This window comes from Streptomyces tremellae (genome assembly GCF_039540215.1).
Taxonomy (GTDB): Bacteria; Actinomycetota; Actinomycetes; order Streptomycetales; family Streptomycetaceae; genus Streptomyces; species Streptomyces tremellae.
On record NZ_BAABEP010000022.1, the window covers coordinates 1 to 57671 of the forward strand.

Consider the following 57671-nt stretch of genomic DNA (forward strand, 5'->3'; position numbering starts at 1 on the left):
GCGCCGGGCCCGCCCCACCGCCGGGGCCGCCGCCCGCGGCGCCCCCGGCGGGGCCGTCCGGCGGCAGGGTCGTGGTCGACCTGGCCGGAGCCGTACGCCATCCCGGGGTGCTGCGGCTGCCCGCCGGGTCGCGGGTGGAGGACGCGCTGCGTGCGGCGGGCGGCCCCAAGAAGGGCACGGACCTCACCGGACTGAACAGGGCGCGGGTGCTGACCGACGGCGAGCAGGTGGTCGTCGGGGCGCCGCGGGGCACCGCCCCCGCGCAGGCGGCGGCCGGTGGCCCTGGCGCACCCGGTGTGCCGGGTGTGCCGGGCGGGCCGCCGATCAGCCTCAACACGGCCACCGCCGACCAGCTCGACTCCCTGCCGGGCGTCGGCCCCGTGCTGGCGCAGCACATCCTCGACTACCGCACGCAGAACGGCGGTTTCCGGTCCGTCGACGAGCTGCGCGAGGTGGGCGGCATCGGCGAGAGACGCTTCGCCGACCTCGAAAAGCTGGTGCGGCCGTGACGCGCCGGGCGGATGGCACCGCGCGGGGGCTCGGGGGCGCCCCGGGACGGGGCAGAGGCGCCGCGACGCCATCCGGCGGGACCGCAGGGCGGGGCGACGGCGTCGGGCCGCGGTCCGAGGGCGCTGCCGGGCGGGCCACGCCGCGGCGCGGGGCGCGGCTGGGCCGGCCGCGGGGGCTGGGCCGGCCGCTCGGGGAGGGGAATCCGCGACCCGAGGGCCCGGCGGACCAGCGGCTGGTGCCGCCCGCGCTGGCGGCGTGGGGCGCGGCGGGGGTCGCGCTCGCCGTGCCCGCGCGGTGGTCGGCGGCCGGAGCGGGTGCGCTGCTGGCCGTGGCGGCCGTCCTCTGGACGCGGCGCGGGCCGAGGCGTACCTGGGCCATGGTCGCCGTCGCCGCCCTGTGCTGTGCCGCTGCGGGCGCCGTCTCCGCGGGGCTGCACGCGGCGGACGTGCGGCGCGGGCCCGTCCCACGGCTCGCGGAACGGTACGGAAGGGCCGCGGTCGAGCTGACCGTCAGGTCCGACCCCCGGCCGGTGCGCCAGAAGGTCAGCGGGGACCATCTCACGGCGGCGCAGGTGATGTTCGAGGCCGACGTGGTGCGGGTGGCCTCCCACGGCGGCCCCGCCACGGACACCAGGACACCCGTCCTCGTGTTCGTCGACGCCGGCCCGCGCCAGGGGGCCTGGCGGGCGCTGCTGCCCTCGACCAGGCTGCGCCTCACCGCCAGGTTCGCGCCGCCGTTCGCCGACGACCCGTCGCACGCGGCGCTGGTGCGGCCGGCGGCCGGGGGCCTGCCGCCCGCCGTGGCGGGACGGCCGTCCTGGCCGCAGCGGGCCGCGGGATCCCTGCGCGCGGGGCTGCGGCGCGCCACGGAGCCGCTGCCGCCCGACGCGCGGGCCCTGCTGCCCGGGCTGGTCGTGGGGGACACCTCGCGCGTTTCGCCCGAACTCGACGCGGCGTTCAGGGCCACCGACCTGACGCACCTTGTGGCCGTGTCCGGCGGCAACCTGAACGTGGTCCTCGTCCTGCTGATCGGACCGCCCGCGCTGGCGCTGCGCGCCGAGCGGCGGGGGCTCGCGGCCAGGCTCGGCATCCCGCTGCGGGCGACGGCGGTGCTCGGCGGCGTGCTCACACTGGCGTTCGTGGTGGTGTGCAGGCCGGAGCCGAGCGTGCTGCGGGCCGCAGCCTGCGGTCTGGTGACCCTGCTCGCCCTGGCGACCGGGCGGCGCAGGTCGCTGATTCCGGCCCTGGCCGCCGCCGTGCTGGGGCTGGTGCTCTACGACCCCTGGCTCGCGCGGAGTTACGGCTTCGCCCTGTCGGTGCTCGCCACGGGCGCGCTGCTGACGCTCGGACCCCGCTGGTGCGCCGCGCTGACCGGGCGCGGGGTGCCGGAGCGGCTCGCGGAGGTGCTCGCCGCGGCCGGCGCCGCCCAGGCGGTGTGCGCCCCGGTCGTGGCGGTGTTCGCGGCCCGGGTCGGCCTGGTGGCCGTGCCGTGCAACCTGGCCGCCGAACTGGCCGTCGCCCCGGCCACGGTGCTCGGCTTCGCGGCGCTCGCGCTCGCTCCCGCGGCCCCGTCGGCGGCGGAGGCCGCGGCACGCCTCGCGGGCCTGCCCGCCGGGTGGATCGCCGGGGTGGCGAGGGCGGGCGCGGCCCTGCCGGGCGCCGAGGTGTCCTGGCCGGGCGGCAGCCTGGGCGGGGCGCTGCTCGCCCTGGCGACGGCGGGCGCGCTGGTGGCGCTGCGCGCGCTGCGGCACCGGCCCTGGACGGCGGCCGGGTGCGCGGTGCTGCTGCTCCTCGCGCTGCTGCGCCCGCCGCCCGTCGTCCGGCTGGTGACGGGCTGGCCGCCGCCCGGCTGGTCGTACGCGATGTGCGACGTGGGCCAGGGGGACGCGACGGTGCTCGCGGCCGGCCCAGGCACCGCCGTCGTGGTGGACGCGGGGCCCGACCCCGCCCTGGTGGACGGGTGCCTGAGGGGGCTCGGCGTGACACGGGTCCCGCTGCTCGTGCTCACCCACTTCCACGCGGACCATGTCACCGGCCTGCCCGGGGTGTTGCGGGGGCGGGCAGTGGGCGCGATCGAGACGACGACGTTCGCGGAGCCGGCCGCGGAGGCGGCGTTCGTCCGGCGGACGGCCGCGGCGGCGGGCGTGCCGGTGGCGTCCGTCGTGCCGGGGGAGCGCAGGGCGGTCGGACCGCTCGCCTGGCGGGAGTTGTGGCCGCCGCCGGGCCCGGGTCCTGCGACCGGCGAGCCCAACGACTCAAGCGTCACGCTGCTCGTGCGGGTCCGCCACGGCCCCACCCTGCTGCTGCCCGGTGACCTGGAGCCGGCCGCGCAGCGCGCCCTGCTGCGGGGCGGAGCCCTGCCGCCCGTCGACGTGCTCAAGGTTCCGCACCATGGCTCCGCGTTCCAGGACCCGCTGCTGCTGCGGTGGTTGCGGCCCAGGCTCGCGCTGGTCTCGTGCGGCGCGGGCAATCCGTACGGGCACCCGTCGGCGCGGACGATCGCCGCGCTGCGGAGCGGGGGAGCGGTGGTGCTGCGCACCGACACCGGCGGGGAGATCGCCGTCACGGGGAGCGGGCCCGCTCTGCGCGCGGTGTCCCGGCGTACGGACCGGTCGGCCGCGTGAAAGGGGCGTCTGCCATCATCGGGCTGGTCGAGCGAGCGGACGATCCGATGTTCCTACTCGTCCGTACGTTTGCCTTGCACAGCTCAACAGTGTTCGAATGCCAATCCGTTCAGGGGCCCCGGGGCAGAACGCCCCGGGGAGTCCAGCGCACAGGGGTAGCCAAGATGATCAGCCGCTTGTTCGGTCGGCGGACGGCCGCGGGCCAGAAGAACAACCCGCTCTCCGGACTCTCCGTCCCTCCCGGCGCGGGCCTGCTGACCTGCCGTGTCCTCGACCCCGTGAGCGAGCCTGTGAGGCAGGCGGAGTTCACGGTCAGCGACGCGCAGGGACGCAAGATCGTCAGCGGGGAGACCGACCCCTTCGGCGGTGTCGCGGCCATGGTGCCCGTGGGCGAGTACCGGGTCGCGGTGTCCGCCGAGAGCTACAGCCCCTACCGGGCCAGCGCCTCGATCACCGAGGACAGCAAGCTCGCATCCCTGGGCGACATCACGCTCCAGACCGCGCCCTCGCTGCCGCTGCCGACGGCGGGGGAGTGGGAGATCGAACCCGCCCACTCCCGCATCGGGTTCGTCGCCCGGCACATCGGACTCGCCCGTGTCTACGGCCGGTTCGACAACTTCGCCGGCGCGATACGTCTCGGGAACTCCATCGAGGACTCCGCGATGCACGTGGTCATCGACGCCGCGTCCATCGACACCAACGTGCAGATGCGCGACGACCACCTGCGCTCCGGCGACTTCCTGGACGTCGAGAACTACCCGACGATGGAGTTCTACAGCGACCGCTTCCAGCACAAGGGCGGCAACAACTGGCTGATCACCGGCGCCCTGACGCTGCACGGTGTGACCCGCACCGTCGCCCTCGAAGCGGCCTACGGCGGCGTCCGCGTCGGCATGGAGAACGAGACGCGTGCCGCCGTGCGGGCGACGGCCGAACTGCACCGCGAGGACTACACCATCAACTGGCAGACGATGCTGGCGCGCGGCATCGCCGTCGTGGGGTCGAGCATCAAGATAGAACTGGACATCCAGATCGTGCCCAAGGGCACGGAACTCCAGTTCAAGTAGGAGGGCGCGCACCGGGGCCGGCCGGCCGCCGGGGGCGCGGGCGGGACGCATGGACGACGACGTGACACATCTGCTGGTGCTGCCGGACCGCGACGCCGCCGAGGAGGCGGCCGCCGGGTTCGCCGACCGGTTCGGCACCGGGGGCGAACCGCGGATCGTGCGGGACGCCCTGGCGGGCGAGGACGACGCCGAGGACGCCCAGTGGCTGGTGCTCGTGGCCGACCCGGACGAGCGGCTCGACCCCGCCGAGCTCGACGCGTACGCCGCCGTCTGGGACGGCTGGACGGAACGCCCCTGAGCGGCCCGGTGCCGGCCGCACACCGGCGGTGGTGCCGGGTGGGCGGGCGCGGATCAGCCGGCGGCGCTGAGGGCCGGGGCCCGTCGGCCACCGGCATCCGCAGGGCGGTTCAGGACGGGTACGGGCCAGGCGGACTTCTCCGGTGCCGGCGTGGTGGCCGTGGCCCACTCCGCCTCCGGCTTCCCCGGGTCGTCGGTGACCGACGCGGTGCCGGTTCCCGCCCGGGTCCCGAGTGCGCCCGCGCCGGGCTGTGCGCCCCGCGCGGGGCGAGCCGGACCGCGGCGGTGCCCGCCGGGGGCCGGACGGCGTTCGTGGTCCAGCGGCCGGGGGGCGCGTTCGACGTCGGGCTGCGGCGCGCGGTCGATTCCGTCGCCGTAGCCGAGGGGTGTGTGGGCGAACCAGCGGCAAGGGTCTCCGCCCACTGTGCGCGGCGGTGGTCGAGGGGGTGGGCATGGCTGCCTCAGGCGGCGGGCGGGATCACGGGAACGGGCGTGCCCTGTCGCCGAGTTGGCCGCGGGCGTACGGCCCAGGGCCGGGAAGCTGCCCGGACGGTGCCGCCCTGGGCCGGGGGCCGCGCTGTCGGTGGGGCGTGCCATGCTGGCGGGGATGGCCACCAGGAAAGCAACCAGCGACGACCCTCTCGCGCCCGTCACGCTCGCCGTGGGGCAGGAGGACCTCCTCCTCGACCGCGCGGTGCAGCAGGTCGTGGGCGCGGCGAGGGCCGCGGACGCCGACACCGACGTGCGGGACCTCACGGCCGACCAGCTCCAGCCGGGGACGCTGGCCGAGCTGACGAGCCCTTCGCTGTTCGCGGAGCGCAAGGTCATCGTCGTGCGCAACGCACAGGACCTGTCCGCGGACACCGTCAAGGACCTCAAGGCGTACTTCGGCTCGCCCGTCGAGGAGATCACCCTGGTGCTGCTGCACCCGGGCGGCGCCAAGGGCAAGGGCCTGCTTGACGCGGCCCGCAAGGCCGGGGCCCGCGAGGTGGCCTGCCCGAAGACGACCAAGCCCGCGGAGCGGCTGACGTTCGTGCGCGCGGAGTTCCGCGCGCTCGGCAGGTCCGCCACGCCCGAGGCGTGCCAGGCGCTGGTCGACGCGGTCGGCAGCGACCTGCGGGAGCTGGCGAGCGCGGTCTCGCAGCTGGCCGCGGACATCGAGGGCACGGTCGACGAGGCGGTCGTCGGCCGCTACTACACGGGCCGCGCCGAGGCGTCGAGCTTCACCGTCGCCGACCGGGCCGTCGAGGGCAGGGCGGCGGAGGCGCTGGAGGCGCTGCGCTGGTCGCTGTCGACGGGCGTCGCGCCCGTGCTGATCACCAGCGCGCTCGCCCAGGGCGTACGGGCCATCGGCAAGCTGTCGTCGGCACGCGGCGGCAGGCCCGCCGACCTCGCCCGCGAGCTGGGCATGCCGCCATGGAAGATCGACCGGGTGCGCCAGCAGATGCGCGGCTGGACGCCCGACGGGGTCGCCGTGGCGCTGCGGGCCGTCGCCGAGGCGGACGCGGGCGTCAAGGGCGGCGGCGACGACCCCGGGTACGCCCTGGAAAAGGCGGTCGTCACCATCGCCCGCGCGGCCCGCCCCCGCCGCTGACCCCTCCGACCCCGTACGACGCCCCCGCGCCCCGGCCGCCACCCCGGCCCCGCCCGGACCTCCCGGACCCCCCGGACGGTGGGTACGGCGAAGGCCCCGGCCGTGGGGCCGGGGCCTTCGAGGTCTGTGGAAGCCGCACCCGCGTGGCGAACGCAGTTCGAAGTGCGGTTCCGGGGCCGGAGCAGGGGCGGGAGAGAGGGGCCCGCCGGATCCTGTCCGGGTCGGTCAGGCGATCGGCCGGGGTCCTGTCCTGGGCGCGTCGCCCGGCGACGCGGCCCGCCTGCCGATCGGGTCGAGCACGAACGAGCGTCAGGCCTGGATGCCGTTGACGGTCGTGGCCAGCGCCGACTTCTTGTTGGCGGCGGCGTTCTTGTGGATGACACCCTTCGACGCGGCCTTGTCGAGCTCGCGGGAGGCGACACGGGCGGCAGCGGTGGCCTTCTCGACGTCGCCCGCGGCAGCGGCCTCGCGGGTCTTGCGGATCGCGGTCTTCAGGGAGGACTTGACGGCCTTGTTGCGCAGGCGCGCCTTCTCGTTCGTCTTGTTGCGCTTGATCTGGGACTTGATGTTCGCCACGAAAGAGCCTTTGCAGGTCCGGTGATGCCGATGATGGTGGTGACCGGCCGACGGCTCGCGCCGCCGGGCGGTGCGGCACGCGCCGACGCGCACGGGGGCACGGCGGAGCGAGACACAGCTGTTCAGGCTAGCAGCCCCGGTATGACCGGCCCAAATCGGTCGCAGGGCGTCCGCCGTGGGACGATGGAGCCTGCGTATCGATCCGCTCCAGATTCCGATCCAGATGTCGACCCGAGACGAGACGACGCGCCCCGAGGAAGGCAGCCGCGCGGAGACCCCTCCGCGCGCGGCACGGCCCCCGCGGGGCGGCGCGCCTCAAGAATCAGGACCCTGCGTGCCCGCGACCCCCGTCAACGTGCCCGAGCCCAGCCGTACCGACCCCGCGCTGATCCGCAACTTCTGCATCATCGCGCACATCGACCACGGCAAGTCCACGCTCGCCGACCGGATGCTCCAGCTCACCGGCGTCGTCGAGCAGCGGCAGATGCGCGCCCAGTACCTCGACCGCATGGACATCGAGCGCGAGCGCGGCATCACGATCAAGTCCCAGGCGGTCCGGCTGCCGTGGGCGCCCCGTACCGGCGAGGACCAGGGCAGGACCCACATCCTCAACATGATCGACACCCCGGGGCACGTCGACTTCACCTACGAGGTGTCCCGCTCGCTCGCCGCCTGCGAGGGCACGGTCCTGCTGGTCGACGCCGCGCAGGGCATCGAGGCGCAGACCCTCGCCAACCTCTACCTGGCGATGGAGAACGACCTCACGATCGTCCCCGTCCTCAACAAGATCGACCTGCCCGCCGCGCAGCCGGAGAAGTTCTCCGAGGAGCTGGCGAACCTGATCGGCTGCGACCCGGACGACGTGCTCAAGGTCTCCGCGAAGACCGGCCTCGGCGTGGAGGCGCTGCTCGACCGGGTCGTCGCCGAGGTGCCCGCGCCGGTCGGCGTCGTGGACGCCCCCGCCCGCGCGATGATCTTCGACTCGGTGTACGACTCGTACCGCGGGGTCGTCACGTACGTCAGGGTCGTCGACGGCCGGCTCAACAAGCGCGAGCGCATCCGGATGATGTCGAGCGGCGCCACCCACGAGCTGCTGGAGATCGGCGCCAACTCGCCGGAGATGCTGCCGGCCGACGGCCTCGGCGTCGGCGAGGTCGGCTATCTGATCACCGGCGTGAAGGACGTGCGCCAGTCCAAGGTCGGCGACACGATCACCGCGCAGAGCAAGGGCGCGGAGAAGCCGCTCGGCGGCTACAAGGACCCCAAGCCCATGGTGTTCTCCGGGCTCTACCCGCTGGACGGCTCCGACTACCCGGAGCTGCGGGACGCCCTGGAGAAGCTCCAGCTCAACGACGCCGCGCTGGTCTACGAGCCGGAGACGTCCGCGGCGCTCGGCTTCGGCTTCCGCGTCGGCTTCCTCGGGCTGCTGCACCTGGACGTGATCCGGGAGCGCCTGGAGCGCGAGTTCGGCCTCGACCTGATCGCGACCGCGCCCAACGTCGTCTACCGGGTGGTGATGGAGGACGGCAAGGAGCACACCGTCACCAATCCGAGTGAGTTCCCCGAGGGCAAGATCGACGAGGTCTTCGAGCCGGTCGTCAGGGCGACCATCCTCGCGCCGAGCGAGTTCATCGGCTCGATCATGGAGCTGTGCCAGAACCGGCGCGGCACCCTCCTCGGCATGGACTACCTCTCGGAGGACCGGGTCGAGATCCGCTACACCCTGCCCCTCGCCGAGATCGTCTTCGACTTCTTCGACCAGCTGAAGTCCAAGACCCGCGGCTACGCCTCCCTCGACTACGAGCCCACGGGCGAGCAGTCGGCGCAGCTGGTGAAGGTCGACATCCTGCTCCACGGCGACAAGGTCGACGCCTTCTCCGCGATCACCCACCGCGACCAGGCGTACGCCTACGGCGTGCGGCTCGTCGCCAAGCTGCGCGAGCTGATCCCGCGGCAGGCGTTCGAGGTGCCGGTGCAGGCGGCGATCGGCTCGCGCGTCATCGCCCGCGAGACCATCCGCGCCATCCGCAAGGACGTCCTCGCGAAGTGCTACGGCGGCGACATCTCGCGCAAGCGGAAGCTGCTGGAGAAGCAGAAGGAGGGCAAGAAGCGGATGAAGATGGTCGGCAGCGTGGAGGTGCCGCAGGAGGCGTTCATCGCGGTGCTCTCCAGCGACGACGCGTCCTCGGGCAAGGCGAAGAAGTAGCGGGGCGGCTGAACGGCTGAGGGCCTCCGGCGCGCGCGGCGCGGCGGGGGCCCTCAGCCATGTCCGGATGTCCTGCGATGTGTCCGGGCGTCGCGGCGCACACGGTTGTGTGGGAAATGTCGCCCCTCTTACGCGGTCGCGGCCGGACCCCTAGTCTGATTACCGATCGGTAGCTACTTGTCGGTCGGTCAATTAATTGAACGCCATACGTCTCATGATCAGAAGCATCGTGCGGTACGACCCGTACGGTTCCGGAGGAAGCCGTGAGCGACACCCAGAACTTGATCGAGAACCGGCCGCCCTCCGTGGCGACCCTCTTCATTGAGCGCGTGGCCGCCACGCCGGACGCCGACGCGTTCCGGTACCCCGTTCCTCCCGCATCGGGCCACGGCCCCGACACCTGGCACTCACTGACCTGGGGCGCCACCGCCGAGCGCGTGTACGCCATCGCCGCCGGCCTCATCGCGCTCGGTGTGCAGCCCGAGGAGCGCGTCGCCCTCGCGAGCTCCACCCGCATCGAGTGGATCCTCGCCGACCTCGGGGTGATGTGCGCGGGCGCCGCCACGACCACCATCTACCCGTCGACCAACGCCGACGAGTCCGTCTTCATCCTCTCCGACTCCGGCAGTCGCGTGCTGATCGCGGAGGACGCCGCGCAGCTCGCCAAGGTGCGGGCGCACCGCACGGAGCTGCCCGAGCTGACGCACGTCGTGGTGATCGAGGCGGCCGACGCCGTGCCCGAGCCCGGCGACCCCGAGGGCTGGGTGCTCTCTCTCGACGCCGTGGAGAAGCTCGGCGGGCAGGAGCTCGCCGCCCGCCCCGGCGTCGTACGGGAGCGGATCGACGCCCTCAAGGCCGACCAGCTCGCCACCCTCATCTACACCTCGGGCACCACGGGCCGCCCCAAGGGCGTGCGGCTCCGCCACGACTCCTGGTCGTACATGGCGAAGGCCATGGCGGGCACGGGGCTGATCTCCGCCGAGGACGTGCAGTACCTGTGGCTGCCGCTCGCGCACGTCTTCGGCAAGATGCTCACCTCCGGGCAGATCGAGGTCGGCCACGTCACCGCGGTCGACGGCCGCGTCGACAAGATCATCGAGAACCTGCCGGTCGTCAGGCCCACGTACATGGCCGCCGTGCCGCGGATCTTCGAGAAGGTCTACAACGGCGTCGCCGCCAAGGCGCGCGCGGGCGGCGCCGCCAAGTACCGGATCTTCAAGTGGGCGGCGGGTGTCGCCCGGGAGTCCGCGCGGGTCTCCCAGGAGAACTTCCAGCGCACCGGCAACAGCTCCCTGCCGTTCGCGCTCGCCGCCAAGCACAAGGTCGCCGACGCCCTCGTCTTCGCCAAGATCAGGGAGGCGTTCGGCGGGCGGCTGCGCGCCGCCGTCTCCGGCTCGGCGGCACTCGCCCCCGAGATCAGCTACTTCTTCTCCGGCGCGGGCGTGCCCATCCTGGAGGGGTACGGGCTCACCGAGACCAGCGCCGCCTGCTTCGTCAACCCGGGGCTCGCGCTGCGCACCGGCACGGTCGGCAAGCCCATGCCGGGCACCGAGGTCCGCATCGCAGACGACGGCGAGATCCTGATCCGCAACCCCGCGGTCATGGTCGGCTACCACGGCCTGCCGGACAAGACGGCCGAGGTGCTGGAGGAGGACGGCTGGTTCCACACCGGCGACATCGGGGAGCTGTCCACCGACGGGTATCTGAAGATCACCGACCGCAAGAAGGACCTCATCAAGACGTCGGGCGGCAAGTACGTCTCGCCGGCCGAGGTCGAGACCCAGTTCAAGGCGGTCTGCCCGTTCGTCTCGAACATCCTGGTGATCGGCGGCGGCCGCAACTTCTGCAGCGCCCTGATCACCCTGGACGAGCCCACGATCATGGAGTGGGCCGCCGAGCACAACCTCGGCGGGAAGTCGTACGCCGAGGTCATGGCCGCGCCGGAGACGGAGCGGCTGATCGACGGCTACGTCCAGCGCCTCAACGACGGGCTCCAGCGCTGGCAGGCGATCCGCAAGTTCCGGCTGCTGCCGCGCGACCTCGACATCGAGCACGGCGAGCTGACGCCGAGCCTCAAGCTCAAGCGGCCCGTGGTGGAGCGCGAGTACTCCGGCCTGATCGAGGACATGTACGCGGGAACGCGCGAGAGCTGACCGCGTCGGGCGTAGCCGGGCTCGGACAAAGGGCGGATCAGGGCGGGACGGATGTCCCGCCCTGATCCGCCCTCTTCCGTGTTTTCCGGGGGCAGGTATGCCGCATCCCCGCCCTTTTCGGCGACTTGCCGTACGCGGGCGGAGTCCGTCTGCCACCCTTGCCGCATCACACCGGCAGGGCGTGCCGTGGCGGTACGCGTACACGCAGCAGACAACCGGACGCGGGAGCCGCAGTGGGGCCCATTCCGATCCAGTGTGCGACCGACCCCGACGCCCCGCGCGGGCCGCTGTCAGGGGCGGCAGGGCCGCCGCCGTTCGTCCGCATCAGCCTGGAGAGCGATCCGGTCGCGCCCGCCGAGGCCCGCCGCCTGGTCCGCGCGGCCCTCGCCGAGTGGACCGCGCTCGGCCTGCTCGGCCCGTGCGCCTTCTGCGGCTCCGCGCCCGAGGGTGGCCAGGACGCGGCGTCCGCGGGTGCGCACACCACGGGGACGCCGCCGACCACGGCGGCAGGCGCGGGGCCGCTCGCCGCGTCCGGGCGGCCGGAAGCGGCCGGCGGGGCCGCCAGGGCCGCCCGGGCCACCGGGGCCACCGGGACCGTCGAGGCGGCCGGGGTCGCTGAGGTTGCCGGGACTGCCGGGATCGCTGAGGTTGCCGAAAGCGCCGGGGTGGCCGGGGCCATCGAGACCACCGAGACCGCCGGGGCTACCGAGACCGTCGAGACCGCCGGGGCTACCGAGACCGCTGAGACCGCCGGGGCCATCGAGACCGCCGGGGCGACCGCGGTCGGGTGGTCGGCCGGGGCCGCGCGAGCCGGTGGCGCGGCAGCGGCCGACTCGCGCGCGCGGGTCGATGGGGCCGCCGCGGTCGACGGTGCCAGGAGCGCCGGGGCGTGCCCGCAGGGCGGGCACAGCACCGACCTGCTCGCCGACGACGCGGCGCTGATCGCCGACGAGCTGGTCACCAACGCCGTGGTGCACGCGGGCACGACCGTCGAGGTCCGCTGCCGGCTGATGGAGCCCGCCGCCTGGGCGCAGGGCGCCGGGGAGGAGGAGTCGCCCGCGCTGCTCGTGGAGGTCTCCGACCACCACCCCGCGCGCTCGCCCGCCGACCCCGGGACGCCGTACCGCCGCTCGGGCCCGTACACGGTGGAGTACGGCCGCGGCCTCCAGATCGTCGCGTCGCTCGCGGAGCGGTGGGGCGTCACCTACCGCACCGGGCTCAAGACGGTGTGGGCGAGGATCGCGCTCGACGGCAGCGGCGCGGCGGCACGGCTGTCGCCGCGCCCGGGGCCCGAGGACGCCGGGCAGTCCCCGCAGAGTACGGAGAGCGCGGCCGGCGGGGAGGCCGCGCGGGGCGGACCGGGCGCCCGCGGCGAGGCCGAGTGGCGCGGGCACGGCGCCCTGTCGCTCCTCGCCGAGACCTCCGACCTGCTCGCCGGGCAGCTGGACGAGGAGACGGTGGCCGCGCTCGCCGGGCAGCTGCTGGTGCCCAGGCTCGCGACCTGGTGCGCCGTCTGGCTCGACGGCAGCGGCACCTCGGCCCGGCTCGCCGGGGTCTGGCACGCGGAGGAAGCGCGGCTCGACGCGCTGCGCGCGGCGCTGGAGAAGGACCCGCCGGGGCCCGCCGACCCGCCGTACCCGGGCCCCGTCGAGGTCCCGGCGCCGGGCGCCGCCGAGCGGGCGCCGGACGGCACGGGCGCAGGCGAGGAGGGCGTCGCGCTCTCCTGCCGCCTCGTCACCAACGGCAGACCCGTGGGCACCCTGCTGCTCGGCAGACCCGGCAAGGCACCGGTGGCCGACGAGATCGTCGAACTCGTGGAGGACTTCGCGCGCCGGGTCGCGCTCGCCGTCGGCGCGGCCCGCCGCTACACCCGGCAGGCCACCATCAGCCGCGTCCTCCAGCGCGGCCTGCTGCCCAGCAGGGTCGCGAAAATCCCCGGCGTCGCGAGCGCCCTGGTGTACGAGCCGAGCGACGAGGGCCTCGCGGGCGGCGACTTCTACGACGTGTTCCACTGCCCGGGCGACCGCTGGTGCTTCATGCTCGGCGACGTGCAGGGCAGCGGCCCCGAGGCGGCCGTCGTCACCGGCCTCGCCCGGCCCTGGCTGCGGCTGCTCGGCCGCGAGGGCTACCGGGTGGGCGAGGTGCTCGACCGGCTCAACCGGCTGCTGCTCGACGACGCGACCGAGGCCGCGGAGGCGGCGTCCGCGATGGCGGTGGCGAGCGCCGCGGAGACCATGGCGGCGGGCGAGGCGGTCGCCGCGGGCCTCCCGCCGGCCGGGGCTCCGCGCGAACTGCCCGCCGCCGAGGGCTACCACCCGCGCTTTCTCTCCCTGCTGTACGGGGAGTTCGTGCCACTGCCCGCGGGCGGCGCCCGCTGCACGGTGGCGAGCGCGGGCCACCCGCTGCCGCTGCTGCTGCGGCCCGACGGGACGGTGCGGCCGGCCGCCGAGCCGCAGCTGCTGCTGGGGATCGCGGAGAACACCCCGTACGAGAGCCAGACCTTCGACCTGGCGCCGGGCGACACCCTGCTGTGTGTGACGGACGGGGTGACCGAGCGCCGCTCCGGCGGCCGGATGCTCGACGACTCCGACGGGCTCGCCCACGCGCTCGCGGCCTGCGCGGGGCTCCCGGCGGAGGGCGTCGCCGAGCACATCCGCCGCCTGGTCCACGGCTTCGACGCCGCGCCCCCCGACGACGACCTGGCGCTCCTGGCCTTCCAGGCCGAGTGAGGCCGGGCGCCCCGGCGCACGGTGGCGGGGGAGTCCGCCGGGGTGCGGGACAATGGGCGCATGCCCTCCGCACTGCCAGACGGCGACCCCGTGCCCGAGACCGGTGAGCTGCCCGCGTCCGCGCTCGACGGCGCGGGCGACCGGCCGCTCGGGTTCTACCTGCACGTTCCGTACTGCGCCACGCGCTGCGGCTACTGCGACTTCAACACGTACACGGCGACCGAGCTGCGCGGCTCCGGCGGAGTGCTCGCCTCCCGGGACAACTACGCGGGCACCCTGGCCGACGAGGTCCGCCTGGCCCGCAAGGTGCTGGGCGACGACCCGCGCGAGGTGCGCACGGTGTTCGTCGGCGGTGGCACGCCGACCCTGCTCGACCCCGCCGACCTGGTGCGGATGCTCGACGCCGTCCGTGACGAGTTCGGGCTCGCCGACGACGCGGAGGTCACCACGGAGGCCAACCCGGAGTCCGTGGACCCGGCCTTTCTGGCGGCGCTGCGCGAGGGCGGCTTCAACCGCGTCTCGTTCGGCATGCAGAGCGCGCGCCAGGACGTGCTGCGCGTCCTCGACCGGACCCACACGCCGGGACGCCCCGAGGCGTGCGTCGCCGAGGCGCGTGCCGCCGGGTTCGAGCACGTCAACCTCGACCTGATCTACGGCACGCCGGGGGAGAGCGACGACGACTGGCGCGCCTCGCTCGACGCGGCGATCGGCGCGGGACCCGACCATGTCTCCGCGTACGCGCTGATCGTGGAGGAGGGCACCAGGCTCGCCGCGCGCATCCGCCGCGGCGAGGTCCCGATGACCGACGACGACGAGCACGCCGACCGCTACCTGATCGCGGACGAGGCGCTGTCCGCCGCGGGCTTCGGCTGGTACGAGGTCTCCAACTGGGCCACCTCACAGGCCGCGCGCTGCCTGCACAACGAGCTGTACTGGCGCGGCGCCGACTGGTGGGGCGCGGGCCCCGGCGCGCACAGCCACGTCGGGGGAGTGCGCTGGTGGAACGTGAAGCACCCCGGCGCGTACGCGGCGGCGCTCGCGCAGGGGCGTTCCCCCGGCGCGGGCCGCGAGCTGCTGGGCGCGGAGGACCGCAGGGTCGAGCGGATCATGCTGGAGCTGCGGCTGCGCGAGGGCGCACCGCTCACCCTGCTGCGCGCCGAGGGGCGGCGCGCGGCCGAGCGGCACGTGCGGGAGGGGCTGCTCGCGGCCGGTCCCTACGCGGCGGGCCGCGCGGTCCTGACCCTGCGCGGGCGCCTGCTCGCCGACGCGGTCGTCAGGGACCTGGTGGACTGACCGCGTCGGCGCCGGCTCAGGGCCCCGCGGGCCCGCCGATCGTCACGAAGTCGATCAACTCCTCGACCCGGCCCAGGAGTTCGGGCTCCAGGTCGCGGTACGAGCGGACCGAGGCGAGGATGCGCTGCCAGGCGGCCCCGGTGTTCTCCGGCCAGCCGAGCGCACGGCACACGCCCGTCTTCCAGTCCTCGCCGCGCGGCACCCGGGGCCAGGCCCCGATGCCCACGGAGGACGGCTTCACCGCCTCCCACACGTCGATGTACGGGTGGCCCACCACGAGCACGCCGTCGCCCGACGCCTCCGCGGCGATGCGGGACTCCTTGCTGCCGGGCACCAGGTGGTCGACGAGCACGCCGAGGCGCGCTTCGGGCCCCGGAGCGAAGTCCGCGACGATCGCGGGCAGGTCGTCCACGCCGCCGAGGTACTCCACGACGACGCCCTCCACCCGCAGGTCGTCGCCCCACACCTTCTCGACCAGCTCGGCGTCGTGCCGGCCCTCGACATAGATGCGGCCCGCGCGCGCCACCCGGGCCCGCGCGCCGGGCACCGCGACCGAGCCGGAGGCCGTAGTGGCGGGCGCCCTACGGCCCGCGCCCGCCGCCGGGCGCACCAGCGTCACCGGCTTGCCCTCCAGCAGGAAGGCCGCGGGCTCCATGGGGAAGACCCGGTGCTTGCCGAAGCGGTCCTCCAGGGTGACCGTGGGGCCCTGCGCGGTCTTCTCGCAGCGGATCACCGCGCCGCAGAACCCGGTCGACACCTCCTCCACGACGAGGTCGGGCTCCGCTGGAACCTCGGGCACGGGCGTGGAGCGCTTCCACGGGGGCGTCAGATCAGGGCTGTAACTCCGCACGGCCCGACCCTATGCCGATCACCGCCCGATGTCCCGGTCCCGCAGCAGCGCGCTGCCACCCGCCCGTGCGCGTCCCCACCCGCGCCCGGCCCCGGCACGCGGACGCCGGTCCTGCGCCTGCGCCGCGCGCTGCCGTCCGCCCCTGGGGAGTTCACACACCGCCCCGCGCCGGCGCGTCACGCTGGGCCCGTACGAACGCCGCGTCCACCACCGCGCCGTGCCCCGGCACGTACAGCGCGTCCTCGCCGCCCAGGCGGAGCAGGACGTCGAGCGCGGCCGGCCAGCGGTCCGGCACCGCGTCGGGCCCCGCCTGCGGCGGCCCTGACTCCTCCACCAGGTCGCCGCAGAACAGCACCGCGGGGCCGGCCGCGGGGTGTACCAGCACGGCCAGGTCGCAGGCGGTGTGGCCGGGGCCCGCGTCGACGAGCAGGACCCGCGTGCCGCCGCCGAGGTCGAGTCCGTACGGCTCCTCCCCGACCTCGCGCACCCGCGGCGCGCCGGGCCCGAGGCCGTCCACCGCGGCCCGCGCGGCGGCCGCGGGCACGCCGTGGCGCACGGCGTCCGCGTACAGCGCGGCCCGGCCCGCCGCGCCGCCCAGCGCCTCCGCCAGGCCGGCGGCCCCCGCCACCTCGGCGCCGGGGAACGCGCCCGCGCCCAGTACATGGTCGAAGTGCGGGTGGGTCAGGGCGAGATGCCGCACGGGCGCGCCGTCGGCGAGCCGCAGCGCCGCGTCCCGCACCGCCGCCCCCTGCCGCGGCGTGCCGCCCGCGTCGACGAGCAGCGCCCCGGCGTCGCCCGTCACCAGCCCCACCGTGCAGTCCCAGCCGGGCAGCCTGCACCGGTGCACACCGGGCGCGAGCCGCTGCCAGCCGTCCGGGCCAGGCGCCCCCGGCTCCCCGTCCATCCGACGCCTCCGCCTCTTGCGCTTCTTATGGTTCTTGCGGTTCTTACGGTTCATGCGGCTCGTGCGGATCTTCTCCGCCGCCTGTCCCGTTTCCCCGTCTTCGCCCGGGTACCCGCGCGCGGTCGCGGCCCGTACCCGCAACCTCTCACGCGCGGCGGCGCGATCACGTGGAACACTGCCTTGCTACGCGCGCCCCCACCGGCCGTACACTGGCTCGGAAGGAGCTGGCACTCGGGTGGAGCGAGTGCCAAACGGGGTCGCAGAGCGCGACGAGGGACGACGAACGACGACCGCTGGAGGTGTGCGCCGTGCTCAGCGAACGCAGACTCGAAGTGCTGCGCGCCATCGTCCAGGACTACGTCGGCACGGAGGAGCCCGTCGGCTCCAAGGCGCTCACGGAGCGCCACCGGCTCGGCGTGTCGCCCGCGACGATCCGCAACGACATGGCCGTACTCGAAGAGGAGGGCTACATCGCCCAGCCGCACACGAGCGCGGGCCGCATCCCCACCGACAAGGGGTACCGGCTGTTCGTGGACAAGCTGGCGGGCGTCAAACCGCTCTCCTCGCCCGAGCGCCGGGCCATCCAGAACTTCCTTGAGGGCGCCGTCGACCTCGACGACGTCGTCGGCCGCACGGTCCGGCTGCTCGCCCAGCTGACCCGGCAGGTCGCCGTCGTGCAGTACCCGTCGCTGACGCGGTCCACGGTGCGCCACGTCGAACTGCTCTCGCTGGCGCCGGCCCGGCTGATGCTCGTGCTGATCACCGACACCGGACGGGTCGAGCAGCGGATGATCGACTGCCCCGCCCCGTTCGGCGAGGTCGCCCTCGCCGACCTGCGGGCCCGGCTCAACAGCCGGGTGGTGGGCCGCCGCTTCGCCGACGTGCCGCGCCTGGTGCAGGACCTGCCCGAGTCGTTCGAGGCGGAGGACAGACCCACGGTCTCCACCGTCCTCGCGACCCTGCTGGAGAACCTGGTGGAGGAGACCGAGGAGCGGCTGCTCATCGGCGGCACCGCCAACCTCACCCGCTTCGGGCACGACTTCCCGATGATGATCAGGCCCGTGCTTGAGGCGCTTGAGGAGCACGTGGTGCTCCTCAAGCTCCTCGGCGAGGCGGGCCAGCCGGGAATGACGGTCCGCATCGGGCACGAGAACGCCCACGAGGGCCTCACTTCCACATCTGTCGTAGCCGTCGGCTACGGTTCGGGCGACGAGGCAGTCGCCAAACTCGGCGTGGTCGGACCGACCCGCATGGACTACCCCGGAACGATGGGAGCGGTACGCGCAGTGGCACGTTACGTCGGACAGATCCTGGCGGAGTCGTAAGTGGCCACGGACTACTACGCCGTTCTCGGCGTGCGCCGCGACGCGTCCCAGGACGAGATCAAGAAGGCGTTCAGGAGGCTCGCCCGCGAGCTGCACCCGGACGTCAACCCGGACCCGAAGACGCAGGAGCGCTTCAAGGAGATCAACGCCGCGTACGAGGTGCTCTCCGACCCGCAGAAGAAGCAGGTCTACGACCTCGGCGGAGATCCGCTGTCCAGCAACGGCGGCGGGGGGGCCGGCGGCTTCGGGGCCGGCGGCTTCGGCAACTTCTCCGACATCATGGACGCGTTCTTCGGTACGGCGTCCCAGCGCGGCCCCCGCTCGCGCACCCGCCGCGGCCAGGACGCCATGATCCGCCTGGAGGTCGAGCTCAGCGAGGCGGCCTTCGGCACCACCAAGGACATCCAGGTCGACACGGCCGTCGTCTGCTCCACCTGCAACGGAGAGGGCGCCGCGCCCGGCACCTCCGCCCAGACCTGCGACATGTGCCGCGGCCGGGGCGAGGTCTCGCAGGTGACGCGGTCGTTCCTCGGCCAGGTCATGACCTCCCGCCCGTGCCCCCAGTGCCAGGGCTTCGGCACGGTGGTGCCGACGCCGTGCCCGGAGTGCGCGGGCGACGGCCGCGTGCGCTCCCGCCGCACGCTCACGGTCAAGATCCCCGCGGGCGTCGACGACGGCACCAAGATTCAGCTCGCGGGCGAGGGCGAGGTCGGGCCGGGCGGTGGCCCCGCGGGCGACCTGTTCGTGGAGATCCGCGAGCTGCCGCACTCCGTCTTCCAGCGCCGCGGCGACGACCTGCACTGCACGGTGACGATCCCGATGACGGCCGCCGCGCTCGGCACCAAGTGCCCGCTGGAGACGCTCGACGGTGTGGAGGAGGTCGACGTCAGGCCCGGCACGCAGTCCGGCCAGTCGGTCCCGCTGCACGGTCGCGGCGTGACCCACCTGCGCGGCGGCGGCCGCGGCGATCTGATCGTCCATGTCGAGGTCACCACCCCGACGAAGCTCGACGCCGAGCAGGAGCGGCTGCTGCGCGAACTGGCCAAGCTGCGCGGGGAGGAGCGCCCGACGGGGCAGTTCCAGCCCGGCCAGCAGGGGCTGTTCTCCCGGCTGAAGGACGCGTTCAACGGCCGTTAGGCCCGGCCCGCCGCTGCCCGTCGGCGCGCGCACCGTTCACGGTGCGCGCGCCGACGGCGTTCCGCGACCGGGTCCTTGCTCGGGCGGGGTCGGCGGCCGGCGCCGGGTCTCGGCGCGCGGGGCTTGAACTCGCCCCCACCGCCGGGCACTCCATACCGGTTGGTCTCTCCAGTCGGCCGCCGGACGAACCGGGGCAAACAGCGCCTCCGCACCGCCATGACCGTTGGTTCTTCCCTTGGCATATGCCGGGTGCGAGGGCGATTCTGCGCTCTGGTACCGGCATGGCACCATGCGTGCATGTCCTCCACGCTGACCGATCTCTGTCGGTATCCGATCGTGCAGGCCCCCATGGCAGGCGGAGCGTCCTGCCCCCAGCTGGCCGCCGCGGTCTGCGACGCGGGCGGGCTCGGCTTCCTCGCCGCCGGCTACAAGACGGCCGACGGCATGTACGACGAGATCAAGCGCCTGCGGGGACTCACGGCGGCGCCGTTCGGGGTGAACGTCTTCCTCCCGCAGACCCGGCACGCCGACCGCGCAGCCGTCGACCTCTACCGCAGCCAGCTGGCCGGGGAGGCCGACTGGTACGACACCCCGCTCGGCGACCCCGAGGCCGGCTGGGACGACAACTACGAGGCCAAGCTCGCGGTCCTGCTCGACGAGCCCGTGCCCGTCGTCTCCTTCACCTTCGGCTGCCCGCCGCGCCGCGTGCTCGACCGCTTCCGCCGCGCCGGCACCTACACCGTCGTCACCGTCACCACCCCCGAGGAGGCGCGCGCCGCCCAGTGGTCGGGTGCCGACGCGGTCTGCGCCCAGGGCATCGAGGCGGGCGGACACCAGGGCACCCACCACGACGACCCGGCCACCGACGGCGCGGGCATCGGGCTGCTCTCCCTCGTGCTCCAGGTCAAGGACGCCGTGGAACTCCCCGTCCTCGCGGCGGGCGGCATCATGCGCGGCACCCAGATCGCCGCCGTGCTCGCCCTCGGCGCCCAAGCAGCGCAACTCGGCACCGCGTTCCTCGTCACCGACGAGTCCGGCTCCCCCGACCTGCACAAGCAGGCCATGACCAACCCGCTGTTCGCCCGCACGGAACTCACCCGCGCCTTCTCGGGACGCCCCGCGCGCGGCCTGGTCAACCGCTTCATGCGCGAGCACGGCCCCTACGCCCCCCAGGCCTACCCCGAGGTCCACCACGTCACCTCGCCCCTGCGCAGGGCCGCCGCCAAGGCGGGCGACCCCCAGGCCATGGCGCTCTGGGCGGGCCAGGGCCACCGCATGGCACGGCCCATGCCCGCCGCGCGGCTCGTCGAGGTGCTCGCCGCCGAGACCGAGGCGGCACGCGCCGCGATGACCCTGGGAGGCACCCGGTGACCGCACCGGTCTTCGTCGTGGACGACGGCACACCGCTGCGCCCCGGCACGGTCGTGCTCGCCGGGCCCGAGGGGCGCCACGCCGTCTCCGTACGGCGGCTGCGCGCCGGCGAACAGGTCGTCCTGACCGACGGTGCGGGCACCGGCGCGTACGGCACCGTCGCCGCGGCCGAGGGCAAGGACCGGCTCACCGTCGACATCGTGTCCGTACGCACCGAGGACGCTCCCGCGCCCCGGATCACCGTCGTGCAGGCGCTGCCCAAGGGCGACCGGGGCGAACTCGCCGTCGAGACCATGACCGAGACCGGCGTGGACGCGGTCGTGCCCTGGCAGGCCGCGCGCTGCGTCACCCAGTGGAAGGGCGAGCGCGGCGCCAAGTCCCTCGCCAAGTGGCGGGCCACGGCCCGCGAGGCCGGCAAGCAGTCGCGCCGCCTGCGCTTCCCCGAGGTCGCGGACCCGGCCACCACCCGCCAGGCCGCCCAGCTGCTCGCGGGCGCCGACTTCGCGGCCGTGCTGCACGAGGACGGCGGCGTCGCCGTGCCACTCGCCACCGCGAAGCTGCCGGACGCCGGGCGCCTTGTGCTCGTCGTCGGGCCCGAAGGCGGCGTCTCGCCCGAGGAGTTGGCCGTCTTCGCCGAGGCGGGCGCGGCCCCGCACCGGCTCGGCCCCAGCGTCCTGCGCACCTCCACCGCGGGCACCGCGGCGGCCGCCGTGCTGCTCGCCCGCACCGGCCGCTGGTCCTGACCGCCGCGCCTGTTGCGGCCACCGCCGGGCGGCCCGGCGGCAGCCTGAGTGGCGGGACCGCTACGATGCCCGACGTACGGACGCGAGGAGATGAGGGCCCCGACCATGGCGGGAGAACCACAGGCCGACTGCCTGTTCTGCAAGATCGTCGCGGGGGACGTGCCCGCCACGGTCGTACGCGAGAGCGAGACCACGGTCGCCTTCCGGGACATCAACCCGCAGGCGCCGACCCATGTCCTCGTCATCCCCAGGGCGCACTACCCCGACGCCGCGTCGCTCGCCGCCGCCGCGCCCGAGGTCGCGGCCGACGTGCTGCGCGAGGCAGGCGCGGTCGCCGCCGACGACAAGGTCGAGGCGGGCGGCTACCGGATCGTCTTCAACACCGGCTCCGGCGCGGGGCAGACCGTCTTCCACGCGCACGCCCACGTCCTCGGCGGACGCGGGCTCAACTGGCCCCCCGGATAACGGGGGACCGCCCCCGTGTCCGTCCGTGAGCTCGTCGTGCTCGGCACGGCGAGCCAGGTGCCGACCCGCCGCCGCAACCACAACGGCTACCTGCTGCGCTGGGACGGCCAGGGACTCCTGTTCGACCCCGGCGAGGGCACCCAGCGGCAGATGCTGCGCGCCGGGGTCGCCGCCCACGACATCGACCGGCTGTGCGTGACGCACTTCCACGGCGACCACGCGCTCGGTCTCGCGGGGGTGATCCAGCGGATCAACCTCGACCGGGTCCCGCACGAGGTCACCGCGCACTACCCGGCGAGCGGGCAGCACTTCTACGAGCGCCTCGCACACGCCACGGCCTACCGCGAGACGGTGGCCGTCAGCACGGCGCCGGTCGCGGGCGACGGGCTCGTGACGCTCGCCGAGACCCCCGCGTACACGCTGAGCGCGCACCGGCTCTCCCACCCCGTCGAGGCGTACGGCTACCGGCTCACCGAACCGGACGGCAGGACCATGCTGCCCGCGCTGCTCGCCGAGCACGGCATCGCGGGCCCCGACGTCGGGCGGCTCCAGCGCGAGGGCGAACTGCGGGGCGTACGGGTCGAGGACGTCAGCCGCGTCCGCCGCGGCCAGCGCTTCGCCTTCGTCATGGACACCCGCCTGTGCGCGGGCGTCGCGGCGCTCGCCGAGGGGTGCGACCTGCTGGTCATCGAGTCGACCTTCCTCGAAGCGGACGAGGCGATGGCCGCCGACTTCGGCCACCTCACCGCGGGACAGGCGGGCGCGGCGGCCCGCGACGCCGGGGTGCGCCACCTCGTCCTGACACACTTCTCCCAGCGCTACGACGACCCGGCCGCCTTCGGCCGCGAGGCCCGCGCCGCCGGCTTCACCGGCACCCTCACCGTCGCCGACGACCTCACCCGCGTCCCGGTCCCACACCGCGCCTAGCGTTGCCGGGGCGGGCCCGCCCCGATCTCCCGCGGGCCCGTGACCCGCGAGCCCGCTGCCCCGCCCGGCGTCCGCGCCCCGCCCGAAGGGCCGCGGCCCTTTCCGGCCGGGCGGCCGGAAAAGGGCGCCGCCATCGGGCAGACTTGCGGCATCGCACGCAATCAGGAGCACGCCGTGATCCCACGAGAACGCACCGGAGAGAAGACCACCGCACGCGGCCAGGACGCCGGGCCGCGGATCGACCCGCTGGACGGCCTGCGCGGGCACGGCGACCCCGAATGCGACGTGTACCTGACCGGCACGGTCTTCCTCGACATCATCTTCACCGGCCTCGACAGCGCGCCCGTGCGCGGCACCGAGTCCTGGGCGCGCGGCATGGGGTCGAGCCCCGGCGGCGTCGCCAACATGGCCACCGCGCTCGCCCGGCTCGGCCTGCGTACCTCGCTCTCCGCCGCCTTCGGCGACGACCACTACGGCGAGTACTGCTGGGACGCGCTCGAACAGGGCGAGGGCATCGACCTCTCCCGCTCGCGCACCGTGGCCGGCTGGCACTCGCCCGTCACCGTCTCCATGGCGTACGAGGGCGAGCGCACGATGGTCTCCCACGGCCACGAGGCGCCGCCGCCCGAGGGTGCCCTGCCCGAGTGCCCGCCCCGCGCGCGGGCCGCCGTCGCCTCCCTCATCCCCGGCCACCGCCAGGAGTGGATCGCCACGGCCGCCGCGAACGGCGCCCGCGTCTTCGCCGACGTCGGCTGGGACGACAGCGGCGACTGGGACCTCGGCGCCCTGTCCGACCTGGCGCGCTGCGAGGCCTTCCTGCCCAACGCCGAGGAGGCCATGCGCTACACCGGCACGGACTCCCCGCGCGCCGCCGCCCACGCCCTCACCGAGCACGTGCCCGTCGCCGTCGTCACCCTCGGCGCCGACGGCGCCTACGCGGTCGACGGCAGGACCGGCGAGAGCGCGCGGGTCCCCGCCATCGCCGTCGAGGCGCTCGACCCGACCGGCGCGGGCGACGTCTTCGTGGCGGGCTTCATCACCGGCTCCCTGGCCGGCTGGCCGCTCGCCGACCGGCTCGCCTTCGCCGGGCTCACCGCAGCGCTCTCCGTCCGCGAGTTCGGCGGCTCCCTCTCCGCGCCCGGCTGGGCCGAGGTCGCCGCCTGGTGGGCCCACGTCCGCACCGGTGGCGGCCTGGACCGTGACGACCTGCGCCGCTACGCCTTCCTCGCCGACCTGCTGCCCGCCACCGCACGCCCCGGGCCGCTGCGCCGCGCCGTCCCCACCATCGGCTTCGGCCGCTCCTCCTGACCCGCCCCTCCCGCCCGGCCCCGGGATCCTCCCGACATGTCGCGCACATGGTCGAAAAGTCCTTCGGCCATGTCCGTGCGGGGTCGTAGGCTTGGCAGTCCAAGGGTTGTCGAGCGGCGAGAACCCTGCAACGGGAGGTATGCGCAGGCCACAGCGCCGGCCCATGACTCAGACACCCACAGCCCAGCAGTCCGCGCAGGACCGGGCCACGGCCCGGATCACCGTCCCGGCCAAGCACCCGATGGTGACGGTCCTCGGATCCGGGGACTCCCTGCTCCGCGTGATCGAGAAGGCGTTCCCGTCCGCCGACATCCACGTACGGGGCAATGAGATCAGCGCCTCGGGCAGCGCGGCGGACGTCGCCCTGATCCAGCGCGTGTTCGACGAGATGATGCTGGTGCTCCGCACCGGTCAGCCGATGACGGAGGACGCAGTGGAACGTTCGATCGCCATGCTCAGAGCGAGCGAGAACGGCGGCGCGGACGGCGAGGAGACGCCCGCCGAGGTGCTCACGCAGAACATTCTCTCCAACCGCGGCCGGACGATCCGCCCGAAGACGCTCAACCAGAAGCGCTACGTCGACGCGATCGACAAGCACACGATCGTCTTCGGCATCGGCCCCGCGGGCACGGGCAAGACCTACCTCGCCATGGCCAAGGCCGTACAGGCACTCCAGTCCAAGCAGGTCACGCGGATCATCCTGACCCGCCCCGCGGTCGAGGCCGGCGAGCGCCTCGGCTTCCTCCCCGGCACGCTCTACGAGAAGATCGACCCGTATCTGCGCCCCCTGTACGACGCGCTCCACGACATGCTCGATCCCGACTCCATCCCCCGTCTGATGGCCGCGGGCACCATCGAGGTCGCGCCCCTGGCCTACATGCGTGGCCGGGCCCAGCCTCTTTTCACCAAGGTCATGACCCCCTCCGGGTTCAGGCCGATCGGCGACCTGCGCGTCGGTGACCTGGTGACAGGGTCCAATGGCGAGCCGACCCCCGTGCTGGGGGTCTATCCCCAGGGCGAGAAGGACATCTACCGCGTCACCGCGCAGGACGGCTCGTGGACGCTCTGCTGCGGTGAGCACCTGTGGACGGTCAGGACGGCCTCCGACCGTCGCCGTGGCGAGCCGTGGAGGGTCCTGGAGACCCAGGAGATGACCGGCAGCCTGCGCGGCGCCCACGCGCGCCGTTACGAGCTGCCGATGCTCACCCAGCCGGTCTGCCTTCCCGAGCGGGAAGTGCCGGTGGACCCGTACGCCCTCGGGCTGCTCCTCGGCGACGGCTGCCTCACCGGTTCCGCCACGCCTTTCTCGACGGCCGATCCGGAACTGGCGACCGCGCTGGAGGCCGTGCTTCCCGGGGCGCACGTGCGCCACGAGGGCGGGGCCGACTACGTGCTCAACAGGCGGACGGCCCCTGGCGACGTGATCACCCTGGAGAACCCGGTGACGGGCGTGCTGCGCGCCCTGGACCTCCTGGGCAGCAGGTCGAACACCAGGTGCGTCCCTGAGGCGTACCGCAACAACTCCGCGGATGTCCGCCTCGCCCTCCTCCAGGGCTTGCTGGACTCCGACGGGGGGCCTGTCGCCCAGCGTGACGGGACGTGCCGCGTCCAGTACACGACGACGTCGATCCTGCTCAGGGACGATGTCATCGAGCTGGTCCAGTCGCTCGGCGGTGTCGCGTACACGCGCCGCAGGCAGGCAGCGGGACGCCGGCCGGGCCGCGCGAACGGTCGGGAGGTGGCGTACCGCTCCGACGCGCACATTGTCGACATCCGCCTGCCCGAGGGCATCGATCCCTTCCGTCTTGAGCGCAAGCGACGGAAGTACGAGGCGAGCGGTGGCGGCGGCCGGCCCATGCGGTTCATCGACAGCATCGAGCCGGCGGGCCGTGAGGAGACGGTCTGCATCCAGGTCGCGGCGGAGGACTCGCTGTACGTCACGGAGAACTACCTGCTGACGCACAACACGCTCAACGACGCCTTCATCATTCTCGACGAGGCGCAGAACACGAATCCCGAGCAGATGAAGATGTTCCTGACGCGGCTCGGGTTCGACTCCAAGATCGTGATCACGGGCGACGTGACCCAGGTCGACCTGCCGGGCGGGACCAAGAGCGGCCTCCGCCAGGTCCAGGACATCCTGGACGGCGTCGACGACGTGCACTTCTCCCGGCTCACGTCGCAGGATGTCGTACGGCACAAGCTCGTCGGCCGTATCGTCGACGCCTACGAGAAGTACGACAGCCGCACCGGCACCGAGCCGCGGCACTGACCGGGGAGACTCCCAGCGCACCATGTCGATCGACGTCAACAACGAGTCAGGAACCGAGGTCGACGAGCAGGCGATCCTCGACATCGCCCGCTACGCGCTCTCCCGCATGCGCATCCACCCGCTCTCCGAGCTCTCGGTGATCGTGGTGGACGAGGCGGCCATCGAGCAGCTGCACCTCCAGTGGATGGACCTTCCGGGCCCCACCGATGTGCTGTCCTTCCCGATGGACGAGCTGCGGCCGCCGTCCAAGGACGACGAGGAGCCCCCGCAGGGGCTGCTCGGCGACATCGTCCTGTGCCCCGAGGTCGCGCTCAGGCAGGGCAAGGAGGCGCCGACGCAGCACTCCATGGACGAGGAGCTCCAGCTGCTCACCGTGCACGGGGTGCTGCACCTGCTCGGCTACGACCACGAGATGCCCGACGAGAAGGCCGAGATGTTCGGCCTCCAGGCGGCCATCGTGGACGGCTGGCGGGCCGAGCGCGGCCTTGAGGGGCCCTCGCCCGCGCCCACGGTGTCGTGAGCGCGTCACTGATCCTGGGCGCGGTCGCCCTGGTCGTGGTGGCCTGGCTCGCCGCCTGCGCGGAGGCGGGCCTCGCCAGGGTCTCCGGCTTCCGGGCCGCCGAGGCCGTGCGGACCGGCCGCAGGGGCGCGGCGAAGCTCGCCCAGGTGGCCTCGGACCCGACGCGCTACCTCAACATGGCGCTGCTGGTCCGGGTGGCCTGCGAGATGGCGGCCGCGGCGCTCGTGACGTACGCGTGCGTGGAGGCCTTCCGCTCCACCTGGCAGGCGCTGCTGGTGGCGATCGCGGTGATGGTGCTCGTCTCGTACGTGGCGGTCGGCGTGTCGCCCCGTACGATCGGCCGCCAGCACCCGCTGAACACGTCGACGGCCGCGGCGTACGTGCTGCTGCCGCTGGCCCGTGTCATGGGGCCCGTACCCGCGCTGCTGATCCTGCTGGGCAACGCGCTCACCCCCGGCAAGGGCTTCCGCAAGGGCCCGTTCGCGAGCGAGGCCGAGCTGCGCGCGCTGGTGGACCTCGCCGAGCAGGAGTCGCTGATCGAGGACGAGGAGCGCCGCATGGTGCACTCGGTCTTCGAGCTCGGCGACACGCTGGTGCGCGAGGTGATGGTGCCGCGCACGGACCTGGTGGCGATCGAGCGGTACAAGACGATCCGGCAGGCGACGACGCTCGCGCTGCGCTCGGGGTTCTCCCGTATCCCGGTGACCGGGGAGAACGAGGACGACATCGTCGGTGTGGTCTATCTGAAGGACCTGGTGCGCAAGACGCATGTCAACCGGGACTCGGAGTCCGACCCGGTGTCGACGGTGATGCGCCCCGCGGCGTTCGTGCCGGACACGAAGAACGCGGGCGACCTGCTGCGGGAGATGCAGCAGGAGCGCAACCACGTCGCGGTCGTCATCGACGAGTACGGCGGCACGGCCGGGATCGTGACGATCGAGGACATCCTGGAGGAGATCGTCGGCGAGATCACCGACGAGTACGACCGGGAGCTGCCGCCGGTCGAGGAGGTCGGCGACGGCTCGTACCGGGTGACGGCCCGGCTCGACGTGGAGGACCTGGGCGAGCTGTTCGGCCTCGACGAGTTCGACGACGAGGACGTGGAGACGGTCGGCGGGCTGCTCGCCAAGGCGCTCGGCCGGGTGCCGATCGCGGGGGCGACCGCCGAGATCGACCTGCCGGACGGCCGCAGGCTCCGGCTGACGGCGCAGGACCCTGCGGGCCGCCGCAACAAGATCCTCACCATCCTCGCCGAGCCGCTGCCCGCGGCGGCGGAGCACGGGGAGCAGGTGCCGACATGAGCCGGCCGCCGGCAGGCACGGGAGACACCAGGGGCGCGGGAGACCGCGCGCTGACGGCGCGGGCGCTGCGCGCCTTCTGCCTGGGGCTCGCCGGTACGACCGAGGAGCGGCCCTTCCCGCGCAACCCCGACCTCGTGGCCTTCAAGGTGGAGGGGAAGATCTTCGCCTTCTGCGTGCCCGAGCAGGAGCCGCTGACGGTGTCGTTGAAGTGCGACCCCGAGGAGGCCGTGCGGCTGCGGGAGGCGCATGCGGCGATCGTGCCGGGCTGGCACCTCAACAAGCGCCACTGGAACACCGTGACCGTCGGCGCCCTGCCGCCGCGCATGGTGCGCGAGCTGATCGAGGACTCCTACGACCTGGTGGTCGCGGGCCTCCCGCGCGCCACCCGCCTCCGCCTGGACCGGCCGTGAGGTCCGGCAGCTGATACGGGGCCGCCCCCGGCGGCGCCCCGCGCGTGCCGGGCGGCGGGGCGGCTCCTTATGCTCGGGCGCATGACACAGAGCACCGGAGCAGGGCAGGAAGCCGCGGGTCTCGGCCCCGAGGACCGCAAGATCGTCACCCTGGCGCGCAGCGCGCGCGCCCGCAACGGCGTGCCGGAGGGCGCGGCCGTCCGCGACGAGACCGGGCGCACGTATGTGGCGGGCACGGTCGCCCTCGACTCGCTGCGGCTGAGCGCCCTGCGCACGGCCGTCGCGATGGCCGTGGCGAGCGGCGCGGCCTCGCTGGAGGCCGCGGCCGTGGTCTCGGCGGCCGGCGCCGTCGCGGCGGAGGACCTGGCGGCCGTGCGCGACCTGGGTGGCGCCGCCACTCCTGTGATCCTCGCTGCCGCCGACGGGACCGTGCGCACGGTGGTGGCGGCGGGCTGACGGCGGCGCGGGCACCCGGGTGGTCGGCGGGGCCGCGGCGATCGGGGAGAATGGCCGGCATGAGCGTCAGCATTCCAGTGTCCGAGACGGCCGAAGCGCCCCACAGGGCGGGCTTCGCCTGCTTCGTCGGGCGTCCCAACGCGGGCAAGTCCACCCTCACGAACGCTCTGGTGGGCAAGAAGGTGGCGATCACCTCCAACCGCCCGCAGACCACCCGGCACACGGTCCGCGGCATCGTGCACCGGCCGGGCGCGCAGCTGATCCTGGTGGACACGCCGGGGCTGCACAAGCCGCGGACCCTGCTCGGCGAGCGGCTCAACGACGTGGTGCGCACGACGTGGGCCGAGGTCGACGTGATCGGGTTCTGCCTGCCGGCCGACCAGAAGCTCGGCCCCGGCGACCGGTACATCGCCAAGGAGCTGGCGGGGATCAGGAAGACGCCGAAGGTGGCCGTGGTCACCAAGACCGACCTGGTCGACTCGAAGACCCTGGCCGAGCAGCTGGTCGCCGTCGACCGGCTGGCCGGGGAACTCGGCTTCGCGTGGGCGGAGATCGTCCCGGTCTCCGCGGTCGGCGACAAGCAGGTGGGGCTGCTCGCCGACCTGCTGGTGCCGTTGCTGCCCGAGAGCCCGCCGCTGTACCCGGAGGGCGACCTGACCGACGAGCCGGAGCAGGTCATGGTCGCCGAGCTGATCCGCGAGGCGGCACTCGAAGGCGTGCGGGACGAACTGCCGCACTCGATCGCGGTGGTGGTCGAGGAGATGGCGCCGCGCGCCGACCGCCCGGCGGACCGGCCGCTCGTCGACATCCACGCCAACGTGTACATCGAGCGCCCCAGCCAGAAGGGGATCATCATCGGCCCCAAGGGCAGCCGCCTGAAGGAGGTCGGGACGAAGTCCCGCAAGCACATCGAGGCGCTGCTCGGCACCCCGGTCTTCCTCGACCTGCATGTGAAGGTCGCCAAGGACTGGCAGCGCGACCCCAAGCAGCTGCGCAGGCTGGGCTTCTGAGCCGCACGCCGGGGGCGCGTACCGGTCGGCCGCGCGCCGGGGTGGCCCGCGTCACGCCGCCGACCTGCGGCCGGAAGGCTCGGCTTCCGCATGCTGATACGGGCGTCCCGCCGACGCGGGACGTGGGATAGAGTTCCGTCATCATGCGTTACGGGCTGCTTCTCCTTAGCTGCCGCGGTGAGGGTCTGTTGTCGTAGGCCGGCCCCCTCCCCGCGGAGTTCGGTGTTGCGGTGATCCCCGCCCCGTCGGCCGTCCCCGTCCCGAGCGGACACCGGTCATCCACCGACCTCCGCGGACCTCACGAGGAGCCTCACGCACATGTCCCGCAAGACGCCCATCACGAACGCGACGCACACCCAGAAGCCGTCCGGGATGCCGATCCACAAGTACGGCCGGTACGAGGCCGTGGACATCCCCGACCGCACCTGGCCCGACAACCGGATCACGGTCGCGCCCCGCTGGCTCTCCACCGACCTGCGCGACGGCAACCAGGCGCTGATCGACCCCATGTCGCCCGCCCGCAAGCGGGAGATGTTCGACCTGCTCGTGCGCATGGGCTACAAGGAGATCGAGGTCGGCTTCCCCGCGTCGGGCGAGACCGACTTCGCGTTCGTACGGTCGATCATCGAGGACCCCGACGCGATCCCCGAGGACGTGACCATCTCCGTCCTGACGCAGGCCCGCGAGGAGCTGATCGAGCGCACCGTCGAGTCGCTGCGCGGCGCGCACCGGGCCACGGTCCACCTGTACAACGCGACAGCGCCCACCTTCCGCCGGGTCGTCTTCGGCGGTACGAAGGACCAGATCAAGCAGATCGCGGTGGACGGCACCCGGCTGGTGACGGAGTACGCGCAGAAGATCCTCGGCCCGGAGACGACCTTCGGCTACCAGTACAGCCCGGAGATCTTCACCGACACCGAGCTGGACTTCGCCCTGGAGGTCTGTGAGGCGGTCATGGACGTCTGGCAGCCTGAGGAGGGCCGCGAGATCATCCTCAACCTGCCCGCCACGGTGGAGCGTTCGACGCCGTCGACGCACGCGGACCGGTTCGAGTGGATGTCGCGTCACCTGTCGCGCCGCGACTTCGTCTGCCTGTCGGTGCACCCGCACAACGACCGGGGCACCGCCGTGGCCGCCGCGGAGCTGGCGATCATGGCGGGCGCCGACCGCATCGAGGGCTGCCTGTTCGGGCAGGGCGAGCGCACCGGCAACGTCGACCTGGTGACGCTGGGCATGAACCTCTTCTCACAGGGCGTCGACCCGCAGATCGACTTCTCGCAGATCGACGAGATCCGCCGCACCAGCGAGTACTGCAACCAGATGGAGATCCACCCCCGCCACCCCTACGCGGGCGACCTGGTCTACACGTCCTTCTCCGGCTCCCACCAGGACGCCATCAAGAAGGGCTTCGACGCGCTGCAGGCCGACGCGGCCGCACAGGGCGTCACCGTCGACGACATCCAGTGGAACGTCCCGTACCTGCCGATCGACCCGAAGGACGTCGGCAGGTCGTACGAGGCGGTCATCCGGGTCAACTCGCAGTCCGGCAAGGGCGGTGTCGCGTACGTATTGAAGAACGACCACCACCTGGACCTGCCGCGGCGCATGCAGATCGAGTTCTCCCGGATCATCCAGGCGAAGACCGACGCCGAGGGCGGCGAGGTCACGCCGGCCGAGATCTGGGCGGTCTTCCAGGACGAGTACCTGCCGAACCCGGACAACCCGTGGGGCCGGATCCAGCTGCGTTCGGGCCAGTCCACGGTGGACACGGAGGGTCGCGACACCCTGACCGTGACGGCGACGGTCGACGGCGAGGAGCACGAGCTGCGCGGCACGGGCAACGGCCCGATCTCCGCCTTCTTCGAGGCGCTGGCGGCCGTGAGCGTCGACGCGAGGCTGCTGGACTACCAGGAGCACACGCTGAGCGAGGGCGCCCGCGCGCAGGCCGCGTCGTACATCGAGTGCGCGATCGACGGCAAGGTGCTGTGGGGCATCGGCATCGACGCGAACACCACGCGCGCCTCGCTGAAGGCCGTGGTCTCCGCGGTCAACCGCGCGGGCCGCTGAGCACACTCGGCGGGTGATCACCCACCGTGACACTCTGGTGGGTGACTTCTCCGTCATGGTGCGTCCGCCCGTCCTGACCTGAGGGTTTCCCGAACCCCGTCCGCCGGCTCCGGTGGGCGGGGTTCGGCCATGTCTGGTGAACTGGATACAGGGGTACTGACGTAGTTACGGGGATGTGGCTAACATCACGTCCACGGCGACGATGCCGAACCGTTACGGAGGTGCGCGACGTGCTGCGAGCTGAGGGAAACAGCGGCCGGAAACTGCGCATCTGGGGCACCCGCACGTCGTGGACGACCGTGGGGGACGGCGAGTTCTTCTGCCCTGACTGCGGTGGCGACCGCAACTACCGACGCCGTACGGGCCGTTGCAGGTTCACGATCCTCGGTGTGCCCCTGCTGGCGCGCGGCAGCGCGGGCCCCGTCGTCGAGTGCGGCTCCTGCCACGGGCGCTTCGGCCTCGACGTCCTCGACCACCCCACCACCGCGCGGTTCTCCGCGATGCTGCGGGACGCGGTCCACACCGTCACGCTCGCGGTGCTCGCCGCCGGCGGCACCGGCTCGCGCACGGTCCGGGAGACCGCCGTCGTCACGGTCAGGGCCGCCGGGTTCGACGACTGCACGGAGGACCAGCTGACCGAGCTGGTGGAGGCGCTCGCCGCCGACACGGGCCGCTTCGTGGTCGACCCGGGTCCCTGCGGCGCCGCGCTCGCCATCGAGCTGCACGAGGCGCTCGAACCGCTCGCGCCGCACCTGGCGGCCGCGGGCCGCGAGTCGATCGTGCTGGACGCGGCGCGGGTGGCGCTCGCGGACGGCGCGTACAGCCCCGCGGAGCGCGAGGTGCTGACGACGGTCGGCGGCGCGCTCCAGCTGGCGCCCGACACCACCGTGCGGCTGCTCGCCGCGGCCTCCCACACCCCGTACTGACCGCCGCGCGCCCGCGGGGCCCGACGGCGCGGCCCGGTGCCGCACGCGGGGCGTGGCGTGCGGGACAATGGGGTCCATGAGTCTGTTCCGGGACGACGGTGTCGTGCTGCGGACCCAGAAGCTCGGTGAGGCGGACCGCATCATCACGCTCCTGACCCGCGGCCACGGCCGCGTCCGCGCCGTCGCGCGCGGAGTGCGGCGTACGAAGTCGAAGTTCGGGGCGCGGCTCGAACCCTTCTCCCATGTCGACGTGCAGTTCTTCGCGCGCGGCAGCGAACTGGTCGGCCGCGGCCTCCCGCTGTGCACGCAGAGTGAGACCATCGCCCCGTACGGCAGCGGCATCGTCACCGACTACGCCCGCTACACGGCGGGCACCGCGATGCTGGAGACCGCGGAGCGGTTCACCGACCACGAGGGCGAACCCGCCACGCAGCAGTACCTGTTGCTCATCGGCGGGCTGCGGACCCTCGCGCGGGGCGAGCACGAACCGCATCTCATCCTCGACGCGTTCCTGCTGCGCTCCCTCGCCGTCAACGGCTACGCGCCGAGCTTCGACAACTGCGCCAGGTGCGGCCTCGACGGCCCCAACCGCTTCTTCTCCGTCGCGGCGGGCGGCATCGTCTGCGGCGACTGCCGCGTCCCCGGCAGCGTCGTGCCCTCCACCGAGGCCGTCAGCCTGCTCGGCGCCCTGCTGACCGGCGACTGGGCCACCGCCGACGCCTGCGAGGCCCGGCACGCGCGGGAGGGCAGCGGCCTGGTCTCCGCGTACCTCCACTGGCACCTGGAGCGCGGCCTGCGCTCCCTGAAGTACGTCGACACCGGCCACGGCCGCACGGCCGGGCCCCGAGTGGCCCGGGGCGCGGGCGGCGACATACCCTGACGGCACCCCGGCGCATGCGCGATGGAGAAACCGCAGGTCAGTCCGGTCGCCGGGGCGCATCCCTTTCGCGAAGTCAGGAGATCACGGGGCATGGCACGACTCATGGGGCGCTCCCGCCGCGAGTACAGGACGCCGGAACCGCACCCGTCGGGTGCCGTACCGCCGAAGATCCCCGGCGAGCTGGTGCCGCGGCACGTGGCGATCGTGATGGACGGCAACGGCCGGTGGGCCAAGGAACGAGGGCTGCCGCGCACCGAGGGCCACAGGGTGGGGGAGGGCGTCGTGATGGACGTCCTCAAGGGGTGCATCGAGATGGGTGTGAAGAACCTGTCGCTGTACGCCTTCTCCACCGAGAACTGGAAGCGCACCCCCGACGAGGTGCGGTTCCTGATGAACTTCAACCGCGACGTGATCCGCCGCCGCCGTGACGAGATGGACGAGCTCGGCATCCGCATCCGCTGGGTCGGCCGCATGCCGAAGCTGTGGAAGTCCGTGGTGCAGGAGCTGCAGGTCGCCCAGGAGCAGACCGTCGACAACGACGCGATGACCCTGTACTTCTGCGTCAACTACGGTGGCAGGGCCGAGATCGCGGACGCGGCGCGCGCCATCGCCGAGGAGGTCGCCGCCGGGCGGCTCGACCCGTCGAAGGTCAACGAGAAGACCTTCGCCAAGTACATGTACTACCCGGACATGCCGGACGTGGACGTGTTCCTGCGCCCGAGCGGTGAGCAGCGCACATCCAACTACCTGATCTGGCAGAGCAGTTACGCCGAGATGGTGTTCCAGGACGTGCTGTGGCCGGACTTCGACAGGCGCGACCTGTGGAATGCCTGCCTGGAGTTCGCCCAGCGCGACCGCCGCTTCGGCGGCGCACTCCCGAACGACCCGAAGCCCGCCCGGGAGCCCTCCACCGAGGCCCCGCGGAGCTGAGGAAGGGGGCGCCGCCGGTGAGCGGCGCCCCCCTCCAGGGCGTCACACGGCGTCAGGAAGCGGACCACCGGTGGTGTGTCGCCCGTCTGCGCCGGCGGGGAGTTCGGTGACGCCGAGGGCGAACTCCGCGTTCCCCACCCCGTGGTTGGCGAGGCCCACGGTGACCACGCCCGCTCCTTCCAGCCAGTGCGCCATTTTCAGGCCGCCGACGTCGAGCGGGCGCATCCCGAGGGTCTGGACGAACGCCCCCACGCCCGCCTTGGCCTGCGCGTCGTCGCCGGCGATGAAGACGTCGGGCCATCCCTTCTCCAGGACGTGGCGGAAGACGGTGTTGAACGCCTTCACCACGTGGGCGTCGGCCGGGGCGGCCTTGGCGGCCTCCTGTGCGATCGAGGTCTCCTCGCGGTGGGCCAGCCCGTCGAACGCGGGGTTGAAGGGGTTGCTGATGTCGACGATGACCTTGCCCGCGAGAGCGTCTCCGTAGTGGGCGACGACCGGCACGACACCGTCGTACAACAGGGCCACGATGACGATGTCCCCGGCCGGAGCGGTTCCCCACTCTCCCGTCGCCGCGCCGCCGCCGAGCGATGTGGCCAGGTCGGCGGCCTTGGACTGGTCGCGGCCCATGACCTCGACGGTGTTGCCGCCCGCTATGGCCCGTGCGCCGATGGTGCGGGCCATGGTGCCGGTGCCGATGATGCTGATGCCGCTCATGGGGTGTCCTGCCCTGGTGGTGGTGTGGGTCCGGTTCAGAGGGCGGTGGTGCCGCCGTCGGCGACGAGTTCCATGCCGTTGACGTAGCTGGAGTCGTCGGAGGCGAGGAAGAGGGCGGCGGTGGCGATTTCGCCGGGGCTGCCCATCCGGCCGCGGGGGATGAGGGACTCGAACTGGCGCTTGGCGGCCTCGTCGAAGAGTTCCTCCTGCTTGGCGGTGGCGACCTGTCCGGGGGTCAGGACATTGACGCGGATGCGGCGGTCCTTGAGCTCGTTGAGCCAGACACGGGCCCATGCCTGCTGGACGGCCTTGCTGCCGGCGTAGACGCTCCAGCCGGGGAAGGCGCCGAGGGAGGCGTTGGAGCCGGTCATGAGGATGGACCCGCCGTCGTTGAAGAGGGGGAGCGCCTTCTGGACGGTGAACAGGGTGCCGCGGGCGTTGAGTCCGAACCAGGTGTCGAACTGGGCCTCGGTGATCTCGCCGAGAGGGGCGGGTTCGCCCCCTCCGGCGCTCGCCCACAGCACGTCGAGGCTTCCCTTCTCCCGCTTGACGGTGTCGTACAGGCGGTCCAGGTCGTCCAGGTCGGCGGCGTCGCCCCGGACGCCGGTGACGTTGCGGCCGATCTGCCGCACGGCCTTGTCCAGGGCCTCCTGGCGACGGCCGGTGAGGAAGACGTGCGCCCCTTCGTCGACGAACAGCTTCGCACCGGCCAGCGCCATTCCGGTGGTGCCTCCTGTGATGACCGCGACCTTGCCGTCGAGCTTTCCCATGGTCGTTCCCTCAAGTCGGTGGTGCCGTGTGGGACGGGGAGGAGGTGACAGAGTTATGTACACCGATCCGTATGCTTACGGTACTGGGCGGGCGGGTGGGGCGCAAGCTATGTACACTGGGCGTTACCTCCCTGGGGTACGATGAACCCCATGACGGAGTTGGAGAAGGGCCCCACGGGCCGCCGCCGCGGCCGGGGCGCCCGCGAACGCATCCTCGGCGCGTCCCGACAGCTGTTCCGCGAGCAGGGCATCAACCGCACCGGCATGGACCAGCTCTGTGCTGCGGCCCAGGTGTCCAAGCGCACGGCATACCAGCACTTCACCGGCAAGGACGAGCTCGTCGCCGAGTACCTGCGCCGGTTCGACCCCGCCGTGCTGTCCGGCGTGTTCGACCGCGCCGACCTCACGCCCAGGGAACGGCTCCTCGCCGCCTTCGACGTCTCCCCAGGCACACCCCTGTGCCCGTACATCGCTGCCGCCGTGGAACTCCACGACCCCCAGCACCCCGCGTCCCGGTACGCACGCGACTACAAGAAGGCCGTCGCCGCGCGGCTCGCCGACACCGCCCGCGAAGCCGGCGCGGCCGACCCCGAACAGCTCGGCGAGCAGCTCGCGTTGCTCATCGACGGCGCCGCGGCCCGCAGCCGGGTCCTCGACGCCGACGCCTTCCCCACCGCCGCCGCCGTCGCCGCCGTCCTCATCGACAACGCTCTCCCCGCCGCAGCGGGCGACGGCCGTCGGGGGGAGGAAGTGCCGAGCTGACACGGTGGGCGGCCGGCCGGACGCGCGCCCGCATCCGGCCGGGCCGGCCGTTGAGGTCGCTCCAGCCGTACGCGAGGAGCGCGCGGGGCCCTCAGGGGCCGGGGCGGCACCGCGCGTGGCCGGCGGGCCGGCGGTCTACTTCTCGCGGGCCGCGCAGTCCGCGCAGGTACCGAAGATCTCCAGGGTGTGGGCGACGCCCACGTAGCCGTGCTGGGCGGCGACGGTCTCGGCCCACTGCTCGACCGCGGGGCCCTCGACCTCCACCGCGGCGCCGCAGCCGCGGCACACCAGGTGGTGGTGGTGCGACTCGCTCGCGCACCGCCGGTACACGGACTCGCCGTCCGTCGTGCGCAGCACGTCGACCTCGCCCGCGTCCGCGAGGGACTGGAGCGTGCGGTAGACGGTGGTCAGGCCGACGGAGTCGCCGCGGTGCTTGAGCATGTCGTGCAGCTCCTGCGCGCTGCGGAACTCCTCGACCTCGTCCAGCGCGGACGCGACCGCCGCACGCTGGCGGGTGGACCTGCCGCGTACGGCGGGTCCGTCACTGTGCGCGGTCGTCACAGATGCCTCCTCGGCGTCATCGGTACCTGGGTCACGGCTCCCTCCATTCTGCCAGCCGCCGCCGATTTGATCCGGGGGGTGCGGCCGCCGCTAATCTGAGGTATTCGCCATTCGCCGTCATCGTAATGAAGAGAGCACCGTGGCCGCCGACAAGATCGACAGCATCGTCAACCTGAGCAAGCGCCGTGGCTTCGTCTACCCGTCCAGTGAGATCTACGGCGGCCAGCGCGCCGCCTGGGACTACGGGCCGCTCGGGGTCGAGCTGAAGGAGAACATCAAGCGCCAGTGGTGGCGCGCCATGGTCACCTCCCGCGAGGACGTCGTCGGCCTCGACTCCTCGGTGATCCTCGCGACCGAGGTGTGGCAGGCGTCGGGACACGTCGAGACCTTCACGGACCCGCTCACCGAGTGCACGTACTGCCACAAGCGGTTCCGCGCCGACCACCTGGAAGAGGCGTACGAGGAGAAGCACGGCAAGGCTCCGGCGAACGGCCTCGCCGACATCAACTGCCCCAACTGCGGCAACAAGGGCACCTTCACCGAGCCCAAGCAGTTCTCCGGCCTGCTGGCCACGCACCTCGGCCCGACGCAGGACTCCGGCTCCGTCGCCTACCTGCGCCCCGAGACCGCGCAGGGCATCTTCACCAACTTCGCCCAGGTCCAGCAGACCTCGCGCAAGAAGCCGCCGTTCGGCATCGCCCAGATCGGCAAGTCCTTCCGCAACGAGATCACGCCGGGCAACTTCATCTTCCGCACCCGCGAGTTCGAGCAGATGGAGATGGAGTTCTTCGTCAAGCCGGGCGAGGACGAGAAGTGGCACGAGTACTGGCTTGAGCAGCGCTGGAGCTGGTACACGGGGCTCGGCATGCGCGAGGAGAACATGCGCTGGTTCGAGCACCCCAAGGAGAAGCTCTCCCACTACTCGAAGCGCACGGCCGACATCGAGTACCGCTTCCAGTTCGGCGGCAGCGAGTGGGGCGAGCTGGAAGGCGTCGCCAACCGCACCGACTACGACCTGTCCGCGCACGCCAAGGCCTCGGGCCACGACCTGTCGTACTTCGACCAGGAGGCCGGCGAGCGCTGGACGCCGTACGTGATCGAGCCCGCCGCGGGCGTCGGCCGCGGCATGCTCGCCTTCATGCTCGACGCGTTCAACGAGGACGAGGCGCCCAACGCGAAGGGCGTCATGGAGAAGCGCACGGTGATGCGCCTCGACCCGCGGCTCGCGCCGGTCAAGGTCGCGGTGCTCCCGCTCTCCCGCAACCCGCAGCTCTCGCCGAAGGCCAAGGGCCTCGCCGAGGACCTGCGGCGCAACTGGAACATCGAGTTCGACGACGCGGGCGCCATCGGCCGCCGCTACCGCCGCCAGGACGAGATCGGCACGCCGTTCTGCGTGACCGTCGACTTCGACACCCTGGACGACAACGCGGTCACCGTGCGCGAGCGCGACACGATGGCGCAGGAGCGCGTCTCCCTGGACCAGATCCAGGCGTACCTGGGCGCCCGCCTGCTCGGCTGCTGAGGGCTTCCGCGCAGGCGGTACGGCACGGCATGCGGAAGGGCCCGTCCCCGGACCGGGGGGCGGGCCCTTCGCCGTGCCCGCCCGCCCCGCCTCCGTACGGGCGCGGTGCGGACGCGGTACGGGCGCGGGGGTCAGGAGACCGCGCGGGGCAGCCGCAGCGCCAGCAGGCCCGTGAGCACCACCAGGCCCAGCTGCGTCAGCAGCGTCACGGCCAGCGCGTGGCCCATGTGCGCCGTGCCCGCGCCGGCCAGCGTCAGGAACAGCGAGCCGAGCGTGGCCACCCCGAGCGCCAGTGTCGACTGCTGGGTGGTGACCATCACGCCGCTGCCCACGCCCGCGCGCTCCTGCGGCACGTCGGAGAGCACGATCCGGAACAGCACCGGCAGCTGGAGCCCCTGCCCCGCGCCCGCGAGCGCCGTGCCGGGCAGCAGCGCGAGCGTGCCGACCGAGGGCCAGTCGCGCCACACCGCGTACGCGAGGAGCGCGAGGCCGAGGCCCTGGAGGGCGGCGCCCGCGGGCACGATGCGGCTGCCGTGGCGGCGCACCAGCCGGGGCCCGGCGAGGGACGCGGCGAAGAACGTCACGGCGAGCGGCACGAGCGCCACGCCCGCCGCGACGGCGCCCATCCCGAGACCCTGCTGGAGGGCGACGGCGAAGACGAACATGAAGCCGCCGAAGCCGATGGAGAACGGCACCACGAGGACCAGCCCGCGCCGCAGCGACACCTGCTGGAACAGGCTCGGCGGCACCAGCGGCGTGCGGCCCGCGCGGTCGGCGCGCCGCTCCACCGCGTAGAGCGCGTACGCGAGGAAAGGGAACGCGGCGAGCGACACCCACGTCCACAGTGGCCAGCCCGCCGCGCGGCCCTCGGTGAGCGGCGCGAGCAGCGAGGTGAGCGCGGCGGCGAGGAGCAGCGTGCCCGGCACGTCGACCGGGGCGGGCGCCTGCGAGCGGGTCTCGGGCACGGACCGCACGGCGAGGAACAGGCCGACGACCGCGACAGGCACGTTCACCAGGAAGATCGCGCGCCAGCCGGAGCCCGCGATGTCGGCGGCGACCAGCACGCCCCCGAGTATCTGGCCCGCGACCATCGCGAGGCCCGCCGTCGCGCCGTACATCGACAGGGCGCGGGCCCTGCGGTGGCCCGTCGTGGAGGCGTGGATCGTGGCGAGCACCTGCGGCAGCATCAGCGCGGCCGCCGCGCCCTGCGCGACCCTGGCGGCCACCAGGGACCAGGCGTCGGGCGCGAGACCGCAGGCGAGGGAGGTGACGCCGAACGCGGCCATGCCCGCGAGGAACAGCCTGCGGCGGCCGAACATGTCGCCGAGCCTGCCGCCGAGCACCAGCAGCACCGCGTAGCTCAGGCCGTACCCGGCGACGACCAGTTCGAGCAGCGCCGCGCCCGCGTCGAGGTCGCGCTCGATGGTGGGCAGGGCGACGTTGACGATGAAGAAGTCGATCAGGGGGAGTGCCGCGCCCAGCAGCACCGTGAACAGGCCGAGCGGGCCGAGCGCCGCGCCGTGGCGGTGGACGACCGCCCCCTGGTCGCCTCGCGGGCGCTGCGGCGCCGCCTGGGGGCCCGCGGGCGGCGCCGTCGCGGGCCCTGCCGCCGCCGTGGCGGCGGAAGTGGATGCCTTGGTCATGCCACCGACGATCGCCCTCCTCGCAACCAGGTACCAGAGTGTCTTTATCCTGGTAGAAGAAGTACCTGGTAACAGGGTGGGCCCTGCGGCAGACTGAAACACATGACGACGACCACCGTCCAGGGCGACCCGGGGCAGCCGCCCAGGGCCCCCGCGCAGCGCCCGGACGTGCGCCGCCGCGAGCTGGCGGAGTTCCTGCGCAGCCGCCGCGAGCGCATCAGCCCCGAGCAGGTGGGCCTGGCGCGCGGCAGCCGCCGCCGCACCCCGGGGCTGCGCCGCGAGGAGGTCGCGCACCTCTCGTCGGTCGGCGTCACCTGGTACACGTGGCTCGAACAGGCCCGCGACATCAAGGTCTCCCCGCAGGTTCTCGACGCGCTGGCCCGCGCCCTGCTGCTCGACCCGGTCGAGCGGGCCCACCTGTTCGCGCTGGCAGGCGGCGTCGACCCGGACCCGACGACGCCCTGCCCGCAGGTCACACCCGCGCTGCGGGGCATGCTGGAGCAGCTCGAACCCTTCCCCGCCGCCGTACAGAACAGCAGGTACGACCTGCTCGCGTACAACAGCACGTACGGCGTGCTGATGCGCGACCTCGACGTGCTGCCGCCCGAGGACCGCAACTGCCTCTGGCTCGCCTTCACCGACGACGCGTGGCGCGCCGCGCTGGTGGACCGGGCGAACGCGCAGCGCGCGATGGCGGCGCGTTTCCGCGCCTCGATGGCCGAGCACCTGGGCGACCCGGCGTGGAAGGCGCTGCTCGCCCGGCTGCGGGGCGCGTCCGAGGAGTTCCGCGCGGCCTGGGACCGGCACGAGGTCGACACCAACACGGGCTACCGCAAGAGCTTCGACAACGCCGTCGTCGGGCGGCTGAACCTGGAGCAGACGCCGCTGTGGCTCGGCCCCAAGGCGGGCCCAGTGCTGCTCGGTTACGTCCCGGTGGACGAGGAGACGAAGGAGCGGCTCGGCCGGCTTGAGACGTACGCGCGCGACCTGCGCGCCCGGCGGGCGCAGCCGCACGGGGCGCGCCCGGCACGCGCGTACGCCGAGCTCTGAGGCCGGGGCACCGCGGCCGGGCGCGCCGTCAGACGCGGTGGGACGGGCCCGAGCGGACCGGCGCGGCGGCCCCTGCCCCCCGCGGCGGCGCGTCCTGCGGCTGCTCGAAGAGGGCCGCCGCGCGTTGCGCGCTCCGGCGCGCCCAGTCGCCGCTGGTGGCGATGCCGAGGACGAGGACCGCGAAGCCGCACGCCGTCAGGATCCACCAGGCGGGGCGCGCCGCTTCGGAGAACGAGGCGAGGTACGCGGCCGACGGGTGCCCCGAGCCCGCGGGGGAGGCGACGGCCGAGGTGACACCGCCCGCGAGCACCGCGCCGAGCACGGCCACGCCCAGCGTCGAACCGATCTGGCGGCTGGTGGAGGCGACCGCGGCGGCCACGCCCGCCTGCGAGCGCGGCATGCCGGAGACCGCGGTGTTGGTGATGGGCGCGTTGACCCAGCCGAACCCGAAGCCGAACAGCACGTACCCGAGGAACAGCAGCGGCGTGTGCGCGTCCGCCTGGAAGGCGGCGAACAGCACCCCGCTCACGGTCATCCCCACGCCCGCGACGACCAGCGAGGGCCGCGGCCCCCTGCTGCCGACGAGGCGTCCCGACAGCGGCGCGCAGACACCGGTGACCGCGGCCATCGGCAGCAGGTAGAGACCCGCGTGCAGGGCGGTCAGGCCCCGCGCCTCCTGGAGGTAGAGCGTGTTGACGAAGAGGAAGCCGCCGAGCCCGGCGAACGCGCAGACCGCGATCACGGTGGCGCCGCTGAACGGCGCGCTGCGGAAGAACCGCAGGTCGATCAGGGGCTCCGCGCGCCGGGGCTCGTACGTCAGCAGGGCGGCGAGGCAGGCCACGGCCAGGCAGATCAGCGCCAGGATGCGCGGCGACGTCCAGCCGGCCGAGGGGACCTCGATGATGGTGTAGGTGACCGCGCCCAGCACGCCGATCACCAGCGCCTGCCCGACCGGGTCGGGCCTGCGGGCCTTCGCGGCGCGCGACTCCGGCACGAACTTCCAGGTCAGCACGGACGCGGCCAGGCCGATCGGCAGGTTGATCCAGAAGATCGAGCGCCACCCGACGGAGTCCACGAGCACCCCGCCGACCAACGGCCCCGCCGCCATGGACAGGCCGACCACGCCGCCCCACACACCGATGGCGCGGGCCCGCTCCCGCGGTTCCGTGAAGGTGTTGGTGATGATCGACATGGCGACCGGGTTGAGCATCGAGCCGCCGACGGCCTGGAGCATCCGGAAGACGACCAGCGTCTCCAGATTGGGCGCGACCGAGCAGAGCACCGAGCCGATGGTGAAGACCACCAGGCCGGTCTTGAAGACGCGGCGGCGGCCGATCCGGTCGGCCGTGGAACCCGAGAGCATCAGCAGCGAGGCGAGGACCAGCGTGTACGCGTCGATCGTCCACTGGAGTCCTGAGACGCTCGCGTGCAGTTCCTTCTGCATGGCGGGCAGGGCGACGTTGAGGACGGTGTTGTCGAGGCTGACGATCAGCAGGCTCATGCAGCAGATCGCAAGCACCAGCATCCGCCGTCGGGGGCTGAGCTCGGGCATACATCGATAGTACGCAAAACTAATGACCTGGGTGTAACGCACACCTGATTCCCCGCCGGGGCTCCGCGTGGGATACGTGACAATGGGTCCATGACCACCGAGACCCCTGCCCCTCCGGCCGCCGTGCGCGCCGAGGCCCCCGCCGCGCGGGCGGCCGCCGCGCTCCAGGTCGGTCCCTACGCCGTCACGCCGCCCGTGGTGCTCGCGCCGATGGCGGGCATCACCAACGCGCCGTTCCGGACGCTGTGCCGGGAGTTCGCGGGCGGCAAGGGCCTCTTCGTCAGTGAGATGATCACCACACGGGCGCTGGTCGAGCGCAACGAGAAGACCATGCAGCTGATCCGGTTCGACCCGGGCGAGACGCCCCGCTCCATCCAGCTGTACGGCGTCGACCCGGAGACCGTGGGCCGGGCCGTCCGCATGATCGTGGACGAGGACCTGGCCGACCACATCGACCTCAACTTCGGCTGTCCCGTGCCGAAGGTCACCCGCAAGGGCGGCGGCTCGGCCCTCCCGTACAAGCGGCCCCTGCTCCGCGCCATCCTCCACCAGGCCGTCTCCAACGCCGGCGCCCTGCCGGTCACCATGAAGATGCGCAAGGGCATCGACGACGACCACCTCACCAGCCTGGACGCCGGGCGGATCGCCGTGGACGAGGGCGTGACCGCGATCGCCCTGCACGGCAGGACCGCGGCCCAGCACTACGGCGGCACCGCGGACTGGGAGTCCATCGCCCGCCTCAAGGAGCACGTCCCGGAGATCCCCGTCCTCGGCAACGGCGACATCTGGTCCGCGGACGACGCCCTGCGCATGGTGCGCGAGACGGGCTGCGACGGCGTCGTGGTGGGCCGCGGCTGCCTCGGGCGGCCCTGGATCTTCGCCGACCTCGTCGCCGGGTTCGAGGGCACGGGCGAGGCGCTGCGGCCCACGCTGCGCCAGGTCGCCGCCGTGATGCACCGGCACGCGCAGCTGCTGGGGGAGTGGCTCGGCGACGAGGCGCGCGGCGTGGTCGACTTCCGCAAGCACGTCGCCTGGTACCTCAAGGGCTTCGCGGTCGGCTCCGAGCTGCGCAGGAAGCTCGCGGTCACCTCCTCGCTCGCCCAGCTCGACGAGCTGCTCGCCGGGCTCGACCTGGACCAGCCCTGGCCCCAGGGCGCGGACGGCCCGCGTGGCCGCTCCTCGGGCAACAACCGCGTGGTCCTGCCGGACGGCTGGCTGCGCGACCCGTACGACTGCGCGGGAGTCGACGCCTCCGCCGAACTCGCCACCTCGGGCGGCTGATCCGCCTCCCCGGGGGCCGGCGGCCGCTAGGGTGCCCGGAGTGAACACCACCTCTCCACCCCCGCTGTCTTCCGCCTGATCGTGACGGGAGGGGGTACCGGTGGTCACGCCTATCCCGCTCTGACCGCGATCCGCACGACGCAGGCCCGTCTGGCCGGCGACGCCCGCACGCCGGACGTGCTGTGGATCGGCGCCTCCGAGGGCCTGGAGGCTCGGGTCAGGGCGCCGGTGGTGCCGGGCGCGGCGGGTGCGGGTGGTTCGGCAGCCGCTGACGTGGTAGTCGTCCGGAGTGCGCCGGTCTCCCCGGCGCTCCGTACGACCGAGAGGGAACCACGATGGAGTACAGGCAGCTCGGACGCTCGGGGTTGCGCGTCTCCGTGCTCTCCATGGGCACCATGACGTTCGGCGGCAAGGACCAGTTCGGCCGGCTCGGCAACACGGACGTGGCGGGCGCCAAGCGGCAGATCGACATGTGTCTGGACGCGGGCGTCAACCTGATCGACACGGCCAACATGTACTCGGGGGGCCTGTCCGAGGAGATCGTGGGCAAGGCGCTCGCGGGACGGCGCGACAAGGTGCTGATCTCCGACAAGGTCCGCATGAAGATGGGCGACGGACCCAACGAGCAGGGTCTGTCCCGCCAGCACATCCTGGAGCAGGTGGAGGCGAGCCTGCGCCGCCTCGGCACCGACCACCTGGACATCTACCACGTGCACGAGTGGGACGGGCAGACACCGCTGGAGGAGACCCTCCAGACCCTGGACTCCCTGGTGCGCTCCGGCAAGGTCCGCTACCTCGGTGTCTCCAACTACACCGGCTGGCAGCTGATGAAGGCGCTCGCCGCCTCCGACGCGCACGGCTGGGAACGCTTCGTCAGCAACCAGATCTACTACTCGCTCGAATCCCGCGACGCCGAGTACGAGCTGGTCCCGCTCTCCCTCGACCAGGGCCTCGGCGTGATGGTGTGGAGTCCGCTCGCGGGCGGGCTGCTGTCCGGCAAGTACCGGCGCGGGCAGCAGGCAAGCGAGGGCCGTCACCTCACCGAGTGGAGCGAACCGCCCGTGCGCGACGAGGAGAAGCTGTACAACACGATCGAGACGGTCGTCGACATCGCCTCGGCCCACGGCGCGTCACCCGCGCAGGTCTCCCTCGCCTACCTGCTCGCGAAGCCGGCCGTCACCACACTGGTCATCGGCGCCCGCAAGGACGAGCAACTCGCCGACAACCTCGGCGCCGCCGAGGTCGCGCTCTCGGCGGAGGACGTGGACCGGCTCGACAAGGTGAGCGCGCCGTACCTGATCTACCCGCACTGGCACCAGGCGGCCGCGGCCTCCGACCGCTTCGGCGTCCCGGACCTGGCGCTGCACGGCCGGGCGCGCTGAGCGCGGCCGCCGTACGCAAGGAGCCCGGGTGCGGGCGTCCCCTCAGGGCGCCCGCACCGGGTGCGGGGTGACCGAAGGGCCCGCGTGGCGCTCAAGGGGCGACGCCGCCGCCGAGTTGCTCACCGCGAACGCCACGCTGCCCGGCAGGTAGCGGTCGTCCGTCCACTCGATGGGGCGGCCCGCCGCCGTGTACGTCAGGTAGCGCTGCCGCAGCAGCGGGCTGCCGCGGCGCACCCCCAGCAGCCGCGCGTCCTCGCTGCCCGCCGCCACCGCGTCGATCAGGTGCTCCCCGTAGTGCGCCACGATCCCCGCGTTCTCGGCGATGCTGTCCATGATCGAGACGCAGTCGTCCGGGAGGTCGCGGACCGCGGGCGCCACCCAGTCCGTGTACGCGGTGCGCTCCACGAGCACGGGCTCGCCGTCGAGCCTGCGCAGCCGCAGCACGTACAGCACCTCGCTGTCCCGCGCGACGCCGAGCCGCGATGCCTCCTCGGCCCCCGCGCGCCGCGTCGTGCGGGTGAGGATGCGGCTCGACACCTCGCAGCCCATCGCCTGCGCCCACTGCGCGAAACTCGTCAACTGGGCGAAGCTGTGACGCCGTTCCTGCCGCAGCACCACCCGGCGCGCCCCCTGCCGCGAGCCGATGAGCCCCTCGGAGGCGAGCAGGCCAACCGCCTGCCGCACCGTGCCGCGCGAGGCGCCCCAGCGGGCCGCGAGGTCGCTCTCCGAGGGCAGCAACGCCCCCACGGGATACTCCCCTTCGAGGATCGACCGGCGCAGCGCCTCCGCGATCTCCCCGTAGCGCGAACCGCTCACGCGTCCCCCTCCGCCTGCCGCACGTTCCCGCTTTGCCTGTGCACAGTTACGAGTATGTGCCACGGACCGGAAGCTCACTCTGACCACCTGTCCCTGCACGGTTGGTGACATCCCCCGGCTACCCCGTCTCAGGGTGTCAGCCGTGTCGAACACGGGTAGATCCGTGGTCGAACAGCCCGCCCCGTCTTCTCCTCACCGACCGCGGGCGGCCGCCACCCGTTCACCCACCGGTCACGGCGACCGGGCGAACTGATGCCGGCTTGTCTGAACAAGTGCGCTTCGCGCCGGGCAGGCCACGCCATCCCCCATGTCCTCGTACCCCTCTGCCATCCGGGAGACCAGCGTGACCAGAACCCGTACGCGCGACCGCCGCGGGCTCGCCGCCGCCGTGGCCCTGACCACCGCGGCGCTCACCGCGCTCACCGCCTGCGGCGCCAAGCAGGACGGCGCGGGCAGCGCCTCGTCGGCGGGCGGCGCCACGGCCGCCTCCGCCACCTCCGCCGCCGACTTCGGCGGCATGGACGCCCTCGTCGAGGCGGCCGAGAAGGAGGGCACGCTCAACGCGATAGCCCTGCCGCCCGACTGGGCCAACTACGGTGAGATCATCAAGGAGTTCGAGGCCAAGTACAAGATCAAGGTCAAGGACGAGACGCCCGACGCGGCCAGCGCGGACGAGATCAACGCGGTCACCTCCCGCAAGGGCCAGGGCCGCGCGCCCGACGTGGTCGACCTCGGCATCCCCTTCGACCGCAGCGGCGCCTCCCAGGGCCTGTTCGCCCCGTACAAGGTCGCGGACTTCGACAAGATCCCCGCGTCGCAGAAGGACCCGCAGGGCCTCTGGTACAACGACTACGGCGGCTACATCTCCATCGGCTGCGACGCCAAGCGCGTCAGGGTCTGCCCCACCACCTTCGCGGACCTCCTCAAGCCCGAGTACAAGGGCAAGGTCGCGCTCAACGGCAACCCCAACAAGTCCGGTTCCGCCTTCGGCGGCGTCTACGCGGCCGCCCTCGCCAACAAGGGCGGCTTCACCGACATCCAGCCCGGCATCGACTACTTCGGCAAGCTGAAGAGGAGCGGCAACTTCATCCCCGTCGAGTCCACACCGGCCACTGTGGAGAAGGGCGAGACGCCCATCTCCATCGACTGGGACTACCTGAACGCCTCCTACGCCGACGAGTTCACCTCCAAGGGCGTCGACTGGAAGGTCTCCGTACCCTCCGACGGCCAGTACGCCCAGTACTACTCGCAGGCCGTCAACAAGGACGCGCCACACCCGGCGGCCGCCCGCCTGTGGATGGAGTTCCTCTACAGCACCACCGGGCAGAACCTCTTCCTCAAGGGGTACGCGCGCCCCGTGCTGCTGCCCTCGATGACCGCGGACGGCTCCGCCGACAAGGCGTTCGTCGCCAAACTGCCCAAGGTGTCCGGCACTCCGGTCTTCCCGTCCTCCGGCGACCTCGACAAGGTCAAGGGCGTCCTCGCCCAGAACTGGGACAAGGCCGTCTCCTGATGCCGGCCGACACCCTGCCCGCACCGGGCACGCCCGCCCCGCGCGCCGCCGGCGGCGGCCGGCGGCGTCGCGCGTCGCGCTCCTGGCTCGGCACGCTCCCGCTGCTCGTCTTCGCCGCGGCCTGCTTCGGCCTGCCCGTCGGCTTCGTCGTCTACGGGGCCCTCACCACGGACCAGGGCGGCGCCACGCACGCGACCGGCGCCAACCTCTCCACCTCGCTCGGCGGCGCCTACCTCGCCTCGCTCACCGGCAGCGTCGAACTCTCCGCGCTGACCGCCCTGATCGGCTGCGTGCTCGGCATGCTGATCGCCCAGGCCGTGGTGGTCTCGCGGCGCGGCGCGCTGCGCGAGTCCGTGCTCACCGCCTCCGGCGTCCTCGCCAACTTCGGCGGGGTGCCCCTCGCGTTCGCCTTCGTCGCCACGCTCGGCATCTCCGGCGTCGTCACCCAGGTCGCGCACCTGGGCGCGGCCGGCTGGAACCTCTACTCGTTCCCCGGCCTCGTCGTCATTTACCTCTATTTCCTCATCCCGCTGATGGTCCTGGTGTCGGTTCCCGCACTCGACGGGCTGCGCCCGCAGTGGCGGGAGGCCGCGCTCAACTCGGGCGCCACGACAGGCCAGTTCTGGCGCCATGTCGGCATCCCGGTGCTCGCGCCCACGCTGCTCGGCGGCTTCGTGCTGCTGTTCGGCTCGGCCTTCGCCGCGTACGCCACCGCCGCCGCGCTGGTCGGCGGCTCCGTGCCGCTCGTGACCCTGAAGATCGCGGACGCGCTCTCCGGCAACGTCCAGGTCGGCCAGGAGAACGTGGCGCTCGCGCTCAGCCTCGACATGATCGTGATCGCCGGACTCGTGATGGCGGTCTACCTGCCCCTCCAGCGACGGAGCACCCGATGGCTGCACTGACCTCCACGGCGGACGGCGCGGGCACCGCGCCCGTCGCCTCCCCGCAGGGCGGCGCACCGGCGGCGAGGCGGCGCGCGGGGGCGCGGCGCGGGCGGCCCCGCGTCTGGCGGGGCGCCGTCCTCGGCCTCGCGGGCGTGGACTTCGTGGTGCCGCTCGTCGCGTCGTTCGTCTTCACCGTCCATGTCCCCGGCCAGGGCGTCGACTTCGACGCCTACACCGGCATACTCTCCGCCGACGGCTTCGGCCGGAGCCTGCTGCTCTCGCTCGGCCTCGCCGCCGCCACCATCGCGCTGTCGCTGCTGCTCGTGGTGCCCGCCATGGTCGCGGTGCGCCTCGGCGCGCCCCGGCTGCGGCCCGTGGTCGAGATCGTCTGCATGCTGCCCCTGGTCGTCCCGCCGATCGCGCTGGTCAGCGGCGTGCAGAGCGCGCTGAGGTGGGGCCCCGACCACCTGGCCACGACCCCGCTCTACCAGACCTTCATCGCCGTGCAGAACCCGTCGTTCCCCCTGGTGCTGGTCTTCGCCTACGTGGTGCTCGCGCTGCCCTTCGTCTACCGCTCGCTCGACGCGGGCCTGCGCGCCGTCGACCTCACCACGCTGGTGGAGGCGGCCCGCAACTGCGGGGCCTCGATGGCCGCGACCGTCTGGCGGGTCGTGCTGCCCAACCTGCGCTCCTCGCTGGCCGGCGCCGCGTTCCTGACGCTCGCGCTGGTCCTCGGCGAGTACACGATCGCCGCCCTCCTCGGCTACGAGCCGTTCGCGGTGTGGATCGTCACCATCTCGGGTGACCAGGCACAGATGTCGGTCGCGGTGTCGCTGCTCAGCCTGCTGATCGCCTGGGCGCTGCTGCTCGTGCTGTCGCGCGCGGGCGCCCGCGCCGACACCGGTGCCGCGGCGCCCGGCGCCGCGGCGGAGCCCCCCGCGCCCCGGGCGCGTACGGCACCGGCGTCCGGCGCCGCCCCCCTGCCCGCCACCTCAGCCAAGGAGTAGCCCTCCCATGGTCACACCCACCACGTCCCCCGCGCCCGCGGCGGACGGCCGCGCGCCCGCCACCGGGGCGCTCGTCGAATTCCGCGGCCTGCGCCGGGCGTTCGGCCCGACCGTCGCGCTCGACGGCCTCGACCTGACCGTGCGGCCCGGCGAACTCCTCGCCCTGCTGGGCCCTTCGGGCTGCGGCAAGACCACCGCGCTGCGCGTGCTCGCCGGGTTCGAGCACCCCGACGCGGGCGAGGTGCTGGTGGACGGCGAGGACATCACCCGCGTCCCCGCCAACCGGCGCGACGCGGGCATGGTCTTCCAGTCGTACAGCCTCTTCCCGCACCTCAGCGCCCGCGACAACGTCGCCTTCGGGCTGCGGGTGCGCAAGGTGGCGGCGGCCGAGCGGCGCGAGCGCGCGGCCGAACTCCTCGACCTCGTGGGGCTGCCCGACCACGGCGACCGCTTCCCGCACCAGATGTCGGGCGGCCAGCAGCAGCGGGTCGCGCTGGCCCGCGCGCTGGCGCTGCGGCCGCGCGTGCTGCTGCTCGACGAGCCGCTCTCCGCACTCGACGCGAAGGTCAGGCTGTCCCTGCGCGAGGAGATCAGGCGGCTCCAGCTCTCGCTCGGCATCACCACCATCTTCGTCACCCACGACCAGGAGGAGGCTCTCTCGATGGCGGACCGGGTCGCCGTCCTCAGCGCCGGCCGCCTCGAACAGTGCGCGAGCCCCGCAGCGTTGTACGAGCGCCCCGCGACGGCGTTCGTCGCCGAGTTCGTCGGCACGATGAACCGCCTGCCCGGCACCCTCGCGGGTCCCGGCCTCGTCCGGGTCGCGGGCGCGCTGCTCCCGGTGGACGGCGAGGCCCCCGCGGTGGCCGGGGGCGCGGTCGACGTGCTGATCAGGCCCGAGAACATCACGGCTGCGCCCGACCCCGAGGGCCCCGCGACCGTGGTGTCCGCGTCCTTCCTCGGCTCGGTCACCCGCGTCCTGCTCGACCTGCCGGACGGTACGGCCGTGAAGGCGGACGTCCCCTCGCGGGACGCGGGCGGGCTCGGGCCCGGCGTGCGCGCCGCGGTAGCCCCCGCCGACCGGCCGGTGCTCGTGGTCCCCGCTCCCGGCGCGTCCGGCGCGGGGCAGGCGGCGTGAGCACGGAGGGCCGTGCCGGCGGCCTTCACGCCCCGGCTCCAGGGACGGTGCCCGCGGCCGTGTTGTTCGACATGGACGGGACCCTGGTCGACACCGAGTGCCTCTGGTGGGACGCGGCGGCCGAGGTGGCCGCCGGTCTCGGCCACCGGCTCGGGGACGGCGACGCGCCCGAGGTGGTGGGCCGCGCCGTCCGGGACACCGCCGCGCACCTGGTGCGGGTCACGGCACGGGGGGCGGCAGGCCGGGCCGCCGCGGACCGCGCGGGGCCGGGCGGCGTGCACACCCCGGGCGCCGCGGCCCCACCGGAGGCGCCGGGCGGCCCCGCACGTCCGCCGGCCGGGGACGCGGCGGACCCGCCCGGCGCGCGGCGGGCCGATGCCGTCGACGCGGTCGCCCGCCGGCTGACCCGCGCGTTCTCGCTGCGGGCCGACGCCGGGGCGCCGCTGCGCCCCGGCGTCGACCCGCTGCTGGCTGCGCTGCGGGCGGCGGACGTGCCGTTCGCACTGGTCAGCGCCTCGCCAAGGAGTGTGGTCGACTCGGTCGTCGCGGGGGCGCTCGCGGACGCCGGTTTCGCGTTCACGCTCTCAGCCGACGACACCCCGCTGACCAAGCCGCACCCCGCGCCGTATCTCGCCGCCGCCGGGCGGCTCGGGGTGGCGCCCGGCGCGTGCGTGGCCGTGGAGGACTCGCCCGACGGGACCGCCTCGGCGCGCGCGGCCGGCTGCCCGGTACTGGTGGTGCCGTCGCTGCTGCCGGTGGCCGAGGGGGAAGGACGGTACTTCGCGGCCAGCCTCGACGGCATCGGTCCGGCCGATCTCGCGGCGTGCGTGAGCGTCGAATTCCGGCCGCGGACGGCGTGACATTCGCCACGTTTGATCTCAGAATTGCTCAGATGAGCGGATTGCGCTCGCCTGTGACTCTGGAAGGGGTGGCACTGGGTGCCACCCCTTCCGCGTTCGGGAACTGAACTCAGACGTCGTTGTCATTGCTCAGATGAGCGCATGAGGCCATGTCCTGGTCATCGACTCTTCGCTTCCTGAAAGATCCGGAGTGATCGGCTCCACTCCGGAGCGCTTTAGATCCAGTGGCGGACGGGTGGTTATGGCCGTATGACAGTCAGGTGGACATCCCCAGACGCCTTCGATCTGGGTATGTTCCTCGCCGTCAGGGCAGCTACCGCGTCCCGAGGAGTCGAGACCGTGTCGGAGAACCCGGAAAACCCGGAAAACCCGGAAAACCCGGAAAACCCGGAAAACCCGGAGAACCTGGAAAACAAGGATCGGTCGGCCGAGCGGTCGGAGAAGGCCCGGCAGGCCGCCGAGGGTCAGCGGACCGAGCACGCCGAGCGGGCACAGCAGGACGGGCAGGCCGGGAAATACGTCTACGACTTCACCGAGGGCAACAAGGGCATGAAGGGGCTGCTCGGCGGCAAGGGCGCCAACCTCGCCGAGATGACCAACCTCGGCCTCCCCGTCCCGCCCGGCTTCACCATCACCACCGAGGCGTGCAAGGTCTACCTGGCCTCAGGGTCGGAACCCGCCACGCTGCGTCGCGAGGTCAGCGCGCACCTCGCCACCCTGGAGGAGACGATGGGCAAGAAGCTCGGGCAGAGCGACGACCCCCTCCTCGTCTCGGTGCGCAGCGGCGCCAAGTTCTCCATGCCCGGCATGATGGACACCGTCCTCAATGTCGGCCTCTCCGACGACTCCGTCGCGGGCCTCGCCCAGCAGGCGGGTGACGAGCGCTTCGCGTGGGACTCGTACCGCCGCCTGATCCAGATGTTCGGCACCACCGTCCTCGGTGTCGACGGCGAACTCTTCGAGGACGCGCTCGACGAGGCCAAGCGGGGGCGCGGCGCCACCACCGACGTCGAGCTGGGGACCGCCGACCTGAAGAAGCTCGTCAAGGCGTTCAAGAAGATCGTCTCGCGCGAGGCGGGCCGTGACTTCCCGCAGGACCCGCGCGAGCAGATGGACCTCGCGATCCGCTCGGTCTTCGAATCCTGGAACACCGACAGGGCCAGGCTCTACCGCCGCCAGGAGCGCATCCCCGGCGACCTCGGGACAGCCGTCAACATCGTCGCGATGGTCTTCGGCAACCTCGGCCCCGACTCCGGCACGGGCGTCGCCTTCACCCGCGACCCGGCCAGCGGCCACCAGGGCGTCTACGGCGACTACCTCCAGAACGCGCAGGGCGAGGACGTGGTCGCCGGCATCCGCAACACGGTGCCGCTCGCCGATCTGGAGACCCTCGACAAGGCGTCGTACGACCGGCTCCTGGAGATCATGGAGATCCTGGAGAACCACTACCTCGACCTGTGCGACATCGAGTTCACGATCGAGCGCGGCACGCTGTGGATGCTCCAGACCCGGGTCGGCAAGCGCACCGCGGGCGCCGCCTTCCGCATCGCGACCCAGCTGGTCGACCAGGGCCTGATCGACGAGGCCGAGGCGCTGCGCCGGGTCAGCGGCGCGCAGCTCGCGCAGCTGATGTTCCCGCGCTTCGACGACGGCGCCAAGCGCGACCTGCTCGGCCGCGGCATCGCCGCGTCGCCCGGCGCGGCCGTGGGCAAGGCCGTCTTCGACTCGTACACCGCGATCAAGTGGTCGCGCTCGGGGGAGAAGGTCATCCTCGTGCGGCGCGAGACCAACCCCGACGACCTGGAGGGCATGATCGCCGCCGAGGGCATCCTCACCTCGCGCGGCGGCAAGACCTCGCACGCCGCGGTGGTCGCGCGCGGCATGGGCAAGACCTGTGTGTGCGGCGCGGAGGAACTGGAGGTCGACACCAAGAAGCGGCGCCTGACGGCCGGTTCGCGGGTGGTCGAGGAGGGCGACGTCATCTCCATCGACGGCTCGACAGGCAGGGTCTACCTCGACGAGGTGCCGGTCGTGCCCTCGCCGGTGGTCGAGTACTTCGAGGGCCGGATGCACGCGGGCGCCGAGGAGGCCGGCGAACTCGTCGAGTCCGTGCACCGGATGATGGCGTACGCGGACCGCAGGCGCAGGCTGCGGGTGCGCGCCAACGCGGACAACACCGAGGACGCGCTGCGCGCCCGCAGGTTCGGCGCCCAGGGCATCGGCCTCTGCCGCACCGAGCACATGTTCCTCGGTGAGCGCCGCGAGCTGGTGGAGCGGCTGATCCTCGCCGACACCGACGAGGAGCGCGACGCCGCGCTCGGGCAGCTGCTGCCGCTCCAGAAGGCGGACTTCGTCGAGCTGTTCGAGGCGATGGACGGGCTGCCCGTCACCGTGCGGCTGCTCGACCCGCCGCTGCACGAGTTCCTGCCCGACATCACCGAGCTGTCGGTGCGCGTCGCGCTCGCGGAGTCCCGCAAGGACGCCAACGAGAACGACCTGCGACTGCTCCAGGCCGTGCACAAGCTGCACGAGCAGAATCCGATGCTCGGCCTGCGCGGTGTGCGCCTCGGTCTGGTGATCCCGGGCCTCTTCGCCATGCAGGTGCGGGCCATCGCGGAGGCCGCGGCCGCGCGCCGCGAGGCCAAGGGCGACCCGCGCGCCGAGGTCATGATCCCGCTCGTCGGCACCGTGCAGGAGCTGGAGATCGTACGGGACGAGGCCGAGCGGGTCATCGCGGACGTCGAACGCGCCACGGGCACCGAGCTGAAGCTCTCCCTCGGCACGATGATCGAGCTGCCGCGCGCCGCGCTGACGGCCGGCCAGATCGCGGAGGCCGCCGAGTTCTTCTCGTTCGGCACCAACGACCTCACCCAGACGGTGTGGGGCTTCAGCCGCGACGACGTCGAGGCCAGCTTCTTCACCGCCTACCTGGAGAAGGGCATCTTCGGTGTCTCGCCGTTCGAGACCATCGACCGCGACGGCGTGGGCGCGCTGGTGCGCAGCGCGGCGGAGGCGGGCCGCGCCACCCGGCCCGACCTGAAGCTCGGCATCTGCGGCGAGCACGGCGGCGACCCCGAGTCCGTCCACTTCTTCCACGAGGCGGGCCTCGACTACGTGTCCTGCTCGCCGTTCCGCATCCCGGTCGCCCGCCTGGAGGCGGGCCGCGCCGCCGTGCTCGGCGCGTAGCCCCCCGCTCCGCCCCCGCCGCGCGGGCGGGCCGTACGGGCACCCCGACCCCGGGCCCGTACGGCAGGCCGTGCACCGTGCGGCGGCCGTACACCCGGCCGCCGCACGGGTGGGAAGCCGCCGGAGCCGCGGGCCCGCGCCACCCCTCACCGGCGCGGCACGGCGGTACCGGTTGTGCCCGGAGGCGGGTGCCGCTTGCGGTGCCCGTCTCCGGTGTGTTGGTCGCTGTTTGTGGTGCCCGTCTCCGGTGTGTTGGTCGCCGTTTGCGGTGCCCGCCTTCCGGTGTGTGTCCGCCACCGGAGGAAAGGCCAGGGAGACATGGGGGGTTGACGTGGCACGTGGTTAGTGCGGATGCTGGACATACCTGAGTGGGAGGTGGGTGTGCAGAGAATCGGCATCATCGGCGGCGGCATCCGCGGCTCCATGTACGCGCAGTCCCTGCGCGGCCTTCTGGGAGCCGAGGTCCGTGCGGTGTGCGACCTGGCCGAGCCGGTGGCCCGCAAGGTCGCAGACGGCTTCGGCCTGACCGCGTACACGGACCACCGGCGGATGCTCGCCGAGCAGCAGCTCGACGCGGTGATCGTGGCGACGCCCGACTTCGCCCACCGGGAGGCCGCGGTCGACGCGGCGGGCGCGGGCTGCCACCTGCTGGTGGAGAAGCCGCTCGCCACGACGCGGGAGGACGCGGACGCGATCGCGGCGGCCGTGCGCGCCGCGGGCGTGCAGTGCATGGTCGGCTTCGAGAACCGGTGGAACCCGGCGGTCGCGCAGCTGCGCGACCGCTCGGCCGCGGGCGCGCTCGGCCGGGTGCTGACGCAGAACATCCTGCTCAGCAACACCTACTACGTACCGACCACGATGATCGGCTGGGCGGCGAAGTCGTCCCCCGCCTGGTTCCTCATGAGCCACACCGTGGACGCGGCGGCCTGGGTGAGCGGACGCGCCGTCACGGCGGTCGACGCGCACGGCTCCCGCGGCGTGCTGGCCGCCCGCTCCGTCGACACCTGGGACGTCGTGCACGCCCTGCTCACCTTCGACGACGGCACCACGGCCAACCTCACCTCGACCTGGGTGCTGCCCGACTCCCTGCCGTCGGTGGTCGACTTCCGGTACCAGGTCGTCGGCGAGCGCGCCGCGCTCTCCTTCGACCTCCAGGAGCAGAGCGTCCAGGAGGCGGGCCCCGACGGCCTGAGCCGTCCCGGGCTGCTCGGCCGCGAGATCGGCGGCCGCCTCCAGGGCCCGCCCACCTGGATGGTGCAGGAGTTCGTCACCCGGCTCGAACGCGGCGAGCAGGTCTCGCCGGGCCTTGACGAGGGGGCGGCCGTCACCGACGTCGTCGTGGCGATCCACACGTCGCTGGAGAGCGGCCGGCGCGTGCCCGTGGGCCCCGCGGCCCGCGCCTGAACCCGGCCGGGGGGACGGGGCACCACACCGCGGGGCGCCCGCCCCGTCCCACGGCCGCCAGCGCACGTTGTCCCGATCCGCCGCCGCAGGCACGGCCCGGCCCGCCGCACCGCCCGCGGGCGGCCCCAGGCCGCTCGGCCCGAGGGTCGCCTCCGTCGCGGCCGCGCTCGGCCTGATCTACGGCTACGACTCCGGCTCCATCAGCGGCGCCCTGGTCTTCCTGAAGAAGGACTACGGCCTGAGCACCCTGTGGGTGTCCGTCATCACCTCCATCGTGGTCTTCGGCAGCCTGGTGGGCGCGGCGCTCGGCCCGCGCGCCGCCAACCGGCTCGGCAGGAAGCGGACGATGCTGCTCGTCGCGGCCGGCTTCGCGGCGTTCGCGGCGCTGAGCGCGGCGCCGCTCGGCGTGTGGTGGCTGACCGGCGTACGGCTGCTGCTCGGCGTCACGATCGGCCTCTCGACCGTCGCGGCCCCGGTCTTCATCTCCGAGTTCGCCTCGGAGCACAACCGCGGCAGGCTGGGCACGGCCTACCAGTTCTTCACCTGCGCCGGGGTGATCATCTCGCTCGTCGTCGCCTGGGGCCTGTCGGGCGGCGGCTCGTGGGAGGCGCTGCTCGGGATCTCAGCGGTCCCCGCGGCCGTGGTCTTCCTGGTGCTGCTGCGCTTCCCCGACTCCCCGCGCTGGTACGCGATGCGGGAACGCTACGAGGAGGCGCGCGCCACCCTGCGGCGGGTGGAGCCGGGCGGCGACACGGAGGCGCGGCTCACCGCGATCAGGG

General features: G+C 73.3%; 48 protein-coding genes (1 of these 48 running past the window's edge). 39 read left to right on the forward strand and 9 right to left on the reverse strand.

What is annotated here, in order from left to right; translation table 11 throughout:
* From ABEA77_RS16865 to holA, 5 genes are all read left to right on the forward strand, one after another.
* A partial coding sequence (locus ABEA77_RS16865; protein ID WP_345647664.1) for a ComEA family DNA-binding protein occupies positions 1-509 on the forward strand: 509 nt, incomplete at its 5' end.
* Positions 510-685: 176 nt separating this feature from the next.
* The gene (locus tag ABEA77_RS16870) at positions 686-3133 is read left to right on the forward strand and encodes a ComEC/Rec2 family competence protein (protein ID WP_425588299.1); all 2448 of its coding nucleotides are present in this window, start codon (positions 686-688) and stop codon (positions 3131-3133) included.
* Between the two features lie 164 nt (positions 3134-3297).
* Positions 3298-4200 (forward strand): YceI family protein, encoded by a 903-nt coding sequence (locus ABEA77_RS16875; RefSeq protein WP_345647666.1) that lies wholly within the window; start codon positions 3298-3300, stop codon positions 4198-4200.
* 49 nt (positions 4201-4249) lie between these two features.
* Entirely contained in the window at positions 4250-4498 is a 249-nt protein-coding gene (locus ABEA77_RS16880; RefSeq protein WP_345647668.1) for a hypothetical protein, read from the forward strand.
* A 606-nt stretch (positions 4499-5104) separates the two neighbouring features.
* Positions 5105-6091, forward strand: a complete 987-nt coding sequence (gene holA / locus ABEA77_RS16885) for a DNA polymerase III subunit delta (RefSeq protein ID WP_345647670.1) — start codon at positions 5105-5107, stop codon at positions 6089-6091.
* A 309-nt stretch (positions 6092-6400) separates the two neighbouring features.
* On the opposite strand, the gene rpsT is transcribed toward holA, so the two are convergent.
* A complete protein-coding gene (rpsT, locus tag ABEA77_RS16890; protein ID WP_345647672.1) occupies positions 6401-6667 on the reverse strand; it encodes a 30S ribosomal protein S20 in 267 nt (88 codons plus the stop codon).
* A gap of 334 nt (positions 6668-7001) precedes the next feature.
* Here rpsT and lepA point away from each other — a divergent pair, with 334 nt between their 5' ends.
* The 4 genes from lepA to hemW all read left to right on the forward strand — a co-directional run bounded on the left by lepA (position 7002) and on the right by hemW (position 15048).
* Positions 7002-8873, forward strand: a complete 1872-nt coding sequence (lepA, locus tag ABEA77_RS16895; RefSeq protein ID WP_345647675.1) for a translation elongation factor 4 — start codon at positions 7002-7004, stop codon at positions 8871-8873.
* 263 nt (positions 8874-9136) lie between these two features.
* Positions 9137-11026 (forward strand): AMP-dependent synthetase/ligase, encoded by a 1890-nt coding sequence (locus ABEA77_RS16900; protein ID WP_345647678.1) that lies wholly within the window; start codon positions 9137-9139, stop codon positions 11024-11026.
* A 758-nt stretch (positions 11027-11784) separates the two neighbouring features.
* Entirely contained in the window at positions 11785-13755 is a 1971-nt protein-coding gene (locus ABEA77_RS16905) for a SpoIIE family protein phosphatase (protein ID WP_425588300.1), read from the forward strand.
* Positions 13756-13815: 60 nt separating this feature from the next.
* Positions 13816-15048 (forward strand): radical SAM family heme chaperone HemW, encoded by a 1233-nt coding sequence (hemW, locus tag ABEA77_RS16910; RefSeq protein WP_345647684.1) that lies wholly within the window; start codon positions 13816-13818, stop codon positions 15046-15048.
* A 16-nt stretch (positions 15049-15064) separates the two neighbouring features.
* On the opposite strand, the gene ABEA77_RS16915 is transcribed toward hemW, so the two are convergent.
* On the reverse strand, positions 15065-15898 hold the full coding sequence (locus ABEA77_RS16915) for a DUF3097 domain-containing protein (protein WP_345647687.1): 834 nt from the start codon (positions 15896-15898) through the stop codon (positions 15065-15067).
* A 151-nt stretch (positions 15899-16049) separates the two neighbouring features.
* Entirely contained in the window at positions 16050-16802 is a 753-nt protein-coding gene (locus tag ABEA77_RS16920; RefSeq protein ID WP_345647690.1) for an MBL fold metallo-hydrolase, read from the reverse strand.
* Positions 16803-17110: 308 nt separating this feature from the next.
* Between ABEA77_RS16920 and hrcA the strand changes: the two genes are divergently transcribed.
* The 17 genes from hrcA (at position 17111) to ABEA77_RS17005 (ending at position 34850) form a co-directional block, all read left to right on the forward strand.
* On the forward strand, positions 17111-18127 hold the full coding sequence (gene hrcA / locus ABEA77_RS16925; protein WP_345647692.1) for a heat-inducible transcriptional repressor HrcA: 1017 nt from the start codon (positions 17111-17113) through the stop codon (positions 18125-18127).
* Entirely contained in the window at positions 18128-19264 is a 1137-nt protein-coding gene (dnaJ, locus tag ABEA77_RS16930; RefSeq protein WP_345647694.1) for a molecular chaperone DnaJ, read from the forward strand.
* Positions 19265-19561: 297 nt separating this feature from the next.
* On the forward strand, positions 19562-20635 hold the full coding sequence (locus tag ABEA77_RS16935; RefSeq protein ID WP_345647697.1) for a nitronate monooxygenase: 1074 nt from the start codon (positions 19562-19564) through the stop codon (positions 20633-20635).
* On the forward strand, positions 20632-21378 hold the full coding sequence (locus tag ABEA77_RS16940; RefSeq protein ID WP_345647700.1) for a 16S rRNA (uracil(1498)-N(3))-methyltransferase: 747 nt from the start codon (positions 20632-20634) through the stop codon (positions 21376-21378). The genes ABEA77_RS16935 and ABEA77_RS16940 overlap by 4 nt, the downstream gene beginning before the upstream one ends.
* 105 nt (positions 21379-21483) lie before the next feature.
* Entirely contained in the window at positions 21484-21843 is a 360-nt protein-coding gene (locus tag ABEA77_RS16945) for a histidine triad nucleotide-binding protein (protein WP_345647703.1), read from the forward strand.
* 15 nt (positions 21844-21858) lie between these two features.
* Complete coding sequence (locus ABEA77_RS16950; RefSeq protein ID WP_345647706.1) at positions 21859-22770, forward strand: ribonuclease Z; 912 nt, start codon at positions 21859-21861, stop codon at positions 22768-22770.
* 177 nt (positions 22771-22947) lie between these two features.
* Positions 22948-24078: a carbohydrate kinase family protein gene (locus ABEA77_RS16955; protein WP_425588301.1), complete on the forward strand. Its 1131-nt coding sequence runs from the start codon at positions 22948-22950 to the stop codon at positions 24076-24078.
* 163 nt (positions 24079-24241) lie between these two features.
* The gene (locus tag ABEA77_RS16960) at positions 24242-26350 is read left to right on the forward strand and encodes a PhoH family protein (RefSeq protein WP_345647709.1); all 2109 of its coding nucleotides are present in this window, start codon (positions 24242-24244) and stop codon (positions 26348-26350) included.
* Positions 26351-26372: 22 nt separating this feature from the next.
* Positions 26373-26870 (forward strand): rRNA maturation RNase YbeY, encoded by a 498-nt coding sequence (ybeY, locus tag ABEA77_RS16965; protein ID WP_345647712.1) that lies wholly within the window; start codon positions 26373-26375, stop codon positions 26868-26870.
* A complete protein-coding gene (locus ABEA77_RS16970; protein WP_345647715.1) occupies positions 26867-28171 on the forward strand; it encodes a hemolysin family protein in 1305 nt (434 codons plus the stop codon). Before ybeY ends, ABEA77_RS16970 begins: the two co-directional genes overlap by 4 nt.
* A 50-nt stretch (positions 28172-28221) precedes the next feature.
* Positions 28222-28581: an MmcQ/YjbR family DNA-binding protein gene (locus ABEA77_RS16975; RefSeq protein WP_345647844.1), complete on the forward strand. Its 360-nt coding sequence runs from the start codon at positions 28222-28224 to the stop codon at positions 28579-28581.
* Between the two features lie 81 nt (positions 28582-28662).
* Positions 28663-29037: a cytidine deaminase gene (locus ABEA77_RS16980; protein ID WP_345647718.1), complete on the forward strand. Its 375-nt coding sequence runs from the start codon at positions 28663-28665 to the stop codon at positions 29035-29037.
* 50 nt (positions 29038-29087) lie between these two features.
* A complete protein-coding gene (gene era, locus ABEA77_RS16985) occupies positions 29088-30047 on the forward strand; it encodes a GTPase Era (RefSeq protein WP_425588293.1) in 960 nt (319 codons plus the stop codon).
* Between the two features lie 318 nt (positions 30048-30365).
* Complete coding sequence (gene leuA / locus ABEA77_RS16990) at positions 30366-32114, forward strand: 2-isopropylmalate synthase (protein ID WP_345647724.1); 1749 nt, start codon at positions 30366-30368, stop codon at positions 32112-32114.
* A gap of 230 nt (positions 32115-32344) precedes the next feature.
* Positions 32345-33040: a tellurite resistance TerB family protein gene (locus tag ABEA77_RS16995; RefSeq protein WP_425588294.1), complete on the forward strand. Its 696-nt coding sequence runs from the start codon at positions 32345-32347 to the stop codon at positions 33038-33040.
* A gap of 76 nt (positions 33041-33116) precedes the next feature.
* Positions 33117-33920: a DNA repair protein RecO gene (gene recO / locus ABEA77_RS17000; protein WP_345647726.1), complete on the forward strand. Its 804-nt coding sequence runs from the start codon at positions 33117-33119 to the stop codon at positions 33918-33920.
* A gap of 90 nt (positions 33921-34010) precedes the next feature.
* A complete protein-coding gene (locus tag ABEA77_RS17005; RefSeq protein WP_345647729.1) occupies positions 34011-34850 on the forward strand; it encodes an isoprenyl transferase in 840 nt (279 codons plus the stop codon).
* A 42-nt stretch (positions 34851-34892) separates the two neighbouring features.
* On the opposite strand, the gene ABEA77_RS17010 is transcribed toward ABEA77_RS17005, so the two are convergent.
* Together ABEA77_RS17010 and ABEA77_RS17015 are read right to left on the reverse strand one after the other, a co-directional pair.
* Positions 34893-35564: an NADPH-dependent F420 reductase gene (locus ABEA77_RS17010; RefSeq protein ID WP_345647732.1), complete on the reverse strand. Its 672-nt coding sequence runs from the start codon at positions 35562-35564 to the stop codon at positions 34893-34895.
* A 35-nt stretch (positions 35565-35599) separates the two neighbouring features.
* Positions 35600-36334, reverse strand: coding sequence for an SDR family NAD(P)-dependent oxidoreductase (locus ABEA77_RS17015; RefSeq protein WP_345647735.1), 735 nt, complete (start codon positions 36332-36334; stop codon positions 35600-35602).
* Between the two features lie 150 nt (positions 36335-36484).
* On the opposite strand from ABEA77_RS17015, the gene ABEA77_RS17020 reads away from it, so the two are divergent.
* Entirely contained in the window at positions 36485-37096 is a 612-nt protein-coding gene (locus ABEA77_RS17020; protein ID WP_345647738.1) for a TetR/AcrR family transcriptional regulator, read from the forward strand.
* Positions 37097-37231: 135 nt separating this feature from the next.
* On the opposite strand, the gene ABEA77_RS17025 is transcribed toward ABEA77_RS17020, so the two are convergent.
* Entirely contained in the window at positions 37232-37657 is a 426-nt protein-coding gene (locus tag ABEA77_RS17025) for a Fur family transcriptional regulator (protein ID WP_345647740.1), read from the reverse strand.
* Positions 37658-37796: 139 nt separating this feature from the next.
* On the opposite strand from ABEA77_RS17025, the gene ABEA77_RS17030 reads away from it, so the two are divergent.
* Complete coding sequence (locus ABEA77_RS17030) at positions 37797-39179, forward strand: glycine--tRNA ligase (RefSeq protein WP_345647743.1); 1383 nt, start codon at positions 37797-37799, stop codon at positions 39177-39179.
* A gap of 131 nt (positions 39180-39310) precedes the next feature.
* Here ABEA77_RS17030 and ABEA77_RS17035 read toward each other — a convergent pair whose 3' ends face one another.
* Entirely contained in the window at positions 39311-40822 is a 1512-nt protein-coding gene (locus ABEA77_RS17035) for an MFS transporter (protein ID WP_345647746.1), read from the reverse strand.
* Between the two features lie 102 nt (positions 40823-40924).
* On the opposite strand from ABEA77_RS17035, the gene ABEA77_RS17040 reads away from it, so the two are divergent.
* On the forward strand, positions 40925-41872 hold the full coding sequence (locus ABEA77_RS17040) for a helix-turn-helix transcriptional regulator (protein WP_345647748.1): 948 nt from the start codon (positions 40925-40927) through the stop codon (positions 41870-41872).
* 28 nt (positions 41873-41900) lie between these two features.
* Here ABEA77_RS17040 and ABEA77_RS17045 read toward each other — a convergent pair whose 3' ends face one another.
* Positions 41901-43424 (reverse strand): MFS transporter, encoded by a 1524-nt coding sequence (locus ABEA77_RS17045; RefSeq protein WP_345647751.1) that lies wholly within the window; start codon positions 43422-43424, stop codon positions 41901-41903.
* Between the two features lie 90 nt (positions 43425-43514).
* Between ABEA77_RS17045 and dusB the strand changes: the two genes are divergently transcribed.
* Positions 43515-44705, forward strand: a complete 1191-nt coding sequence (gene dusB, locus ABEA77_RS17050) for a tRNA dihydrouridine synthase DusB (protein ID WP_345647754.1) — start codon at positions 43515-43517, stop codon at positions 44703-44705.
* Positions 44706-45040: 335 nt separating this feature from the next.
* Positions 45041-46087: an aldo/keto reductase gene (locus ABEA77_RS17060; protein WP_345647757.1), complete on the forward strand. Its 1047-nt coding sequence runs from the start codon at positions 45041-45043 to the stop codon at positions 46085-46087.
* Between the two features lie 42 nt (positions 46088-46129).
* Here the strand turns inward: ABEA77_RS17060 and ABEA77_RS17065 are convergent, their stop codons facing one another.
* Positions 46130-46903: a GntR family transcriptional regulator gene (locus ABEA77_RS17065; protein WP_345647760.1), complete on the reverse strand. Its 774-nt coding sequence runs from the start codon at positions 46901-46903 to the stop codon at positions 46130-46132.
* 343 nt (positions 46904-47246) lie between these two features.
* Here ABEA77_RS17065 and ABEA77_RS17070 point away from each other — a divergent pair, with 343 nt between their 5' ends.
* The 8 genes from ABEA77_RS17070 to ABEA77_RS17105 form a co-directional block, all read left to right on the forward strand.
* Entirely contained in the window at positions 47247-48416 is a 1170-nt protein-coding gene (locus ABEA77_RS17070; protein WP_425588295.1) for an ABC transporter substrate-binding protein, read from the forward strand.
* Positions 48416-49318: an ABC transporter permease gene (locus tag ABEA77_RS17075; protein WP_345647762.1), complete on the forward strand. Its 903-nt coding sequence runs from the start codon at positions 48416-48418 to the stop codon at positions 49316-49318. Before ABEA77_RS17070 ends, ABEA77_RS17075 begins: the two co-directional genes overlap by 1 nt.
* Positions 49306-50307 (forward strand): ABC transporter permease, encoded by a 1002-nt coding sequence (locus tag ABEA77_RS17080; RefSeq protein ID WP_345647763.1) that lies wholly within the window; start codon positions 49306-49308, stop codon positions 50305-50307. Before ABEA77_RS17075 ends, ABEA77_RS17080 begins: the two co-directional genes overlap by 13 nt.
* Before the next feature lie 7 nt (positions 50308-50314).
* Positions 50315-51442 carry an ABC transporter ATP-binding protein gene (locus ABEA77_RS17085; protein WP_345647764.1) on the forward strand — a complete coding sequence of 376 codons (1128 nt, stop codon included), beginning with the start codon at positions 50315-50317 and terminating at the stop codon, positions 51440-51442.
* A 59-nt stretch (positions 51443-51501) separates the two neighbouring features.
* Complete coding sequence (locus ABEA77_RS17090; RefSeq protein WP_345647766.1) at positions 51502-52302, forward strand: HAD family hydrolase; 801 nt, start codon at positions 51502-51504, stop codon at positions 52300-52302.
* 249 nt (positions 52303-52551) lie between these two features.
* A complete protein-coding gene (gene ppdK / locus ABEA77_RS17095; RefSeq protein WP_425588296.1) occupies positions 52552-55488 on the forward strand; it encodes a pyruvate, phosphate dikinase in 2937 nt (978 codons plus the stop codon).
* Positions 55489-55839: 351 nt separating this feature from the next.
* Complete coding sequence (locus ABEA77_RS17100; RefSeq protein ID WP_345647770.1) at positions 55840-56892, forward strand: Gfo/Idh/MocA family protein; 1053 nt, start codon at positions 55840-55842, stop codon at positions 56890-56892.
* Between the two features lie 67 nt (positions 56893-56959).
* Positions 56960-57671, forward strand: partial view of a sugar porter family MFS transporter gene (locus ABEA77_RS17105; RefSeq protein WP_345647773.1) — the 5' portion only. It continues 740 nt past the right edge of the window; only the first 712 of its 1452 coding nucleotides appear in the window; the start codon lies at positions 56960-56962; its stop codon lies off the right edge, out of view.

Coding starts and splice junctions, on each gene's coding strand:
- dusB (WP_345647754.1), top strand. CDS start 43,515: ATGACCACCGAGACCCCTGCCCCTCCGGCCGCCGTGCGCGCCGAGGCC.
- leuA (WP_345647724.1), top strand. CDS start 30,366: ATGTCCCGCAAGACGCCCATCACGAACGCGACGCACACCCAGAAGCCG.
- ABEA77_RS16980 (WP_345647718.1), top strand. CDS start 28,663: ATGACACAGAGCACCGGAGCAGGGCAGGAAGCCGCGGGTCTCGGCCCC.
- ABEA77_RS16945 (WP_345647703.1), top strand. CDS start 21,484: ATGGCGGGAGAACCACAGGCCGACTGCCTGTTCTGCAAGATCGTCGCG.
- ybeY (WP_345647712.1), top strand. CDS start 26,373: ATGTCGATCGACGTCAACAACGAGTCAGGAACCGAGGTCGACGAGCAG.
- ABEA77_RS16960 (WP_345647709.1), top strand. CDS start 24,242: ATGACTCAGACACCCACAGCCCAGCAGTCCGCGCAGGACCGGGCCACG.
- hemW (WP_345647684.1), top strand. CDS start 13,816: ATGCCCTCCGCACTGCCAGACGGCGACCCCGTGCCCGAGACCGGTGAG.
- ABEA77_RS17015 (WP_345647735.1), bottom strand. CDS start 36,334: ATGGGAAAGCTCGACGGCAAGGTCGCGGTCATCACAGGAGGCACCACC.
- ABEA77_RS17020 (WP_345647738.1), top strand. CDS start 36,485: ATGACGGAGTTGGAGAAGGGCCCCACGGGCCGCCGCCGCGGCCGGGGC.
- ABEA77_RS17060 (WP_345647757.1), top strand. CDS start 45,041: ATGGAGTACAGGCAGCTCGGACGCTCGGGGTTGCGCGTCTCCGTGCTC.
- recO (WP_345647726.1), top strand. CDS start 33,117: ATGAGTCTGTTCCGGGACGACGGTGTCGTGCTGCGGACCCAGAAGCTC.
- ABEA77_RS16920 (WP_345647690.1), bottom strand. CDS start 16,802: ATGGACGGGGAGCCGGGGGCGCCTGGCCCGGACGGCTGGCAGCGGCTC.
- ABEA77_RS17075 (WP_345647762.1), top strand. CDS start 48,416: ATGCCGGCCGACACCCTGCCCGCACCGGGCACGCCCGCCCCGCGCGCC.
- ABEA77_RS17080 (WP_345647763.1), top strand. CDS start 49,306: ATGGCTGCACTGACCTCCACGGCGGACGGCGCGGGCACCGCGCCCGTC.
- ABEA77_RS16935 (WP_345647697.1), top strand. CDS start 19,562: ATGTCCTCCACGCTGACCGATCTCTGTCGGTATCCGATCGTGCAGGCC.
- ABEA77_RS17005 (WP_345647729.1), top strand. CDS start 34,011: ATGGCACGACTCATGGGGCGCTCCCGCCGCGAGTACAGGACGCCGGAA.
- ABEA77_RS17035 (WP_345647746.1), bottom strand. CDS start 40,822: ATGACCAAGGCATCCACTTCCGCCGCCACGGCGGCGGCAGGGCCCGCG.
- ABEA77_RS17010 (WP_345647732.1), bottom strand. CDS start 35,564: ATGAGCGGCATCAGCATCATCGGCACCGGCACCATGGCCCGCACCATC.
- ABEA77_RS17045 (WP_345647751.1), bottom strand. CDS start 43,424: ATGCCCGAGCTCAGCCCCCGACGGCGGATGCTGGTGCTTGCGATCTGC.
- ppdK (WP_425588296.1), top strand. CDS start 52,552: ATGACAGTCAGGTGGACATCCCCAGACGCCTTCGATCTGGGTATGTTC.
- ABEA77_RS16880 (WP_345647668.1), top strand. CDS start 4,250: ATGGACGACGACGTGACACATCTGCTGGTGCTGCCGGACCGCGACGCC.
- holA (WP_345647670.1), top strand. CDS start 5,105: ATGGCCACCAGGAAAGCAACCAGCGACGACCCTCTCGCGCCCGTCACG.
- ABEA77_RS16875 (WP_345647666.1), top strand. CDS start 3,298: ATGATCAGCCGCTTGTTCGGTCGGCGGACGGCCGCGGGCCAGAAGAAC.
- ABEA77_RS17040 (WP_345647748.1), top strand. CDS start 40,925: ATGACGACGACCACCGTCCAGGGCGACCCGGGGCAGCCGCCCAGGGCC.
- era (WP_425588293.1), top strand. CDS start 29,088: ATGGCCGGCATGAGCGTCAGCATTCCAGTGTCCGAGACGGCCGAAGCG.
- ABEA77_RS17100 (WP_345647770.1), top strand. CDS start 55,840: ATGCTGGACATACCTGAGTGGGAGGTGGGTGTGCAGAGAATCGGCATC.
- ABEA77_RS17085 (WP_345647764.1), top strand. CDS start 50,315: ATGGTCACACCCACCACGTCCCCCGCGCCCGCGGCGGACGGCCGCGCG.